The following is a 40,786-nucleotide window of genomic DNA, read 5'->3' on the forward strand; positions in this document are numbered from 1 at the left end:
ATATTGAACTCGGAAGGTCAATTGGACCTTAAAAATTTGTGGGTTTCCTATCTGATTGAAAGAGGGTTTTATAACAGGGCCGCTTACGTGATGGTTCACGAAGGTGTTAGACCGAATTTACATCGGGAGGCATTGGAATATCACATGGATAAAGGATTACGGATTAGCATACATAAGCTATCAAATACGAAAATCAATGCGCAACAAGCTGCTATTTTGCTCAAAACCGTGTATGCCTTTAGTTCGCTTTTGGGAGGAAAATATAGGGAGAAAGAGGCATTCAATGGGTTTAAAGATGAGTTTACGGATTATTCCAAGCGCAGGAATATTTTTATGTAGGTAGGCATAAAAGGTTTACTTAGAATATCTCTTTCAACAATGCAGCGATATCATTCTTTACCGTGGCGTACTCGACCATATTTTTTTCGGGTATTTGGTGCTGTAGGCTATTGGACCAAGCAGCTATAAGGGCTTTGTGACTATCATCATTGAGCATCTGATTGATTCCGGTAAAAGCAAGGTCCTTAAAGGCCATTTTTTCGTGAAAGGCTTTTGTTACCGCTGTCCATTCGATATTGGGCACATTCTTAGATAGATACCAAATATCATAAAAGTCCCTTGGAGCCGTATAAGACCTTTGAATCAACGCCCGTAGTTTTTCCGCTAAAACCTCGTTCAGCGAATAGCAGGGAACGGATAAGGGTTCCGACGATAACACATCCGAATAGGGGTGATGTACTTTTCTCATTTCAAATGGAAACACCAATTTTTCAAACAGGATAATCTCGATTTTAATACTGGTGGTCCACCGCTCCGGTACTGGAGGTGCCTGATTTCGTGAATGGTCGGCACCCCAAAATTTGATGGTTGCCTTATAGCCGGTCAACTTTTCATTGAATCGCAAAGGGGAAAGTTCTTGGATATGAAGCGGAATTTCTGAACGCTTCGTAATCAATCTCGCGATCTCTTTGAGCATTTTTTTATCCAATGCGAATTCGGGATTGATGGAAGTAAAATCCAAATCTTCCGAGAATCTGTAATCCGGAAAGTAGCATTTTCGAAGACAAGTACCGCCTTTAAATACAAGGGCCTCCCTGCATTTGGGAATGGAAAAAATACTGTCGATAAAATGGCCCAAGACCCAATCCTTGTCTATGGTCGATTTCAAGACACCGTTCGCCTCGGCATATTTTTCTATTTCCCGTTTGAACAGCATCAGTAGATTTTATTGGCTATGCTGATAAGTTCTTCCGAGCTAATGTTCATGCGCAACCGCCAGTCGCGTACGTATTCCCCCGAATCCCTTCCTTTGGGATCAAAAGGGTTATAGGCCTCTTTGACCTGCTGAAGGGCATAGCCAACAAATGTTTTCATTCCCGGTTTATCGAAAAGTTGGGCCAAGAACCCCATTCTTTTGGTGGCTGCAATATTATTGATGGCCCGGCAGTAACGAATCATCTTCTTGGAAGACAATTTTGCCTCTGCAAATGCCCGAATCAATTCCGCATACCCGCCGGAGTATTTGGGGAGATCGAAACAATCGACCAAGGTTTTTTCCACGTCTGTAATGGCGTACCTATGGTTGCCATAACCTTCCTTTTTGACACCATCCCTTTTCCGCTCGGCTATGGTCACGAACTTATAGGCTACACCGAAGATTTTTTTGTCCTTTTTTAATTTTGTGGTCTGGACGAAAACGGTGTTGGGAAACTGTTCTGTAAGCCCATGTAGGTTTAAGGCCGACCAATAGGCAATGGCACCATCGGGCACCAAAAAAGAACCGATTACTTTTTCGTCCCTAAAATTGGCACGGCAATATTTGCCCCTTTCGATGCGGGAGAACACTTTTTTATGGACCAGGTTCTCGATGATTTCGTTGATATCTCCCTCTTGGTCCGGAACAAGCCCTTTCACATCTTCCAAGGAGAAAATGTCCATTTCGTATTCATCCAACAATAGCATAAGATCCAATTGTGATTGGGTCAAATTTTCGGATGTGTAACTTCCTCTTGCCATTATATTTTGTTAAACGATAAACCTTAAAAAATGGGGTTTATCTATAAATGAAATATCAACAAATATAATGATTGAGTTTTAATTAAATCAAAAAATCTTTTACGAAATAACAGTACCATAAAAGGTCTATTAACGAAACTACTAAAAAGAACGAGAAATGGAACTGGGTACGGATTTTGCATACAAGTATCAGCTCCGTGCCGTAAATGGGCCGATTTAAAGAACTATAACCTAGAGAACTAAAAATTAATGATTAGCTAAGATCAGATGGTTGAACCATCAATTCAACATCCGATAATCGCTCGGGGAGTACCCCACCCTACTTTTGAACAGCCGGGTAAAATGCTGTGGATATTTGAACCCCAGTTCAAAGGCAATCTCACTAATGCTTTTATCCGGATCAAAAATCTTGTCCTTGGCAATTTCTATGAGCTTGTACCTAATAAATTCCATGGCACTCTTTCCCGTTTCCTTTTTGACCAGGTCACCAAAATAGTTGGGGGACAGATGTTGTTCCTCCGCAAATTGGCCGACCGACGGCATCCCTTCATTTTTGGCCTTCCCCGATAGGATATAGGCGTTCAGGGAAGATTCAAATTGCTCAACGACACCTATGTTGACCGAATCGCGGGTGATGAACTGTCGGTCGTAAAACCTATTGCAATAATTGAGGAAGAGCTCAATATTGGAGATGATGACAGTTTTACTGTGCTTGTCGATATTCTGTGAAAGCTCGTACTGGATTTTGTCAAAGCAATCCAAAACAAGCTTCCTTTCTTTCTGCGAAATATGCAAGGCCTCATGAAGCTCATAAGAGAAAAAGGAATACTTCCCCATCATCGTACCCAATGAAGTTCCCCGAATCAAGTCGGGGTGGAACAACAACGCATGTCCCGATGGTGGCTTATTGTAGTCTATACCGGATATGTCGATGACCTGACCTGGGCCAACAAATACGAGCGTGCCATCTTGGTAATCATAGTTCTGCCTCCCGTATTTCAGGGTGCAGTCCTGGCCCTGTTTTAGAAATACGGCGTAAAAATGGTAGCGTACCGAATTCACCTTGTTCACCATCGACCAGCTTCCCTTTGAAACGTCCAGAACGTTCACGAGCGGGTGCAGGGTCGATAGCTTAAAGAACTTGGCATAGTCGTTTATCGTAATCAAATCATCACTATTCTTCATACCCTTATTTTTTGATAAAGTTAACAGTTGTGTCTGGAAATAATGTCATAAAAAAATGTGAATCCGTAATACGGGTAGGTAATTCCGTAGTGCGGGTAAGTCACATGTTTTGAGCGCTTTGTAGCTTTGTTAAAATCTTTTGACGGTATGAAGACCAAAACATTTGAAATCGCCCAGAATCTGGCAGAAATCTCAAAACAGAAATGGCATTGGATGATAGAAGGGAATTTTGATTCGTTGGATGCCCTAATACACCCTTCCGCGATTTTCGTGCACATGGGAGCGATCCTAAACAAAGAAGAAGAAATCAACGCCATGAAAAGCGGCTGGATCGTGCCAAAAAGTGTGAACATTCAAGAAGTATCATTAAAGAGAGAGGGGTCTACTGCAATTGTCTTGAGCAAACTTCAACTCGCGGCAGAAGTTAGTGGTAATGCCGTGAGCAACCTTTTCGCGGTAACCGAAGTGTATATGGAAACCGAAGGGGACTGGAAATTGCTTTCGCTTTCTTTCACCAAGTTACTTTCAGAAGACGTGAAGATCGGCGAACGTTAACAGGAACTATGAAATCAAAATTCAAGAAGGTAGAAAGGCTAATTATGGAAACAGTAAAATTGAACAACGGAGTAGAAATGCCAATCCTTGGATATGGTGTTTTTCAAGTACCGGATTACGAGGAATGTAAAAACAGTGTCTTACATGCTTTGAAATCGGGTTATAGAAGTATCGACACGGCCCAGGCATATGCAAACGAAAAGGCGGTCGGTGATGCAATTAAAGAAAGCGGCATTCCGAGGGACGAAATCTTTGTCACAACCAAACTATGGGTTTCCGATTATGGTTATGAAGCTGCCAAAAAAGCGTTCCATATCTCTTTGGAAAACCTGAAATTGGACCATTTGGACCTATATCTCCTACATCAACCCTTCGGCGATGTGTACGGATCATGGAGGGCTTTGGAGGAGCTGTATAAAGAAGGTAAAATCAGGGCCATCGGGGTGAGCAATTTTTTTCCGGATCGATTGGTGGATTTGTTAAGCTTCAATGAAATTTCCCCGGCATTGAACCAAATCGAGACCAATGTGTTCTACCAAAGGGAAGAAGACCACAAAGTGATGGTTGAATTTGGGGTGCAGCACGAATCATGGGCACCGTTTGCAGAAGGAAAAAGCGAATTTTTTGAAAATGAGTTGCTCGTCAACATCGGCAGGAAATATCGAAAATCGGTGGCACAAGTAGCATTGCGCTGGATTATACAAAGGGATATCGTGGTGATTCCAAAATCGGTCACCCCTGAAAGGATCGAACAGAATATCGATGTGTTTGATTTTGAACTGTCCCAAGAAGACATGAAGGCCATTGCAGCACTGGATACCAATACCAGTAAGTTCTTTGACCACCGTGATCCAAAAATGGTGGTGCAGTTCCGAAAGTGGGCGGAAGGTTTATAATAAAATTTTGACTAGGGTCCGTTTGATGGAGATCCGGATGGTAACAATATGTAACAATTTTAAAAACGATCAATGAGAACAAAAAAAATAGTACTGGCCATATGGTTGGGTGCACTATCCATAGGATTTGCCCAGACAGAACCTATGGTCATCCAAGACCAAGGCAGTTTTGCTATTGGAGGAACAGTAAAGAGCAATCCCGGTACGTTCGATGCCATTAAAAGAACTCCTGAGGGACAGACCTTCCACGGTGACCATGCCTACATTTTTTATCAGATACCTGTGGATGCCCGTCAATATCCCTTGGTGATGTGGCACGGTATCGGACAATTTTCAAAGACCTGGGAGACTACACCTGACGGTCGCGAGGGCTACCAGAACATTTTTTTGAGAAGGGGCTTTAGTACTTATATTATGGATCAACCGAGACGGGGCAGGGCAAGTAAAAGTATGGTAGAAGCTTCCATTACCCCGACCCCCGATGAGCAGTTTTGGTTCAATATATTCCGGGTGGGCGAATGGCCCGATTATTTTCCAGGCGTACAGTTCGCAAAGGACGAGGAAACCCTGAACCAATATTTCCGTCAGATGGTGCCCAATATAGGCGGGTTTGACATCGAGGCGATAATCAATGCGGCCTCAGAACTGTTTGAAAAGATCGGGGATGGTATTCTGGTGACACATTCCCATTCCGGGGGATTTGGTTGGGCCACTGCTATGAAAAATGACAATGTTAAGGCCATAGTGTCCTATGAACCAGGATCGGGTTTCCCCTTTCCCGAGGGTGAGGTCCCTCCACCTCTGGAAAGTTCTGCCGGAGCTTTACAGGCCATTGGCGTACCTCAAGCCGAATTCTTGAAACTGACCAAAATCCCCATCGTAATCTATTATGGAGATTTTATTCCAGAAGAATATGACCCCAACCCAGGTACCGACGGCTGGCGGGTACGGCTTGAAATGGCACGGATATGGGCCGAAGCGGTCAATAAACAAGGAGGCGATGTTACCGTGGTCCATCTGCCCGAAATTGGCATCAAGGGCAATACCCATTTTCCGTTTTCGGATCTGAACAATGTGGAAGTGGCCGATGTAATGTCCGCATGGTTAAAAGAAAAAGGATTGGATAATTAAAGTGAAATTTCAAGATGATAAACGAAAACACATTGTTGCACTTAAGAAAAATTGGGTTTGGTCTTGTCACGGTTCTGTTGCTTGTCAACTGCAAACAGGAAGAATCGCTGAGTACCAACACTTGGACAACCTATAAGGCGGATGAAAAAAGTACGAGCTATTCGCCCTTGGACCAGATTAACATTTCCAATGTAAACCAATTAACGAACGTCTGGACCTTTAATGCCGATGACCTGGACGACGGGGAAGAACCAGCGGTATCGAGCCAGGCCAACCCCATCATTATTGATGGTGTTATGTATGCGAATTCAAGGAACCAGACTGTGTATGCCATCAACGCTGCCACCGGCGAAAAATTATGGGACTTTAAGGCATTGGGTGAAGGTGAACCCACAGCGGCCAGTAGAGGCGTGACATATTGGGAAGATGAAGATGGTGATGACAAACGAATACTGTATTCCGCGGGAAATTACTTATTGGCCATAAATGCCGAAACCGGCGAAGCGATTACTTCCTTCGGGGAAAATGGAAAAGTAAACTTAAACCTGGGTGTGCGTGACGATCCGGAAAAAATATCTGTCACCTTGACCACTCCGGGAAGCATTTACGATAACCTCATTATAATCGGGTCGAGGCTGCCGGATTATTATGGTGCGCCTCCGGGTTATGTCCGAGCGTATAATGCAAAGACCGGAGAACGGGTTTGGACGTTCCATACCATTCCGCATCCAGGGGAGCCTGGATATGAGACATGGCCTCCTGATGCTTACAAATATGCCGGGGGTGTCAACTGTTGGGCAGGTATGGCCATCGATGCTGAGCGGGGGATGGTCTATCTGGCATTGGGATCTCCTTCCTATGATTTTTATGGGGCCGATAGGGTCGGTGCCAATCTTTACGGAAATTGCGTTCTGGCATTGGACGCCGCCACGGGAGGTTACAAGTGGCATTTTCAGACCGTACACCATGATATTTGGGATTACGACCTGCCCTGTCCGCCCAATCTAGTGACATTTGAGCACGAGGGAAAGGTGGTCGATGCGGTGGCCCAGGCCACGAAACAGGGCTTTATCTTTGTGCTCGACCGGGATACGGGAGAACCAATTTTCCCGGTAGAGGAGCGTGAGGTGCCCGAATCCAATCTTCCCGGCGAGGTTGCCTATGAAACACAGCCCTTTCCGTTGAAACCTGCACCTTTTGTTCGGCAATCGATGACGGAAGACGACCTGAACCATTATTCCGAGGCTGACCATGATTCCATTTTAAAGAAATTTCGATCGGTGCGCTATGAAGGTCTTTTCACCCCTCCAGACCTTAAGGGTACCCTTTCCATGCCAGCTACCCGTGGTGGTGCCAATTGGGGCGGTCTGGCCTATGATCCAGACACTGACTATCTTTACATTCGAGGTAACAACCTGCCCGAAATACAGACCATTGTGGATGCCGACAAACACTTTGCGGCCCAGAACAATACCCGATATGAATTGGGTAGGGTTACATACGAAAAACATTGTGTCGCCTGTCATGGAGCCGATAAGAAAGGTGTTGGGCCGACCATTCCTACCTTGGTAGGTTTAAAGGACAAGGTGGCTGAAGAAGAAACCCTTGAGAAAATACGTAAGGGGGGCGGTATGATGCCGGGGTACATGGGCGTACTTACAGAGCGCGAAGAGAGGGGCGTTTTGGCCTATCTGTATGACCTACAGGATACTTCTATTGAGGAGAGCCAGGAGGAAATCGCCGATGGTGAGAAGCCGGTACGGTATATGAACATCACGCCATACAGAACATGGAGTGACCCTAGCGGCAACCCTGCCCTAAAAACCCCTTGGAACACCTTGAACGCACTGAACCTATCCACTGGGGAATACGAATGGCAAATCCCCGTGGGCAATGATGAAAATTTACAGGAAGAGGATGGTCCTGAAACTGGTTTGTTGGCACGATCGGGGCCTATGGTCACCGCGGGGGGACTGGTTTTTATAAGCGGTGCGGAGGATAAAAAAATATGGGCCTTTGACAAGAAAACTGGCGAAATGGTCTGGGAACAGGAATTACCTGCCGCAAACAATGCCAATGTTTGTTCCTATTCCATTGACGGAAAACAATATGTGGCCCTATCCATAGGGGGGACTGAAGAAAATCCTTCGGGCTCTATAATGGCATTTGCTTTGCCATAAGGGTTTGAGTAGATACTTGACCCGCTAGTGTTAAACATCAATGTAATAGTATTGATATAAACAAACGATTATTGGTAAAAAGACATAGAGATGAAAAAAATCAAAAAGTACATGAACTTATTAGTTCTCTGTTTACTGACCACTATTCTAAATGTAAACAATGTTCTCGGGCAATCGTATGAAGATCTTCATACACCTGAAGAGCCTCTTATCTTGAAATCACAGGGGAGCTTCTATATCGGTGGTGAGACCGTACAGCAAACCCGCGATGAAATGGGCTTTTTCCCGGGCAATTCGATTACGGTGAACCAAATGTATGTGCGATATATGGAACCTATAAGCACCGAAGAAAAATTACCCATCGTCATGGTTCATGGCGCAGCCTTGACAGGGAAGTCCTGGGAAACAACCCCGGATGGAAGAATGGGTTGGGATGAGTACTTTGTGCGAAAAGGGCATGCAACCTATGTGGTGGACCAAGTGGGCAGGGGACGTTCCGGATTCAACCAGGCCAAAATCAACAACGTTCGTTTAAAAAAGGCAGAACCTTCTGAGTTACCGGTTGCCTTTAGATTTCCCGATGAGTTTGTACGGCCAAATTTTAGGATTGGCCCAAAGCCCAATGAGAATTTTGAGGTCACCCTGTTTCCTGCAGAGTATCTAGATGAGCTCTCCAAACAAGGTGTCCCCGATATGCGGGGTGATGTTAGAAGTGTTACAAGCAACTATAAGGCACTTAGCGACTTAGCATCAAAATTGGACAAGGCCTTGCTTATGGGTCATTCGCAGTCGGGAACTTTTCCAATGGACGCTGCTTTGACAAACTCGGATGGCATTGTCGGTATTGTTTCGGTGGAGCCGGGAGGTGTACGCTTCGATCTGGATAATGAACAACTGAAGGTATTTACAAAAATCCCAATCCTATTCATTTTCGGGGATTATCTTGATACTCAGACGGGAGCAGGTTCACCGAATGACACTCCCTTCTGGCAGACGGCATATAATCAATCCATGGCCTTTGCCAAGACTGTCAATGAAAACGGTGGTAATGTGAAGATGCTCTATTTACCAGATACTGGTAAAGGAGGAAATAGTCACATGCTTATGCAGGACACCAATAATCTGGAGATAGCCGATATAATCGTGAAATGGATTAAAGAAAACATAAAGTAGGAAAGACAAGAAAACTCATGAATAAATCAACGATAAAAACTTGGATGGGCATCTTGATGTTGCTGATAGGGCTTTATCCCTTGCAAGGGCAACACAATACACCATCAGAAATAGCATTGACCGAGGAACAGAAGAACATCGTAAAGATAGCCTCCCTCACCGCCCAAGGAAATTTGGAGGAATTGGATACGGCTTTGAACGAGGGACTGAACAATGGACTTACAGTCAACGAAATCAAGGAAGTGGTAGTGCACCTCTATGCCTATTGTGGTTTTCCAAGGAGCATTATGGGCCTACGCACCTTGTTAAAAGTATTGGACGACCGAAAGAAAGAAGGGATTACGGATGAATGGGGAAAGGAAGCCTCACCCATCTCGGATACACGTTCGAAGTACGACCGTGGCATCGAGAGCTTACAGGAGCTTACTAAAACAAATATGGAAGGCCCCAAACCGGATTACCAACAGTTTTCACCTGAAATGGATGTCTTCCTCAAGGAGCATCTGTTCGCCGATATTTTTGAAAGGGATATATTGACCTATGCACAAAGGGAATTGACCACGATTTCTGTAATTGCATCCCTGGGTGGCCTTGAACCCATGCTAAGGGGGCATTTTAACCTTTCCCTAAACGTGGGCTTGACGCCTGAACAACTGAACACATTTATAAGGATTATCGAAACGACAGCAGGTAAGGAACGCGCCGAAGCGGCCAAATCCGTTTTGGATACCGTCCTAAAGGATAGACAGTAAAAGAACTAAATACAATAATATGAGAAGCACTAAAAATGTAGTGGGAATACTAATAACAATGATTATTGCGATGGAAAATATGTACGCACAGACCGACACCAACACCCAAGTGCAGAATCCATTTGGACTGGTGTATACCGGGGCGATCACAGAAAATATTAATGGTAAGGTCAATATTCATCCAGTCAACTATGAGTTGAACGGATTGAAAATTGCGGCAAACGTATATACACCACCCAATTATACGGCATCGCAGACCTATCCGGCAGTTGTCATCGCCCATCCCAATGGTGGAGTGAAGGAGCAGGTCGCCGGACTGTACGCGCAGCGGATGGCGGAAGTGGGCTACATCACCATTACCGCAGATGCCGCTTATCAGGGAGCCAGTGGCGGTGAGCCCCGAAATGTGGACACCCCTTCCAATCGTATTGAGGACATCCATGGAATGGCCGATTTTATTTCGAAGTACAAAGGTGTCGATCAAGGGAACATTGGGCTTTTGGGCATCTGCGGGGGAGGCGGTTATTCTTTAAAGGCCGCCCAATCGGATAAACGCTTTAAGGCGGTAGCCACGTTGAGCATGTTCAACTCGGGCGAAGTAAGGCGCAATGGATTTTTAAAATCCCAAGTAGGAAGTATCCAAGAGCGTTTGGACCAGGCTTCAAAAGCCAGGGCACAGGAAGTCAGCGGCGGGGAGGTATTGTATGTCGGTGGGGGTACACCTTCTTTGACGGATGAGCAGATAGCGGCACTTCCCTTTGAACTGTACAGGGAAGGTTATATCTATTACAATAAAACACATGCACATCCCAAATCGGGCGGAGGGTACACTATGAGCAGTTTATTGGACTTGATGACTTGGGACGCGACCGATGGAATAGAACTTATCGACCAACCACTACTGATGGTTACGGGCAGTAAGGCAGATACTTATTATATGTCGGACAAAGCCTTTGAAAAGGCGATTAATGCCAAAACAAAAGAATTGTTTCTGATTAATGGTGCCACCCATATCGAAACCTATTGGAAACCTGAATATGTGAATAAGGTGGTATCCAAATTGACAAGCTTTTTTCAAGACAATCTGGTAAAAAATGATAGTAATGAATTATAGAATGTTATTTGGTCTGACCTTTATGGTTTGTTTGGCCCTCTCCTGTAAACCAGAAGCCAAATCAGAAACTATACCCGAAGAGCAGCCACAAAAGGAGTTGCTATTTGACAAAGGCGCGAAAATCACGAACAGCAACTTTGTGGGGACCGCATGGTTGCAAATGTTGGTGGATGCCGACAGTATCAACCGAAACTCCGTGGGAAGTGTCACTTTTGAGCCAGGGGCACGTACCAACTGGCACTCCCACCCTAATGGCCAAATCATTATTGCCATAGGTGGAAAGGGTTACTATCAGGAAAAGGGAAGTTCCAAGCGAATTTTGCAAAAAGGGGATGCGGTAAAATGCCCACCGAACATTCCCCATTGGCACGGGGCCAGCACAGATGATGAATTCATTCAAATAGCAATCACCAGTCGAGTGGACGGGCCGACGGAATGGCTCGGAAAAGTTGAGGATTCTGTATATTTAAAATAAACTTGAGTTGTCGGCCATGTAACATATAAATTTCTTCAAATGAAAAATCTAATAATTATCTGCTTCATACTTTCACCAGTTTATTTTAACGCACAAACACCGGAATATTCGGTTACCTCCTATATGGATGAAGGCACAAAGGCACCCAACACCCATTATATTGGGGAAGCTTGGTTGAACGGCTTGATTCACGATGATGGCGAATTGGGCTACAACATAACAAAGGCAACGTTTAAAGCCAACTCCACTTTGGACTGGCACAAGCATTCATCGCCACAGGTCTTGATCTATGTTGAAGGTGCAGGATATTACCAGGAAAGAGGAAAAGCCCCTGTTATCGTAAAAGCGGGAGATGTGGTTCGATGTGAAAAAAATGTAGAGCATTGGCATTCATCGACCAAAGAAAGCGATGTCACTTACCTTGCCCTATATGGAGGGGAAACACCAACAACTTGGACCGAAGTTCTTACCCAAGAGTACTATGATAGTGTTGCTGAAAAACTAAAAGGTAACTGATAGCAGGAATATCTACATCGTTTAAGAAATGATTAAATAATCATCAATGGATAAGTTAGTCCCGTAAAACGAACGTTTTTCGATACTATTAATTTTCCATGATGATTCTTTCAAATCTTCTTTTTAAACTTCATCAATGCCTCAACGATATCGGACTCCAATTCGCGGTACTCCTCCTGTACATCGGTCTGGTAGACTACGTTCTCGCCAATATTGTGTTTGGGAATGAATTCATTGTCGGGCGTTAGAATCCATGCCATATTGTAGCCTAGGGTATAATAGTACAGTACCAACTTGATTGATGTATAGGAAAACGTACCTCTTTCCACATTGACAAGGGTATAATAATCGATGCCAAAGCGTTCCGCCAATTTTTTTCGTGAAAATTCGCTGTCCCGCTTGTTGCCAGAATCTTTTTCGATAAGTTCATCGCGTATCTGTCGCAATCGCTCCCCGATGTAGCTAAAATCCTCCGAAGAGGCACGCATTATTTCCTCAATATCTTTCATGATTTTTTTTCATTGTGTTTGTTGGTCCACCATTTCTACTGGATAGCTCGAATATAAATCCGTTAAGTCCTTGTCATCGAAATCTTGGAACACTTCGGTTCGATGGGAATTAGAAACTCTCTCAAATGTAGGGATTTCGTGTGCCTTTCTGAAGGCATCCGCCAATTCCCTGCTGGCCCGTTTGTTGTACTGCTTCATAAAGTGTTGGGCAATTTCCTCTTCTTTTTCCAAGGATTTTCCGATTTGGTCACCTGTCTTTGTTTTGTCGAAAACGGCCAATTCCGGTTTTTGTCCCGTGCAACTTTCATACTCTGCGGTCACGAGATCATCCACATCCTGAATTACCTTCAGAAAATTGGCATCGAGAATCCGTTCGATTTCATTGTTGACAAGCATCCGGTCCACCAATTTCACGAGGAAGGATTTCAGTCGGTCTTTAGCATCCTCTTTGGCAATGTAACCTTCCAACTCTTGTAAATGGTCATACATTCGGAGTTCGCTTACCAATTTGATGAACTGCATCCGTTTAATGGTGTTGGGATAGTATCTTTCGGCGAATCCGTCAATATAGTTCTTATAAAAGCCCAGATAGTCCAATTGGTGGCAATCGATTTTTTGGACGGTTTCAAAAAAGTCAAGTGTCTGCATCAGTTTCAATCGGTCGTTGACCAGTTGACTATGGTTCTTGCTCCTAAAGTCCGTGTGGCTCGGGATTTCGTGCTTCCCTTGTATTTTCTTTGACTCCATGTTGGGCCTTAGTAGTCCGAAGCATAGCTTTTGCTCTATGGGGTGTTCAAAAGTATCTGCCACGATACCCCCAAAATGCCCTGTGGACATACTCGTGATCTTGCTTTTGGGCAAAAGTTCGGAAAGTATCGTACTGAAATTGACTGTTGTATCGTTATTGGAAACGGCCTTGCTCTTTTTTTCCTGATGGATGCGCCCAAAAATATCGCTGATGCGACGTGCCGTTTCTCCTTTGGCTGCACCGCTGAACACGTTGGAGCAGTTGTCGAAAATGACCTCGGCCAGTTCCCTGCCATAATCCGCTATCAGTTGGGTAATGCTCTGAATGCCTAATACGGTGGCGACATAATGTGACCGACCAGTATCGATGATTTTACGCAGCCCCATAATGAATACGGTGGGAAGTTCATCCAGAATTAAGCCCAAGGGTCTTCCGCCTGGTTTGTTGACGACCTGTAATATCTTATTGATATATAGTCCAATCGGGGCGGCATAGACCTCCGAGCGATCGGGATTGTTTTGGATACATACGATCTTCGGCTTTTTAGGGTTGTTGAGGTCCAACCGAAAATCGTTGCCCGTCATGATGTAGTAGATTTCCTTGTTGGCCAGCATCGAAAGCGAGATTTGGGCACTTGCCGTCTGACCGGCCAATTGTTGGCCCGCCTGCCGTTCCATAGCATCCTTGAAGGGAATCATTAGACTACGGACCTCCACTTCACGCATCATGATGGTCAGGAGATATTCAATATTGACCGTCGAAAGGGTAATCACATGGGGCAGGGTACAGATATTCTTGCCCGTTTCTTCCGATTTTTTCTTTAGGTACCATATTAGTCCCGATACGAAGCTGATGGCACTCTTGGAAAAGAAATCGCTGCGCTTGATCCAGTCCTTGTTCAGATTTTTCATGATGATGGTCGCCGCATCGGCGGCATCGGTCTGGTTGCGCATCAGATAGGGGTCGATGGGGTTGCAGCGGTGCGATTTTTCAATGTCGTCAAAACTCAGGGTATAGAATTCCGGCATTTCGGTAAGTTCATTTGACTTTGCTGCCGTTAGCCTTTCCTTTTTTCGCATCCAATAGTTGTAGGCGATCTTGCTCAACGTATCGAACTTGAAATCATAGATGAGCAGGGTAAAACCCTTTTCAATAAACTGTTCGATGATTTCTTCGATGAGCGCAAAGGACTTTCCGCTTCCTGGCGTACCGATTATCAATAGGGCCCGAAAAAGGTTCACGAAGTTGATCCAGCCCTTGCGCAATTTTCCTTTGTAACGGTATTCATAGGGAATATTGACCGAATGTGGGGTATCTATCCGTTTTTCGGTCTGCCTAAAGGTCTCGTTCTTTTCGTTGAATGGGTCGTCTTCGGCTTCGTTGCCGTAATCCATGACCTGAAAAAGATGCACTGCACCTGAGACCGAGAAGAAGAATCCAAGTATATAAAGTGCCAAGGAACACCATAAAAGTCTTGACTGGGACGGGACCAGATAGGCTGTTAGCAGGAGCAATACAAGGCCAAGACCGAAATAGAGAATCCCTGTTGTAAGTGACTTGCCCTCCTTTTTTCTGGGGTTGTATAGCATGACCGCGCCCAAGATGCACATTAATAGCAGTCCGCGACTGGCAAGGGGTCTTTGCAACGCTTCAAAGCGCAATAAAAAATGGTAACCGACGTCGGACAGTTTGGAATCCCATTGCCCGTATTGCAGAATAGGGTAGTATGCCACAAAACCAATGATGGCAAAGACCGCAACCGAAAGCAACATGGCCGAAAATGCGAGATTCTTGTCGTTCATGACCTAACCTTGGAATTTTGGAAATTTATTCCGTGTTTATTGGAACATCCGCTCTTTCCATTGTTCGACTACCGCAGAGGAGGCGATAGGGAAAGCCACTTCTTTTTTTCGGATATAATCCACCGTCTCGTCCATTAAAAGGCCAGCCTGCTCATTGATGAACTTAGCATAAGTATCCGCTTTTTGCAATCGGTGTTTCAGTTCCAAATCGTTTTCCTCGATGAGCGTGTCCAACAGCGCAACGTAGTATTGATTGTCCCTTAATTCTTCGGATAATGGTTCCATGGTCTTCATGACAGAATGTTTTGTAAGTTATTGTTTTTTGAATTCATTTTTGATTTTTGGTTGCCCTGTTCGGAAACTTGTCCGGTACTTCTCTTAAAGTGCGCTTTTATGGCGGGGTAGGGAATGGCATAGGTATAGCTCAAGCCAAAATCACACTCCACCCCATTTTCCTTAATGGATTTCACGACACCTTGGTTGGTGCCGCCCTCCGGTCCTTTGACCGTATTCAGTTCGATTTTATCATCAACAGCGATATTTTGCCGTTGTACGGTTTCCATTCTTACGAACTTCTCTTTTTTGGTAGCCTTTAGGTCGTCGTTCCAATCTTTCCCCTGTGATTTATGGAGGTCGGCCCCGAACGGAAGGTAAAGGGCATTAATGGTCTCAAGTATGGTTTTGAACACTTTTTGCTTGCTATGGGTAATATTGGCCACTTCCTGTAACGAAAATTCCAAAAGGATTTTATCGGAGAATCCGATACAGCGGACGGGACCGAAAACCAAATCGTCTTTCCGGATATCGGAGGTTAATTTCTCGTTTAGGATTTGGGTATGGTGGGGAAGTCGGCTCCTTATCTTTTCCGTGTAATGGATGCGTACGCTTGCATTGTCGGAGCGAAATGCGGTCTCGATATAGACATTCGGATTGTACTCGTTAATCAGGGCCGCAAAGACTTTAAGATCGAACTCACAGCCCTTGAGGTCATTATCCAGAATGGATACAAGTCTTGTACTTTCGTTTGTCAGCATAGGTCGAACCAGTTGCAGAAAATGTTTTAGCTTTTCTTGGTAGATGTTTCCCCCGAAGGACACATAAAAATTATCAGGTTTCCCGTGAAGCTCGTAATAGGAGAGCAGGTCGATACCACTTTCCCCGAAGATGATTTTTTTCGGATTTTCAATGGGTTTGGAATGAAACAACAGATGGTCCTTTTGGTTCAAGACCAAGCGAAACTTTTTGGTTTCATTGTCCTTTTTACTATGATAAGGCTTGTTGTAGAGGATGTAATTTTTTGCATTACCGTCCAGATCGTATTTCGGAAAAGCAATGTTGGCAATCCTGCCACCATTGTCACGAATGTGGTAAGCGTTGAAAATTCGGCCTCTAAACAGTGGGCTGTTAAATGTTTTCGGGGAGATACTTCGATGTATCCGTAGATAGTGAGAATTCCGCAGGGGTGTTATATTGTAATTTTCTTCCAAGGACTTTGCTCGGACCTTCGTTTTTTTGGGTTGTAAAATATCGGTTTGCACGGTATTGGCTTGGTTGACGATTTTCAGTCCGGCCTGTACTGCCTTATAAAAGTTAGCGCTACGTCGCATCAAGTATTTGCAGAACAATCCCTTGTCAAAGGAATCGTTTCGATTAAAATAGGTAACGGGATTCCTTTTCGTTTGAAGGACGATTCGGTCCTCGTCATTTTGAAATTCCATGGAACCTGCGCTTTTATTGATGAGTTTATATCCGTTCCGTTGTAAGTACATAGCGAAATCGACCTCTTGGTTGATCTTGGCAATCAATTGCTTATAATGTTCGGGGTTATCTCCATAGTTCGGACTTTTCATGGAAAGGCTTTAAAATGGCCGACACAGTTCACATGTCGGCCATTAAGTTGACTTAGTAATAGAAAAAATTACAGGCTCATGGCCGCGTTAGGCTGTTTCTTTTTTTTTAAGTCGCCTACCGTCATTTGCTCCTTTTTGCCTACCTCCTCGTTCTTGGCCTTTTCCAATGACCGGTACCGAAATGTTTCCGTTTTCGGGTTCCAGCTTACCAAATAGGTCAATGGCCCTTTTTTGGTTTTTCGAATCGTGATCTTGGTCTCGATGCCTTTGTTGATGGAATCTGCCTGTTCTTGCGTTAGTTGCTGGCCCAAGATCCACGAATTGCTTGACGGTATCGATTTAATCCGGATATCGTTCAACCGTGGCTCGTAGTACGCCATTTTCTCGAACTTTTCCCCATTTAGGGATGTGCCGGTAAAAACTACGTTCTTCCCTTCCTTTACCATGGCGTTGTATTCCTCCTTCGTAAATTGGTATTGGTAGGCCTTGGCATCCTCCAGTTTTACAGGTTGTTTACGTTTAATCTGTACATCAAGCCTGGAACCGGAAACAGGGCTATAGACCAACTGTACCATTCTTACGCTTTCCTGAATGACCCCATCTTTGGGTTGTGCGGTGCTAATCAAATATTCCTGGCCTTTGATGATCCTATCCTGCACATTGGGCTGCAGCTTGTCAAAGCTGATGTAGGCACCTTCAAGTCGCTCCTTGGCCTCGCCCACCGCAAATTTTTGGTCGGGAAACTTTTGAAGTTCTAGATACTTACTGTCCTTCTCTATTTCGAAGGGCAAGTTATCTGCCGTCTTGACTTTGAACGTGGTATCGTCCACGGATATCGCCTCGCCCCTTTGCCATACCTGATTGAGCTTTACGAACACTTTTTCGATTTGTTTTTCTGCTTGTTTTTCCATTTTTGAGTGATTTTTAATTGTTAAGGAATTTGAATTTGTTTAATTTTGAATTTAACAAGTGATTCAGGAGTGATTTGCTTGTTAAGGAATTTGAGGAAAGAGGGCGGGAGCGCCCTTTTTCCATTTTTACATTGCCATTCTATAGTCCTTCCATTGCCCCTCCTTTCCTTTTTGTTGCTGACCTTCGGTCGATTCCCATTCCGAATACCAATTGTGGGATGTCGGTTTAAGTATTTCGATGGCCTTGTCCAAATAATTCTTATAGTACGACCAGACCAACAACCTGATGGCATTGGCTTCCAACGGTAAGCGGACCTTGATCTGTTCCCCGTCCTTGGATACCATGACGCTATATCGGTTCAACCGGTTCTGGTCGATAATCTTATTGTATTTCATAAAACTTTGGGCCAATTCGGTGTTGAACTGTCGGGTATGGTTGTAAAATCGGGAAAAGGATTTTTCGTTCCCTATCGGAAAATGGAGTGCCATATTCCTGTCGGTCAAGCTCAGCTTGAAATCAGAATCTTCCACGTAGGATATGAAATGGAGATCGCGCAGATACCCTTCCAGTTTTTTGTCGCCGGTAAAACTCAAAAAGAGCTTATCGACCTTGGTAAGTCGTTGAATCTGGAACAGTATTCGGGTCGTTTGGGTATTGATGGCACCCAGTGCGAGGTACACCACATTGTTCAAACTGAACTTTCTATGAAATGCCAACGCTTCTTTAGGATCTTTGAACAGGAACAGCCCATCGATTTTTTTTGGGATGTTGGAATACCACAACGAATGTTTAATGGCCGATTCCCTAAAAGGCAGCACTCCTTTATCGGTATCCGCAAAATAACCACATACCTCGTTCTGGATGTTGAACAGCGGAAATAGGATTTCGCCCTCTTTGTCTTGAAAGATACGCCCATCAAAAGGGCCCATGTCTTCCGAACCGGCGTAAAGCCCGTCCGCGTTTATATCCAAGGGGCGGCCGTAATCGCGAAAATGGTTGAAGTCCTCAGAGACTAGTTTAATGGGTTTTTGAGAATTATTCGCTAATAAAAGCGATTTGTTTTCCAACACCATTTTATAATAAGCGTCCACTTTGTCCCATAGCATTTCCTTGTTCTCCCCTTCGGTCTTCGAGACATAGGCGGTAATCAGGTCCGAGGCAGATAGCTTTTCCTCTGGCCGTTCTATGGTATAGTACAGATATCCTTTATCGGAATAGAGGACCACGTAGTGCGAACCTCCACCCTTGAAGATATAATGGGTCTCTTCCTGCCGGGAAAGTTTAAAGCCCAAATCCGCGAATAGTTTTGGGAGGTCTATGTGATGGTCCTCGGAAAGCCATTTCTTAATCATTTCTTGCTTATTAGTAAATAAATTATAAATTTGTACATAAAGCAAATATATGAATTTTTTTGAATCTGCAAATTTATGGGTTAAAAAATTACGGCTTGCTGGGCATAGTTACGTAAGGGGATTGGGCCCGAAGGAACTGGCACATCTTCTATTACTGATACTTCTTGGCCTTTTCTATGTTGTTGGAAACGGTTTCGGTTTTTCGGACACAAAGCTTGAAGAAACAACCGTTGTCATGGAAAACTATACGGAACTTCTCCAGACCAATTTGGAAATTATCCCTTCCGACAGTACCATGGTGTACACGGAACGGGAACAGTTATTAGCGGCCATCGAGGAACGGATTGCCAAGTACCTATATCAGATTACCGATTACTCCTATATAACGGCTTTGCAACCGTATCTGACGTACCGACCGGAACTGTTACACCAGCTTCCTTCGTGTGTTCCCTTGGAGAAAGGCGATTATTCGTTGTCGAGCGGTTTTGGCCTTCGTGTCCATCCTATTTCAAAAAAACCTACTGCCCATTTTGGCATCGATCTGGCCGCTCCATCGGGCAAGCCCGTGTATGCCTCAGCTGCGGGAACCGTGGCGGACGTCATCCGTTCGGAAAACGGTTACGGTACACATATCATCATTAGGCACCGGTTCGGATTCAAGACCCTCTATGGGCATTTGGACAAAGTGTTGGTTGTCAAAGGACAGACCATTGAGCAAAATGAACCCATTGCCACGGTAGGCAGTTCGGGAAGTTCCACAGGGTATCATCTGCACTACGAAATCTGGAAGAACGAGAAGAAAATAGACCCAAGACCTTCTTTCAACTTAAAGAAAACCATCTATGCCGAGGTCATGAATACAAAACCAAGCAATCATGGAAAATAAGAACAAGGAAAATGAAGGCCACGTTTTTGAAATAGCCATGGTAACAAAATCCTTCGTTTACTATATCGACGACAGCGAATGTGATGACAACGGTAGTGTGAGGATGTACGAAAAAGAATCGGGCCAGTTGGTATCGGATAACTACATGGCCAATAGGGACCTGCACGAGAACCTGTTATATTTCAATTACGAGTGGATCAGTGAAAGGCTCCAATATTCAAGAAAATGTATGGTGGAGGAGTGCAAAATCAGTCTTGCCACAGCATATTATCAAGAGAATGAAACCGAACATAGGGGAATTCTCGGTTGGTCGGAAATCGCCAAGCTCAAATTTAACGATGCCCTATCGGAGAATTTAGGATTTACACTCTCAAAACATGACTTCCGGGAAATTCTTAAACATATCAATCCCAATAAAAATAAAGGTCTGACTATGTAGTATACGTATCTCATCAAATTCCTTAACTCACTCACTCATGAAATACTCAAAAAAAAGGTATCTCGACCATTTGGTCAGGACCTTGGACGCACTCCATGCCCCGGAAACCGTCCAGCACCTGTTTATAAACAACCTCGGTTTCGGCAATATCTACGATATACTAAAAAAAGAAGAATATCGAACCGTTTTTATGGAACGGTTGGAACGTTATTTCGGTTCGGAATATGCGCCGACAGTTTTGGAAAGCTTAGAGAAAAGCTCCCTTAACTCCTATTTTACGCCTGTTCCAATTATAAAGTCCCTTGCTGCATTTTTAGATGGATTGGAAGGCTTTGACCCCAAGACCGTCTTGGAGCCGAGCGCGGGTAACGGGCTTATGATTCGGGAATTGTTGAAGCAGTTTCCGTCGGCACGATACACCGCCTTTGAAAAGGAAATATTGACTACCCGTATTTTGGAACATAATTTCAAACCGAAAGCCAATGTCAGGATTTTTGGTGTCCCTTTTGAAAATCTGGCCCAGACCGATGCGGACAAGGCCTATGACTTGGTAATCAGCAACATCCCCTTCGGTGCGAACAAGGTATTCGATACAGCGCTGAGTGGTCATCCATTACAGGCGCAGCTTTCCAAGAACATCCATTCCTACTTTGTCTACAAAAGTTTGTCGTGCTTGAAACCGGCGGGGGTTTCTGTTTTGATATGTACCAAGAACTTGATGGACAAGGTGCAGTATGCTCCCATCCGAAAACACTTGATGGAAACCAACAATTTCTTGGGCGGCGTTCGCTTGCCCGATTCGGCCTTCGCTCAGGAAAATACGGCGGTGGTAACCGATATTTTGATTTTTCAGAACAATCAAGGGGTCGCGACAACGACCGAACAGCAAAAAACAAATGCGCTGTTTTCCGATACCGTTGAAATCGATGTAGGCGAAAACAGCGTTCAGTTCAGTTCCTACTTCTCGATCTACGGGGAAAAAGTTTTGGGCGATATGGAAGAAGGTGGCCTTTACGACCGAACCGATTACACCGTAAAGAACGCAGTCGGTTTGGAAGCTCTGCAAGAAGCCATAACCCAAAGATTGAGCGGCATTCATTTGGCGGAAAAAAATGAAATAATAAAGAAAAAACCCATTGAATTTACGCCAAAAGAATCCGCCGTGCCTATTTCTCAATTGCAGTACCAGGGCATCCTAAAGACCGGTAATCTGGTCATCAGGGAACAGAGGGTGGCCAAAATACTCGAGAACGGGTCATTGGAAATCTTGACCATCAAGCCAAAGGAGTTCGACAAAATTTCCAAGATTCTGGCCTTGCGCGATACCTACCTTGAACTATTGGATACCGACCGTAGCAAGGGACAGGAAACCTTGGACAGCCTTAATTACCAATATGACCTGTTCGATTTTCAGTATGGAAAACTGCACGATAAGGCCAACTATCCCTTCGTGACATTGGACATTCAGGGCCAGATGCTCCTGGCCTTGGAAAGACCTGAAAACGGCACTTTCGTTAAAGCCGATGTTTTAATCAATCCTTGGAGTGGTCAGGCAGAAACACCCGAAAAACTATCGTTGGAGGATGCCATCTATTTTTCGTTGAACAAATACAATGGCATCGATAGGGACATTTTGGCCAAGATGACCGGAAAACCCAAGGAATCGGTCATCAAGGATGCCCTAGAGCGACAATTGTTGTTTCTAAATCCAGAGGGGAACGAGGTGGTGCTGGCTCCCAAGTTCCTTTTTTTGTCGGGAACCATCTACAAAAAAATCAATTTTTATCGCAAGAACGATTTCGGCCCCTATCAATCGTACGTGGATAAAAACTATATCGACAAAGCGGTCTTGGCCTTGGAAGAGGTGAAACCGCCCATTACACCTTTTGAGGACCTTGACATCAAATTGCATGAACCGTGGTTTCCATTGGAGATTACGCAGGCTTTCCTATACGATACCTATCAAACGTTGGTTAATATCGCCTATAACGAAAGTACGTCGAAGTATATGGCCAAGATCGAGAGCTACGAATTTCAGGAGGTTCGAAAGTTCTATGTACGGAGCGAAAACCGCAGTTATTATTTTACGGACATCCTGGAAGGTGCGCTCAACTCGACCATACCCTATATCTCAAAGGGGCCGAAAGGAAACAAAAAGACCGATAAGGCGAAGATGCAGGAAATCCGTATCAAGTTTGAACTGCTCTACAAGGATTTCCATAACTATATCTTGGGAAAACCTGACCTAAAACGGCGACTGGAGTTTATCTTCTATAAGATGTACGATGCCAAGGTACACCCCAAATACGATGGCAGCTATCTTAAATTTGAGGGGCTACAACAGTTTACCCCGTACCAAAGCCAACAGGACACCGTGGCAGGCATCATCATCAACCAGGGATTGCTCGTCAATAAGGAAGTTGGTTTTGGTAAGACCCTGGATATGGCCTTGGCATCTTTCAAACTGAAGGAACTCCATTTGTCCAATAAGACCTTGATCATCGGACTGCGATCCACCGTAGTGCAATTGGAAAGGGAACTGCTCAATGCCTTTCCGAACATGAAATTGTTGGTCGCCCATGACAAGGTGGTCAGCGGCCTTGCCAACCGGAACGCCTTTTTTGCCAAAATCGCCGCTACCGAATGCGATGTGGTACTGATGAGCCACGACACCTTTAAGTTCATTCCACAATCCCCAGAGGTCATCCATTACATCATCAGCGAGGAACTGGCCAACCTTGAACGCGACCTGAGCGTCATCCATGAGGACAAATACTCCATCAGCAAAAGAGTACTCAAAGGCCTGCAACAACGACGCGAGAATCTGAAGGCCACTTTGGACGAGGTGTATTTTCAGATGCAACAAAAACAGAGCGAGGTTATCAATTTTGATCAAATGGGCTTTGGGCACATCATGATCGACGAATCGCATAAGTTCAAGAACCTGATGTACACCACACGGCATAACCGGGTCGCGGGACTGAATACCAACAAAGGCTCCCAGCGCAGTAAAAACCTTTTGGTGGCCATCCGAAATCTACAAATGGCAAAAGAAAGGGATTTTCAGGCCACTTTTCTATCGGGTACTCCCATATCCAATTCCATTACCGAGGTCTATGTGCTGTTCAAATACCTGATTCCGAACCGAATGCGGGAAATGAACATTACCTCCTTTGACCAATGGGCCCAGGTATTCGCCAATAAATCCTATGAGTTCGAGCCTACGGTTTCGGGCGATTACAAGGTGCGCGAGCGTTTCCGCTCCTTTAAGAAAATGAAACTCTTGTCCTCGCTCTACAATGAGATTTCGATTATCGTCAACGGCACAACGCACCAAATCGACAGGCCCAAAATGCAGCTCGATGTCCATACCCTAAAGCCCACCCCCGCCCAATTGACCTATTTTGAACGGATAAAGGAATTTCTACAAAGTGGCGACAGCAACCTATTATATGGTGGAAAGGAATATACCGAGGAACAGAAAAGTGCCTTGTCGTTGATAGCCCTCCATCATATGAGGAACGCCTCCATTGACCCCAGGTTATTGAATCAGGAACTGGATGACCCCGGGCAGGCCAAGTTGCGCATTATAGCTTCCGAAATCCATAAAACCTATACTGAAACCAATGCTTTTAAGGGCACACAGGCGGTTTTTTCGGATTTGGGCGTGCCCAAAGAGCATTTCAATATCTATGATGAACTCAAGCGAATTCTTGTGGAAGAATATGCCATTCGCAAAGAAGAGGTCGTGTTCATCCATGATTTCAAGACCGATAAGAAACGCTTGGAATGCTTTAAAAGGGTCAATGAGGGGGTCTACCGCATCATTATCGGCTCCACCGAAAAATTGGGAACGGGCACCAACATCCAGCAGCGTTTGGTACGGATACATCATGTGGATATTCCCTATCGGCCAACGGACATTGACCAGCGCAACGGTAGGGGAATCCGAAAGGGCAACCTTGGTGCCAAGCAACATTTTGGGAACAAAGTAATCGTATCTTTTTACATTGTCGAGAACTGTACCGATGCCCTGATGCTCAATAACGTCAACATCAAAAAGAACTTCATCGAACAATTGACCAATGGTACGATACAGTTCAACAGACTGGATATGGGGCCGGTCAATGACGAAGGTTCCATTGACTACAAAACCCTCTTGGCCGTAGCAAAGAATGACCCGCTGTATCTGGAAAAAGAGGAATTGGGCAAGCAGCTTGAAGAGCTCAAACTCGAACGTTCCATTTTTAAGAAGAACCGCTTGGAGGCCGAGAACAATATCAATTTCTATGAAAACGAATTGCTGAAAACGGGCAAAAATATTGACAATCTTCAAAGGGATATGCCCTTGTGGGAATCCGTTTCCGATAAGAAAGTATATTTTTCAATGGTATCCGGGGCATTGAAATTGGACAACAGGTCAGAAACCCTCACCATTGGAAAGACGCTCCAACATCGTCTGGAATCCAAGAGAAAAAAGGTAGGCGAGCATACCATTGTCTCCCTTTTGGATGCAGAATTACGGCTCAGGGTCGCCGATGCAGAGGAACATCGTTTGTATGTCAAGACCCCTAACGCCAGCTACAGTTACGGTTCGCAGAAAATCGTGGCCAACCCCCTGAGCATTGCCGAGTATATGCACAATGCCTTGGCCAAGATACCCAGGACCCTCAGAACACAGACCGAATTGAAAGACGATTATTCCAAGGCAATAGGGGCCAATAAAAAAGTATTGGAACTTGAATTCGACAAATCGGAGCAGTTGGAACAAATGGAACGACGGTTGGAAGAAATCAATACTTCCCTAGAAGACAAATACGATGTGGAACCGGAAGAAAAAGAATCCAACGTGAAGGCATCCACCAAAGAAGCATCTTGTCCCCAAAACATTTCTTTATGAGTTTTTGGGCGTTGGCCGGGCTATCCGCTATATCGCCCTTGCGGACCCCAAGGTTTCGTAAGCCCAAAAAGAGCTCCGTTGTCGCTTTTTTGGTCAACGAAACCTAACGGCCCACTTCGGTCAATGCCGCTACTATCCCTAACGCTTTAATCAACTTATAACCATTCTCTCAGTAAAACGTCTTACAGGCGACTTTTGTTCATTTCGTTCTAACCAATCATTAAATAATTTCAATTCAGAAGCTCCGCAGTTAATCACATATTCAACACCCATGATTACAAGAACGAAATAATAAATTCCCGGTTCAATAAATAGGAAATCCAATTCGTGTAATACCTCATAAGGTTTAGGGTTGAATACAGGATCTACAAACCGTACTTCCTCAGAATAAATTCTACGCTGACTATAAATCCATTGTTCCCCCTTTCCTAAACGGGCGTATTCACGTAATGGGTCCAGTTCAGGCATGTCAATGACTTCATTTAGATTCGACTGGTTATAACCCGCTTTTAATGCAAATAATTCCAGAGCCGTCTTGGCAAGGAAACGAGACATATGGTAATTATTACTTTCGGGCATATCCACAACTTCAAACATCAATCTATTGACCTTTTTGTTGCGTATTAAGTTAATCACTTTGCTATCATCACCGCTAAAACCTAGACTGTTGCCATCCATATACATATCAAACCAGCCACCATCCTTGTGTGGAAATAATGTATTGTAGGGAATGCTTCGCCCTTTTTTGGACTTGATATTATTTCTAAATCTTACGTTTTGGAAATATTTCATCTCCAATAATGGCTTCTCAATTTTTATGGCAAAATATTGGTTGCATTCGTCACACACCACACCGGGTCGAAGAATTAATTCTTTGTTGCCCAAAGACTCTGGAATAATATGCTGAACACTTGAAGATTTGTCGGACGGTTTTTTGCAAAAAATACAACGCATATTTCATAAATTTAAAACAAGCTAGTTTGTATTTCAATATCCGGAGTGAAAGTGCCAATTATCAAAAACGGATTTTTAGAGCGATAGTGAAATGCCTTGGTTGTGCCTAAATACAAATGCAAGTCTTTTTTCAAAGCAAAATAATCGAAGTATTTCTGTTTCACTTTCTTAACGGCAATCGATTCATTTCCTTCTGCTGCGGCAAGTGTGTTCCTATATAAGGCTCCGATTTCCCAATCTTCGATCATCATCGTACTTGACACCCCGTTTTCATCTTCTATAACGTAAGAAAATTTATAAGGAAGTTTTGCTACCACCTCAAAGGGTTCTTCTTCCATTTCGAATAAATTTCCTTGTTCTTGCAGCGCTTTTTGTTCGTCCAATTTTTTCTTATCCCATTCGGCCGAAACTTTCTCGACTTTGAAATCGGTTACCTTAGTAGGCTTAAAGACGGCAAGGGAAGTGCAAATGTCCTTATTGTGCGCTTCGGCTATCAGTACTTTTATATCGGTGTAAACATTTCCAAGAACAATTTTTTTGCGTTTGTACCAATTGCCCTTGGTATCTATTGTATTCAAAAGTGTAATCGGTGTGTCAATAGTGGCCGGACGAAAACTTTCAGGCCTAAAGTCCTTATCATTATTTACAATATCTAATTCAATCCACTGATATTTTGTATACTTTTCATTCTTTTTTAGCTTCCTAAACGGTATGGGATATAATCTTATCCAAGAACCATCCTCCAGGAACCCAGCAGTACAAACAAGCTCTCCATATTTTGCAGAAAGTGAAGGGTAGGTTTTTACTGTAATAAGAACTTTTGTAAGCGGCATTATTTTAAATATGCTTTAAATCGTATTCAAAATTTGAGGATTTGTGTAATTTTTCGGCTAAGTGTGTTCTATGGCATTGACACGTATCGGCTTCAAAACAAGTAAGTGCAATTCGCCTATGTTTTTCCAATAAACCGAGTATAAAGTTTTGACTTTCGATAGTTTCCTTGAGTACGGTTTCCTTATAGTCATTAAAAAGTAAATCATAGTCTTCTTGCGTATTTAATTCACTTCTTTTACTGGAATCAATACCTACATCCGGAATATGGATATACTCAATGCCCAATCGACTACAAAAACTGCTTAAAGTCCTTTTGCTAAATCCGAACTTCTGGCTCAAGGGATTTCTTCTGACGTCAATAAGAAGGTGGACATTGTTCTTTAATAATCTATTTAAGTATTCCTCCAATGAAATACCTTCATACCCAATGGTAAATAAAGCTTTGGATTCATCATTAGGACGTGCATTTTCAACTCTTTCAAAAAATTTTTCTGGAAGAATTCTATCCGCTATGATACTATTGGTGGCATAATATGGGAAATTGATATAGGTGTGTTTTGTAATGACATCCGTTTTCATCTTTCCGTATAGCTCGAAAGTTTCGTTGACAAACTGCTTATCTGTTGAGGTAAGCTCATTGTAATATTTCTTCTTTAGATTGAGCCTGTACGTTTTTTCTGATTCAAGTAACCAATCATGTTTTACCATAGCTGCCAAATCCGCTTTTAGGGAATACGAATAGCAGCCATATCGATAAGGAACGAAATCATAGCTCGGTTCTTTCTGCATACGGGTCAACAAAAACATAAGTTTTTGAAGACGGGTGCTTTCCATTCCATCTTCAAACTTTTCTAGTAAGGCAAAAACCAACTTTCTTCGATAAAACATGGTGTAAAATTACTTATTAATAGCCAAAAAGATATATCAGGGTTATCCCAAATGAATAGACGTACTAGATGCAAACGTAGAATACTCATTTTGATTGTTGTCTCCGATGTATAATCAAGCGCCCTATTGGGCGCTTTTTTTGTGGATAGGGAGAAGGAAGTCAGGGGTGGATTTTTGCCCGTTTTTCCGAGGGTTTACAAAGGTATGGGCGTATCTTGAAGGTAGAAAAATCAGCTAAAGGGAATGCAGCTTCAGGCAAACGAAATCAAGGTCAGTTACCAGGGTAAAATCCAAGCCAAATATTGGCACAAAATCAATTCATCCGAAGATGCAGCACAGTTACTTTCTGCCCATTGGGATCAAGATACCATTTCCCTACATGAATCTTTTAAGGTGGTTCTTTTGAACAATGGCAACAAAGTAAAGGGCATTTACGAGGTTTCCAAAGGTGGGATTACAGGGACTTTGGTTGATCTCCGTATTTTGTTTGCTGTCATACTCAAGACCGTTTCAGTGGGGATAATTTTGGCTCACAATCATCCTAGCAGTACTTTAAAGCCTAGTGAAGCCGACCTCAAATTGACCAAAAAGATTAAAGATGCCGCCAAATTCTTCGATGTACAAGTGCTAGATCATATCATATTGACTCCCGACGGCGGGTACTATAGCTTTGCGGACAATGGGGTTTTGTGAACGGTAGGGATTGCCCGCAAATTTATTTATTTCACGGGGTAAATTTTAGTCGTTCCAAATACAGCTTAAAATTGCTTTGTCTCCCAGTTGAATGCATTGTTCATAAAAACCAACTTCAGCATGCTTTTTCACATTAAAGTCATGTAAGAACCAATCCAATGCTTCAATGGATTCGGGTTCATTCGGTAGTTGATGGCCATCGTAAAAATCCATTGCCACCGAATTTTCTGGCACATCCATGCCCTTAGGCACATATTGAAGCAAGAAATCGTTAGAAAAGCTACTCCATTCGACTTTTCCTTCATTGCTAAAAATTATGGCTATAGGAAAATCTCCTAGCGAGAGATATTTTATGAGCGTAGAGGTAATGGACGTTTGAAAAAAATCAGCCACCGATTTTATCAAATCCAAGTTGAAAATTTGTCCACCTACTTTTTCAATATATAGATGCGAAGGCATAAGCAATTCTGCCGCGAATTTGTTGGCTTGCTTTTCATGAGGGCCTTTAGCATACCACTCGCTTAGAGTTTTTTCATCATCATTGTGAACTTGATTGTTCAACAATTCCCTATGGAGCTCGAAATGGCCAATTTCATGGGCAATAACAAATCTTCTCTTTCCTTCATTGTAAATTTTATTGTCGTAGGAGATAATCGCTTCATTACCATCAATCATTATTCTTCCTTGTGAACCATCTATGTTCAATGCTTTTATGTCAGTGACACCTCTGGAATAGGCAATGTCTTCACATGATAATGCAGTGGGGTCATTGATTAAGCCGCATTCTTGCAAAACCACCCTTGCTCTTTTAGAACCTATATCACTAGGAATTTCCTTCATTTTTTAAATCTTCCTTAAGCTCTCTAACTAAGTCCATAAACCTTCTGTCCTTTAGCATTTCTTCTTTATCCTGTTCTGTTATCCTCTCAAATTTACTGAATAGCTGCGGCGCTAATTTTTGGTATTTTGGTTGGGCTAGCAAATCTTCCACAAATTGATTTTTCCCAATTTCATTGATTAGAGATTCTAAAATTTCTTTTGCTTTAGCTTTAAGACTTTGCTGCATTTCTGATTTTGCCGTAGTGTTTAACCTTCTGATGTACATGATATGCTTATCGAACTCACGATTAGGATTTTCCTCCACATAACTTAAAATATCATCGTCTGGCAGCATTATTATAGCTTCCTCAAAAAGTTCAGAAAGTCTCTTTATGATTTCCGTATTATTCATTTTGTAAGTTTAATGGATTGTGTTGAAACGTAGTCTCTAACCTTATTTTTCATACGGTCGGTAACCTTGTATAACTTCTTTCGTTCCCATCCTGTTTCTGCACAAATCTCATCGTTAGTTTTTCTATCCATGATCAGCAGCAGTAGGGTTTCCATATCAGGGTTTCCATCTATTGCCTGTAAAACTGTATTTAACTGGTCTTCATAAAATTTTTCCCGCTCCTTTATTTCCAGTTCCTCATCAAAAACCTCATCAAATAGATAAGCAACGTCCTCAAATTGGGTGGTGGATTTCGTAATGGCATCATTATTAGAAGTCCCTTTCATATACTTACGTACCTTTTCCGATATCAAACTTCCGATTATCCGTGAAAATTGTTCGGAAAAGGAATATTCTTCTTTCCATTCCCAGATACCATCATATAGTTTGTCAATGGCCGCCTTTACATAGTAGTCGAATGGAGAAACCCCCAGTTCTTTTTGACTATGACATCCATATTTAGTTTTACCTTTCACCCGATAATCAATCAACCGTCTTGCCTTTTCAAGGGCAATTCGCCATTCCTCCTCGTTTAACTCGGTCAGTCTTTGTTTTGTACTCTTTTTATTCATCAAAAGCCGCTTTATTCTAGATTAACTGAAATATGAGATTTTTTTCCTTTCTGGGGTAACATTGAAAAAGTTCAGTTAATAAATAAGTGAAGCCGCAAAATGCTTCAAATCATAAATTTAACTTTTTTGTTTAACTAAATTTTTTTGTTATGGAAAATCCAAAATTCCAAATTTTTAAGGACACAGCGGATGAATTTCGCTTTAGATTGAGAGCCAGAAATGGTGAGATTATTTTGCACAGTAGTGAGGGCTACTTCTCAAAACAGGGCTGTCAGAATGGTATTAGTTCGGTAAAAATAAATGCGCCGTACGACAGTCGTTATAGCCGAAATACAAGTGTGAATGAAAAATATTACTTTGTGTTGAAAGCCGCTAATGGAGAACCACTGGGAATGAGTGAAATGTACAACTCAAGTTCGGCCCGTGAAAACGGGATTTCAGCAGTTAAGCGGGATGCACCAAATGCGCCTATTGAAGATTTAACCGTATCTAAGAGTTCATTTAGTCGATGGTGAAATACTCTGTGGTCGATTAATGCAGGCTGGCTTTGTTCTAAAATAGACAAAAAACCAGCCTGTATTGCCGTTTTGTAGGCGCGAGACCTTAATATAATAGGAATCTGGCTATCGGTTCCTTTATTTTCCTAAAGTTTTCATCCGCTCAAAAACGGCTTTTTCTTCAGGTGTCAACATGATACCCGAAATTTGCTTGGCCGTAACCACAAAACCAATAACCGCTTCCCTGTTCTTAAATTTTGGGTTAAACTTGCCTCGAGTTGAAAACAAAATATTGACTCCTTCTACGCCAACTTCTTCCAATGCCTCATAAATCTCGTTGATCAGACTAGGAGCTATTTGTGGAGCATCATTTATCAGGCGTTCAATATCATCTTTAGAAAACTTACGCATTCCATAAAAGTAAATGTTTTATTAGATTTGACATATCTTGTCAAGAATTTTATCGGCAAATTATGGAGCTTGGTGAATTGATTAAATCAGCTAGGGAAGGAAAGGGATTATTGATGCGAGAGCTTGCAGCCAATATCGAGGTAGATATTGCCCAAATAAGTCGATTTGAAAAAGGGGATAGAAGGCCTACAAAAGAGCAAATCTTAAAATTAATCGATGTATTGGAACTTGACAAAGAAGAAGTGCTGACGCTTTGGCTCAGCAACAAAATTATCAACGATGTAGAAGGGGAGGAGGTTGCCTTGCAAGCACTTAAACTGGCACAGAACAGAATAAAAAAACGAAAGCACTAACCAACTATATGCCAACATTTAACAGATTACTGGATAATTACAGAAAAATTGCATTTTCGGAACGGGACAAAGGCGACCGCTTCGAAAGGTTGATGGCCGCCTACTTGCAGACCGATCCTAAATATGCCGATCAATTTAAAAAAGTTTGGTTGTGGAATGAATTTCCGGGCCGAAGGGATTTGGGCGGAGGCGATACGGGCATCGATCTGGTGGCCCTGACCCATGATAATGATTATTGGGCCATTCAGTGCAAATGCTATGCGGAAAATACCACCATTGACAAAAAGGCCGTGGATAGTTTCCTTTCTACCTCCAGCCGAAAATTTAAGAATGACGATTTAAAGACGGTTTCCTTCGCCCATCGTTTATGGATCGATACGACAGGCAAACGTTGGGGCCGCAATGCGGAGGAAGCCATTCGAAATCAAAACATCCCCGTTTCAAGATTGGGTCTTTACCAGTTGGAAGAGGCTCCCGTTCAATGGGAAAAGATTGACCAAGGCATTTCAGGGGTGGCGGCCCGGGAACCGAAATATGAGGTTCGTGACCACCAAAGAAATGCGTTGGAACTTACCCATACCCATTTTAAGGAGCATGATCGTGGCAAACTCATTATGGCCTGTGGTACGGGAAAGACATTTACGGCACTACGTATCGCCGAAAATGAGACCAATGGCAACGGCCTGATTTTATTTTTGGTGCCGTCCATCGCACTTTTAGGGCAAACCTTAAGGGAATGGTTTGCCCAATCAATCAATCCGATCAACCCAATCTGTATTTGCTCGGATCCCGATATTTCAAAAAAGAAAAAGAAAGGGGAAGATGCCGATTTCTATAGTACCATAGATTTGGCCTTGCCTGCATCAACGGATATTGCGAATATCAAAAGACAATTTGCACACTATAAGAAGCAGGGTAAAAAGGGCATGACGGTTGTTTTTTCAACGTATCAATCCATTGAAGTAATCGCAAATGCGCAGCAAGCTTTAAGAAGCAATTTGGGAAATGAAGCCATTTTTGATCTTATCATTAGCGATGAGGCACACCGAACCACTGGTGCTAAATTGAGCGATGAGGAAGAATCGGCCTTTACAAAGGTGCATAACAATGATTTTATAGAGGCCAAAAAACGGCTCTATATGACGGCTACACCTCGCATGTATGATCCGAAGGCGAAGGACAAGGCTGCCCAGGCAGATGCCGATTTATGGTCGATGGACAACATTGACCAATACGGCGAGGAGATTTACCGAATCGGATTTGGGGAAGCGGTACAAAAAAACCTTTTGACCGACTATAAAGTATTGATTTTGACGCTTAGCGATCAAGATGTGCCGCCTTCGGTTCAGCAAATGATCATGGATGAGGAAAGGGAAATCAATGCCGACGATGCCTCAAAATTAATCGGATGTATAAATGCCCTGTCCAAACAGATGTTGGGCGATGATGGTTCTCTTAGGGAGGTAGATCCGGCACCAATGAAAAAAGCCGTGGCCTTTTGTTCGCGCATCAATCCCACGGCATATTCAAATGCAACGGCTTCTACGGTTATTGCCGAATATTTCAATACGGTATCGGACGAATATTTGGAGGCCCTGCCAAAAAAAGAACAGGAACAGCGAATAAGTACTGCCGCTAAACATATCGATGGTACAATGACCGCTCCAGAGCGGGATGAACTTTTGTCCTGGCTTAAGGAAGATAGTAAGGAGTGCCGCATTTTGACCAACGTACGTTGCTTGAGCGAGGGGGTCGACGTACCCTCCTTAGATGCCGTAATGTTTCTATCGGCCCGAAATTCAGAAGTAGATGTCGTACAATCTGTTGGAAGGGTTATGCGCCGTTCCGAGGGTAAAAAGTACGGCTATATAATAATACCTGTGGTAATCCCTTCCGACGTTGAACCGGAACATGCCTTGGACGACAACAAACGCTATGCCGTCGTCTGGACGGTACTGAACGCTCTACGCGCACACGATGACCGCTTTAATGCCACCATTAATAAGATTGACTTGAACAAAAAGCGTCCAAATCAGATATTGATTGGACGACCAGATGGCACTTTCGATGAAAACGGGAATTATGTAAATGAACTCGGCGAAAATTATAAGGCCAATGAAAAGATAAACCACCAATTTGCCATGCAATTTGAGGCATTGCAAAATGTGCTTTATGCAAGGTTGGTTAAGAAAGTGGGCGATCGGCGCTATTGGGAACAATGGGCTACCAGCGTGGGGGACATTGCCAAACGTCAGCAAGAACGCATTTCGTTTCTCATACAGGAGAAGACCGAACACAAAGCGGCCTTTGAAAACTTTCTAAAAGGCCTGCAGAGCAACATCAATTCTGCGATTACGGATAAGGAAGCCATTGAAATGCTCTCCCAGCACATGATTACCAAACCGGTATTTGAGGCACTTTTTGAGGGTTATTCCTTTGTGGACAACAATAGTATCTCTCAATCCATGCAGCATATGGTTGCCCTGTTGGAAGAAGGGGCTTTGGAAAAGGATACCAAGGATTTGAACAAATTCTACGAGTCGGTTCGTATGCGGGCCGCAGGGATAGACAATGCCGAGGGCAAGCAAAAAATCATCATTGAATTGTATGATAAGTTCTTTAAGACGGCTTTCCCGAAAATGGTGGAACAATTGGGGATTGTATATACCCCCGTTGAAGTGGTGGATTTTATTCTGCACTCCGTAAACGATGTTCTTAAACAAGAATTTGATCAGACCATTTCAGATGAAAACGTACATGTATTGGATCCGTTCACCGGTACGGGCACCTTTATTACTCGATTGATTCAATCAGGACTTATCAAAAAGGGAGACCTACCACGCAAGTATGAAAGCGAGTTGCATGCCAACGAGATAGTACTTTTGGCTTATTACATTGCCGATGTAAACATCGAAAACGCTTACCACGATGTAATAGGCCATGAAGGAAACTATGTGCCTTTTGATGGAATATGCCTTACCGATACCTTTCAACTCGGGGAAACCAAGGAATCCGTCATTTTTTCCGAAATGTTCCCTCAAAATTCGGAGCGATTGGAGATTCAGAAAAAAGGCCCAATTCGTGTCATTGTGGGCAACCCGCCGTATTCTGTTGGGCAAAAATCGGCCAATGACAACGCCCAAAACATGAAATACGAAAAGTTGGATGCTCGTATCGCTGATACCTATGCCGAAGCTTCCACCGCCACCAACAAAAACTCCTTATATGATTCCTATATAAAGGCCTTTAGATGGTCTACCGACCGTCTTTCACCTTCGGATGGCGGCATCGTCGCCTTTGTCAGTAATGGAGCTTGGTTGGACGGAAATTCGCAGGATGGGTTTAGAAAGGTTTTGGAAAAGGAGTTTTCCAGTATTTGGGTGTTTAATTTAAGAGGGAACCAACGGACTTCTGGCGAACTTTCTAGAAAGGAAGGCGGCAAGATTTTTGGTTCCGGATCCCGAACGCCAATTGCCATAACGTTGCTCGTTAAAAATCCCAGAAGGAAAAATGAAAAAGCCAGTATTCACTACCATGATATTGGGGATTATCTGAGCCAAAAGGAAAAGTTGGACATCATTGACAAATTCAAATCGGTTTCCAATTCCGATATGAAATGGAAGATTTTAAAACCCAATGAACATGGAGACTGGATAAATAAAAGAAATGAGGCTTTTGATGAGTTTATTCCGATTGGGGATAAAAAAGGGGATGAGCAATTACATTCTTATTTTGTTCCATTTTACAGTAACGGATTGAAAACCCAAAGAGATGTTTGGTGCTATAACTCCTCATTAACAAAACTGGTGGAAAATATTACTACTCATCTGGATTTCTATAATGAAGAACGGGTCAAATATTGGAGTAATGGTAGGGATGGGAAAAGTGAAATCAGAAAGAATATTTCTCGCGATTCAACAAAAATTAGTTGGACCAGAGCTTTGGTCTGGGACGCAGAAAAAAACAAAGAGCACAATTTTAAAGACGGAAATTTTGTAATCTCAAGTTACCGACCTTTTTTCAAACAACACCTTTATTTTTCAAGGGCATTAAACGAAATGGTTTACCAAATTCCTAAACTGTTTCCTAGTTCTGAATCAGATAATTTGGTGATATGCATTTCTGCACATTATAGGGACGGAAGTGTCTTAATTACTAATAAAATTCCAGACCTTCATTTAAATGGAGATACACAAGCCTTCCCATTATACTATTACGAAGAAAAGGAAGAGGTACAGGGCAATTTATTTGATAGTCAGGAAGAAGATCAGTATTTAAAGCGAGATGGTGTAAGTGACTTTATATTGCAGAAAGCCCAAAAGCAATATGGCAACTCGGTAACCAAAGAGGACATCTTCTACTATGTATATGGTTTTTTGCATAGTCCGGTGTATCGCAAAGCCTTTGCCAATGACCTTAAAAAGATGCTGCCCCGGTTACCTTTGGTAGAAGAACCCCGTGATTTTTGGAAGTTCAGTAAGGCAGGTAGGCAATTGGCGGATTTGCATATCAATTACGAAACGCTGCCCAAACCCGATGAGGTGCTGGTCATGAAATCCGTTGGTGAACCCATTAACTACAGGGTTACCAAAATGCGATTTCCCGCCAATCATAAAACTGATAAAAGGGATATCATTTATAACAAACATATCCTAATTCAGAATATCCCGAGTAAGGCCTACAAGTATACGGTCAATGGGAAAAGTGCCATCGAATGGATCATGGAACGCTATCAGGTCAAGACAGACAAGAAAAGCGGTATCATCAACGACCCTAATGATTGGAGCAAAGAGCATAATAATCCAACCTATATTCTTGATTTGCTATTAAGCGTAATTAATGTCAGTCTCCAGACGGTGGATATTGTAGAGGGGTTGCCTAAAATGGATTTTGAGTAGATATGATTGGTACTATTTTAAAGTATGAAGACTTTTTCAGTGACCCTGCACCGAAAAACAAATTTGAACTAGTCAAACACATTCCACGGTGCGAGCTTATTGCCAATTATTCCTCGTTAAACCATATCCTTAAACGGCCGTTGGACTTGGATTTTGATTTTTCATTTAAAAATCAAACCAAACTAATTACAACTCTTTATCAATTACATCAAGAACCTAGAGGCATTGAGTACTGCCAAAAGCATTTGAATAAATTTCGAGAACTTTTTGAAAAAAGTAAAGGTGGTGTAGCTATTTGCACAAGGACGAGCTGTTTGTTCAGTTTAAACGAAATACTATTTTCGGAAGAAATAGAATTTGAAGAAAAGAAAGGGGTTAAATTCTATCCTGATGACTACCTAGCCCTATTTAAGTTTCTCCTATTGTGCAACGCGGAGATGCTCTCCTATAATGAAGCATATGATGATGAAATTACATCTGAAAAATTAGGGGATAGGTTTTTTGAAACCTTTATGTTTAAGGAAATTCCGAATAATCAATATTTCTACATTCAGAATCCAATAAACCTATTGGAACGTGGCAGACAACTTTTCAGTTTTTTAAAGCGGAAGTATGATAAAGAGCTTGAAGCATTTACAGAGGACTATAAAATAGATTCCCCTGAACATTTTATTAGTATCATAGCCAACCATTTTCTATTTAAGTCCGGGATGGAACAGATTCAGGCTTATCGCGTGAAACGAACTGATAAGGATTTCATCGAGAGAATGAATATGCTAAGTATAAGGGGTAATGGAAAGCCAAACACAGGGATAAAAAAGTTTGAATTTTTGGAGATTAAAAAATCCCCCATGTATTGTGTCGTTGGGGAAGAGGAGAACATTTATATCCTGATGGATAACACTTTTTTGATTGAAAAGTGTTATGAGTTATTCTTTTGGGACTTCTTTTTTGATGTTTTGAAAAAGAAAGGTAAACGTATAGAAGAATGGGGAGGTGATGTTGGTCTTTTCTTTGAGGATTATGCGAAAAGTGTTTTTGAATACTGTTTCAACAACCACAAGGATATTATATTAAAATCAACCAATGAATTGCTCATTGAGGGTACCGAATATGCTGATTTCTATATTAGGAGGAAAAGAAATATTGTTTTGATTCAAGCCAAGCGATCCTACGTTCCACAGATAGGTTACAAGGAGGTTTATTCCTTAGAGGACTTCGAGAATCTAAATAAAGACGAATTCTACGATAGGTTTGGCCTAACTCAAATCGTGGAAATGTCCATAAATAAATTCGATGAATATGCTCCTCGAATTGACGATCGACTACCGCAAAATAAGTTATTTCTATACCCAGTATTGCTGATTAATGAGCCAATAATTTCGTTTGCCGTTACTTCTTTCATTTTCAACAAGAAATTCGAAGAACTTCTTGAAAAATATGGTATAGAAAAGGAAAACAAGAAATGGCGTATCAGTAGACTTGTCGTTTTACATATAAATGAGCTCGAACGATTGCAAGAAGGTCTTAACAAGAGGGATATGAAATTTGACCAGTTTCTCCAAGCCTATGCCGACAATACCAACGTTGATTTAGCTAAGAACTATTATGCACCTTTTCTAACGGTTGACAATTATATCAGAAAAAAGGTGAAATCATCTGCCATACCTGAGTACATAACAGAAAAGAACGAAGGTATTTTTAAACAATTACTTGAATTCGGAAAATCAAACCAACCAAAAGAATGATTCAAAATACAGACAATAAACCCTTATCAGAACTTTTTAGCGCAGATAACAAAGTCAGCTATCACATTCCAAAATATCAGAGAGAATATGTATGGAGTAAGTGGGATTGGGAGGCGTTATTTGACGACATAGAAGAAAGCGGGGGAGGCCACTTCCTCGGTTCGATAATATGTATTAACACAGAGAAAGATTCACATAAACCTGCTGATTTAGAACTGGTGGATGGTCAGCAAAGAATGACTACCATAAGTTTGTTTTATCTGGCCATTTATCAATTTCTTACCGAAAATATTCCGGAGGACTCAGATTTAAAGCACCAACTTAAATTGTTGAATTTAAGAAACAGGATTACTCTTGAAAATCTAAAAATGCCAAGACTAAGTCCATCCCTCTCAAATCACAACTATGATGATTATCTCTGGATTTTTTCTGAGTTGGTGGATGAAGTAAAAAATTCTGGTCGAAGACCAAAGAATTTTGGGAATAGGAGAATCTCAAAAGCTTTCTATTATTTCTATGATAGATTGTATTGGATTGGTGAAGATAAGAAGGCCATATACAATTATGATAGCGTACTACTCTTATTGGATAAGCTTAATAGCGCAACCTTAGTAAAAATCGATGTTGCAACCCACGCAGATGCATTCACGTTGTTTGAAACCTTAAATAATAGAGGTGTTCCACTTTCTGCTATTGACTTGATTAAGAATAAACTATTGGGACATCTAGAAAAGGTGGATAAAACAACAGATCTAGATGCAAACTTTGAACGCTGGAATGCAATTATTACCAACCTATCGGACGAGTATAAGGTGCAAGAACGATTTTTACGTCAATTTTATAATGCATTCAAAAATGAAAAGGAGATAGTGGTCGAAAAGCAACCAAAAGCCTTAAGGTCCAATCTCATCTGGATTTACGAAGAGTTAATAGAACGGAATGTACATAGTTTTTTTGACCGTTTGGAGGAGGCATCAATTATCTATTCCAAGCACATCCAATATGAAACTGAAGAAAACTCCAACGAGTTGATAAAAGCCTTAAGGGGCTTAGAGAACGTAACTGCCGCGGACGCATATATGCTACTGCTTTTTATAGTAAAGAAATTTGATATTACAGAAAGTGAAAAAATTAAATTGGTTAATCTTCTCTGTAATTATGCTATAAGAAGGAATGTTACGGACACACCACCAACAAGGGATTTGACTAATCATTTCATGGATATTATTGTGGAGGCAAATAAAATGGATAATTATTCATACGATGAGCTTAGATCAATAATCCTGGATAAAGGAAAACCGGCATCCGATGAACTATTCGAGGAAAAACTATATGGTAATTTGTATGAGGAAAATGTTGGGGCCACCAGATATATTCTTTCTTCCATAGAATTGGCAAATACCGAAACTCGAGAGATTTATAAGAATTTTTATGCCAGGGAAAAAAGGAAATTCGTTTGGACAATTGAACACATATTTCCCCAAGGTGATAAGATACCTGACCATTGGGTTGAAATGGTTGCTGGTGGCAATAAAGAGAAAGCAAAGAAGATTAAGGAAAAATATGTTCACAAATTGGGCAATTTAACTCTCACTGGATATAACTCTCAGCTTAGTAATATGTCTTTGGATAGAAAGCAGAACAGAAAATCAAAAGATGGAAAATATATTGGCTTTAAGAATGGACTTTATTTAAATGAAGACTTAAAGTATATTCCTACTTGGGGAAAGTCTGAAATGGAAAATAGAACAAGCTTATTGGTAGCAAAAGCAATGGGCATATTTGAACTTTAACTATTGTGCAGCTCACCAAAACAGATTTTATTCAATTTCTTAACTGTCCTGAATCACTTTGGTTGTTAAAAAACAGACCCAGTGAATATCCCAATGGCGAATTTTCTCTGTTCTTGGATAAGCTAATAAAAGAAGGTTACGAAGTTGAAGAATACGCAAAAAAGTTATTTCCACAAGGCATTGAAATACCTTTAAATGCTGCCCCTGATTTAAGTTTGAGCGTACTACACAAGGAAAAAATACTTTTCCAACCATCTTTTATTGCCGACAATAGTGTATTTGCCAGGATAGACATACTTGAAAAATTGGATGATGGGGGGTACCATATTTATGAAGTAAAATCGTCTACCTCGGTTAAAAAGGACAATAAACACAATCACGTTAAAGATGCTGTAGCCTTCCCTAAAAATAGGACAGTTTAAAATTCAGATTTTCTAACTTTAAATTTTAACTGTCACATGAAAAAAAGCAAGTTTACCGAGAG

Annotated in this window: 36 protein-coding genes (1 of these 36 cut by a window edge); 20 read left to right on the forward strand and 16 right to left on the reverse strand. The window is 42.3% G+C overall.

From position 1 onward, the window contains the following. Positions 1–339 carry the final stretch of a relaxase/mobilization nuclease domain-containing protein gene (locus GGE08_RS10995; RefSeq protein ID WP_179384928.1) on the forward strand. 1,950 nt of this gene lie to the left of the window's left edge, so only the last 339 of its 2,289 coding nucleotides appear in the window; the start codon falls outside the window, past its left edge; its stop codon occupies positions 337–339. Between the two features lie 19 nt (positions 340–358). Here the strand turns inward: GGE08_RS10995 and GGE08_RS11000 are convergent, their stop codons facing one another. From GGE08_RS11000 to GGE08_RS11010, 3 genes are all read right to left on the reverse strand, one after another. Beyond that, a complete protein-coding gene (locus GGE08_RS11000; protein WP_179384929.1) occupies positions 359–1,216 on the reverse strand; it encodes a nucleotidyl transferase AbiEii/AbiGii toxin family protein in 858 nt (285 codons plus the stop codon). Continuing rightward, a complete protein-coding gene (locus tag GGE08_RS11005; protein ID WP_179384930.1) occupies positions 1,216–2,016 on the reverse strand; it encodes a hypothetical protein in 801 nt (266 codons plus the stop codon). Before GGE08_RS11005 ends, GGE08_RS11000 begins: the two co-directional genes overlap by 1 nt. Before the next feature lie 279 nt (positions 2,017–2,295). After that, complete coding sequence (locus tag GGE08_RS11010) at positions 2,296–3,201, reverse strand: helix-turn-helix domain-containing protein (RefSeq protein ID WP_179384931.1); 906 nt, start codon at positions 3,199–3,201, stop codon at positions 2,296–2,298. A gap of 147 nt (positions 3,202–3,348) precedes the next feature. On the opposite strand from GGE08_RS11010, the gene GGE08_RS11015 reads away from it, so the two are divergent. The 9 genes from GGE08_RS11015 to GGE08_RS11055 all read left to right on the forward strand — a co-directional run bounded on the left by GGE08_RS11015 (position 3,349) and on the right by GGE08_RS11055 (position 11,993). After that, a complete protein-coding gene (locus tag GGE08_RS11015; RefSeq protein ID WP_179384932.1) occupies positions 3,349–3,756 on the forward strand; it encodes a nuclear transport factor 2 family protein in 408 nt (135 codons plus the stop codon). Positions 3,757–3,800: 44 nt separating this feature from the next. Beyond that, positions 3,801–4,652, forward strand: coding sequence for an aldo/keto reductase (locus tag GGE08_RS11020; RefSeq protein WP_179384933.1), 852 nt, complete (start codon positions 3,801–3,803; stop codon positions 4,650–4,652). Positions 4,653–4,724: 72 nt separating this feature from the next. Then, positions 4,725–5,783, forward strand: coding sequence for an alpha/beta fold hydrolase (locus tag GGE08_RS11025; protein ID WP_179384934.1), 1,059 nt, complete (start codon positions 4,725–4,727; stop codon positions 5,781–5,783). A 14-nt stretch (positions 5,784–5,797) separates the two neighbouring features. Continuing rightward, on the forward strand, positions 5,798–7,963 hold the full coding sequence (locus tag GGE08_RS11030; RefSeq protein ID WP_179384935.1) for a PQQ-binding-like beta-propeller repeat protein: 2,166 nt from the start codon (positions 5,798–5,800) through the stop codon (positions 7,961–7,963). 111 nt (positions 7,964–8,074) lie between these two features. Further along, positions 8,075–9,136: a hypothetical protein gene (locus GGE08_RS11035; protein WP_179384936.1), complete on the forward strand. Its 1,062-nt coding sequence runs from the start codon at positions 8,075–8,077 to the stop codon at positions 9,134–9,136. A 17-nt stretch (positions 9,137–9,153) separates the two neighbouring features. Then, positions 9,154–9,888, forward strand: a complete 735-nt coding sequence (locus GGE08_RS11040; RefSeq protein WP_179384937.1) for a carboxymuconolactone decarboxylase family protein — start codon at positions 9,154–9,156, stop codon at positions 9,886–9,888. Between the two features lie 19 nt (positions 9,889–9,907). Beyond that, positions 9,908–11,002, forward strand: a complete 1,095-nt coding sequence (locus GGE08_RS11045) for an alpha/beta hydrolase (RefSeq protein ID WP_179384938.1) — start codon at positions 9,908–9,910, stop codon at positions 11,000–11,002. Beyond that, positions 10,992–11,477, forward strand: a complete 486-nt coding sequence (locus GGE08_RS11050; RefSeq protein WP_257024011.1) for a cupin domain-containing protein — start codon at positions 10,992–10,994, stop codon at positions 11,475–11,477. The genes GGE08_RS11045 and GGE08_RS11050 overlap by 11 nt, the downstream gene beginning before the upstream one ends. A gap of 39 nt (positions 11,478–11,516) precedes the next feature. After that, positions 11,517–11,993 (forward strand): cupin domain-containing protein, encoded by a 477-nt coding sequence (locus GGE08_RS11055; protein WP_179384939.1) that lies wholly within the window; start codon positions 11,517–11,519, stop codon positions 11,991–11,993. Positions 11,994–12,103: 110 nt separating this feature from the next. On the opposite strand, the gene GGE08_RS11060 is transcribed toward GGE08_RS11055, so the two are convergent. The 6 genes from GGE08_RS11060 to GGE08_RS11085 form a co-directional block, all read right to left on the reverse strand. Next, a complete protein-coding gene (locus GGE08_RS11060; RefSeq protein ID WP_179384940.1) occupies positions 12,104–12,502 on the reverse strand; it encodes a hypothetical protein in 399 nt (132 codons plus the stop codon). Between the two features lie 9 nt (positions 12,503–12,511). Beyond that, a complete protein-coding gene (locus GGE08_RS11065) occupies positions 12,512–15,052 on the reverse strand; it encodes a type IV secretory system conjugative DNA transfer family protein (protein ID WP_179384941.1) in 2,541 nt (846 codons plus the stop codon). 36 nt (positions 15,053–15,088) lie between these two features. Next, complete coding sequence (locus tag GGE08_RS11070; protein ID WP_179384942.1) at positions 15,089–15,346, reverse strand: hypothetical protein; 258 nt, start codon at positions 15,344–15,346, stop codon at positions 15,089–15,091. Further along, on the reverse strand, positions 15,343–16,902 hold the full coding sequence (locus GGE08_RS11075) for a toprim domain-containing protein (protein WP_179384943.1): 1,560 nt from the start codon (positions 16,900–16,902) through the stop codon (positions 15,343–15,345). The genes GGE08_RS11070 and GGE08_RS11075 overlap by 4 nt, the downstream gene beginning before the upstream one ends. Before the next feature lie 68 nt (positions 16,903–16,970). Further along, positions 16,971–17,813 (reverse strand): hypothetical protein, encoded by an 843-nt coding sequence (locus tag GGE08_RS11080; protein ID WP_179384944.1) that lies wholly within the window; start codon positions 17,811–17,813, stop codon positions 16,971–16,973. 126 nt (positions 17,814–17,939) lie between these two features. Further along, on the reverse strand, positions 17,940–19,166 hold the full coding sequence (locus tag GGE08_RS11085; RefSeq protein ID WP_179384945.1) for a hypothetical protein: 1,227 nt from the start codon (positions 19,164–19,166) through the stop codon (positions 17,940–17,942). A gap of 235 nt (positions 19,167–19,401) precedes the next feature. Here GGE08_RS11085 and GGE08_RS11090 point away from each other — a divergent pair, with 235 nt between their 5' ends. The 3 genes from GGE08_RS11090 to GGE08_RS11100 are packed head-to-tail and all read left to right on the forward strand — an operon-like array spanning position 19,402 to position 25,391. Further along, positions 19,402–20,052, forward strand: a complete 651-nt coding sequence (locus GGE08_RS11090) for a M23 family metallopeptidase (RefSeq protein WP_179384946.1) — start codon at positions 19,402–19,404, stop codon at positions 20,050–20,052. Further along, positions 20,042–20,491, forward strand: a complete 450-nt coding sequence (locus tag GGE08_RS11095) for a hypothetical protein (RefSeq protein WP_179384947.1) — start codon at positions 20,042–20,044, stop codon at positions 20,489–20,491. Before GGE08_RS11090 ends, GGE08_RS11095 begins: the two co-directional genes overlap by 11 nt. A gap of 37 nt (positions 20,492–20,528) precedes the next feature. Next, complete coding sequence (locus tag GGE08_RS11100; RefSeq protein ID WP_179384948.1) at positions 20,529–25,391, forward strand: SNF2-related protein; 4,863 nt, start codon at positions 20,529–20,531, stop codon at positions 25,389–25,391. A 150-nt stretch (positions 25,392–25,541) separates the two neighbouring features. Here GGE08_RS11100 and GGE08_RS11105 read toward each other — a convergent pair whose 3' ends face one another. From GGE08_RS11105 to GGE08_RS11115, 3 genes are read right to left on the reverse strand one after another with little or no spacing between them, the layout of a single operon-like run. Next, the gene (locus GGE08_RS11105; RefSeq protein WP_179384949.1) at positions 25,542–26,345 is read right to left on the reverse strand and encodes an HNH endonuclease; all 804 of its coding nucleotides are present in this window, start codon (positions 26,343–26,345) and stop codon (positions 25,542–25,544) included. An 11-nt stretch (positions 26,346–26,356) separates the two neighbouring features. Further along, complete coding sequence (locus GGE08_RS11110; RefSeq protein WP_179384950.1) at positions 26,357–27,178, reverse strand: hypothetical protein; 822 nt, start codon at positions 27,176–27,178, stop codon at positions 26,357–26,359. Positions 27,179–27,182: 4 nt separating this feature from the next. Then, a complete protein-coding gene (locus GGE08_RS11115) occupies positions 27,183–28,049 on the reverse strand; it encodes a DUF488 family protein (protein ID WP_257024012.1) in 867 nt (288 codons plus the stop codon). Between the two features lie 261 nt (positions 28,050–28,310). Here GGE08_RS11115 and GGE08_RS11120 point away from each other — a divergent pair, with 261 nt between their 5' ends. After that, complete coding sequence (locus GGE08_RS11120) at positions 28,311–28,760, forward strand: RadC family protein (RefSeq protein ID WP_179384952.1); 450 nt, start codon at positions 28,311–28,313, stop codon at positions 28,758–28,760. A 45-nt stretch (positions 28,761–28,805) separates the two neighbouring features. Here the strand turns inward: GGE08_RS11120 and GGE08_RS11125 are convergent, their stop codons facing one another. Genes GGE08_RS11125 through GGE08_RS11135 form a run of 3 tightly spaced genes read right to left on the reverse strand, consistent with a single transcriptional unit; the run spans position 28,806 to position 30,602 of the window. Then, complete coding sequence (locus GGE08_RS11125; RefSeq protein ID WP_179384953.1) at positions 28,806–29,600, reverse strand: ImmA/IrrE family metallo-endopeptidase; 795 nt, start codon at positions 29,598–29,600, stop codon at positions 28,806–28,808. Further along, entirely contained in the window at positions 29,584–29,991 is a 408-nt protein-coding gene (locus tag GGE08_RS11130) for a hypothetical protein (protein ID WP_179384954.1), read from the reverse strand. The genes GGE08_RS11125 and GGE08_RS11130 overlap by 17 nt, the downstream gene beginning before the upstream one ends. Continuing rightward, positions 29,988–30,602 (reverse strand): hypothetical protein, encoded by a 615-nt coding sequence (locus GGE08_RS11135; RefSeq protein ID WP_179384955.1) that lies wholly within the window; start codon positions 30,600–30,602, stop codon positions 29,988–29,990. The genes GGE08_RS11130 and GGE08_RS11135 overlap by 4 nt, the downstream gene beginning before the upstream one ends. Before the next feature lie 149 nt (positions 30,603–30,751). Between GGE08_RS11135 and GGE08_RS11140 the strand changes: the two genes are divergently transcribed. Then, on the forward strand, positions 30,752–31,117 hold the full coding sequence (locus tag GGE08_RS11140; RefSeq protein WP_179384956.1) for a YegP family protein: 366 nt from the start codon (positions 30,752–30,754) through the stop codon (positions 31,115–31,117). 120 nt (positions 31,118–31,237) lie between these two features. Here the strand turns inward: GGE08_RS11140 and GGE08_RS11145 are convergent, their stop codons facing one another. After that, positions 31,238–31,510 (reverse strand): hypothetical protein, encoded by a 273-nt coding sequence (locus tag GGE08_RS11145; protein ID WP_179384957.1) that lies wholly within the window; start codon positions 31,508–31,510, stop codon positions 31,238–31,240. Positions 31,511–31,572: 62 nt separating this feature from the next. Between GGE08_RS11145 and GGE08_RS11150 the strand changes: the two genes are divergently transcribed. From GGE08_RS11150 to GGE08_RS11170, 5 genes are read left to right on the forward strand one after another with little or no spacing between them, the layout of a single operon-like run. Continuing rightward, positions 31,573–31,863: a helix-turn-helix domain-containing protein gene (locus GGE08_RS11150; protein ID WP_179384958.1), complete on the forward strand. Its 291-nt coding sequence runs from the start codon at positions 31,573–31,575 to the stop codon at positions 31,861–31,863. Positions 31,864–31,871: 8 nt separating this feature from the next. Further along, the gene (locus GGE08_RS11155) at positions 31,872–36,761 is read left to right on the forward strand and encodes a DEAD/DEAH box helicase (protein WP_179384959.1); all 4,890 of its coding nucleotides are present in this window, start codon (positions 31,872–31,874) and stop codon (positions 36,759–36,761) included. Between the two features lie 2 nt (positions 36,762–36,763). Beyond that, the gene (locus GGE08_RS11160) at positions 36,764–38,509 is read left to right on the forward strand and encodes a hypothetical protein (RefSeq protein ID WP_179384960.1); all 1,746 of its coding nucleotides are present in this window, start codon (positions 36,764–36,766) and stop codon (positions 38,507–38,509) included. Continuing rightward, positions 38,506–40,302: a DUF262 domain-containing protein gene (locus GGE08_RS11165; protein ID WP_179384961.1), complete on the forward strand. Its 1,797-nt coding sequence runs from the start codon at positions 38,506–38,508 to the stop codon at positions 40,300–40,302. The genes GGE08_RS11160 and GGE08_RS11165 overlap by 4 nt, the downstream gene beginning before the upstream one ends. A gap of 5 nt (positions 40,303–40,307) precedes the next feature. Continuing rightward, on the forward strand, positions 40,308–40,724 hold the full coding sequence (locus tag GGE08_RS11170) for a hypothetical protein (protein ID WP_179384962.1): 417 nt from the start codon (positions 40,308–40,310) through the stop codon (positions 40,722–40,724). The last annotated feature ends 62 nt before the right edge of the window (positions 40,725–40,786 follow it).

Origin of the sequence: Allomuricauda sp. ARW1Y1 (genome assembly GCF_013407935.1) — a bacterium.
Lineage (GTDB): Bacteria > Bacteroidota > Bacteroidia > Flavobacteriales > Flavobacteriaceae > Flagellimonas.

Excerpts from the sequence above, each read along its gene's own strand:
- GGE08_RS11000 (WP_179384929.1), bottom strand. The coding sequence starts at position 1,216 with ATGCTGTTCAAACGGGAAATAGAAAAATATGCCGAGGCGAACGGTGTC.
- GGE08_RS11005 (WP_179384930.1), bottom strand. The coding sequence starts at position 2,016 with ATGGCAAGAGGAAGTTACACATCCGAAAATTTGACCCAATCACAATTG.
- GGE08_RS11010 (WP_179384931.1), bottom strand. The coding sequence starts at position 3,201 with ATGAAGAATAGTGATGATTTGATTACGATAAACGACTATGCCAAGTTC.
- GGE08_RS11015 (WP_179384932.1), top strand. The coding sequence starts at position 3,349 with ATGAAGACCAAAACATTTGAAATCGCCCAGAATCTGGCAGAAATCTCA.
- GGE08_RS11020 (WP_179384933.1), top strand. The coding sequence starts at position 3,801 with ATGGAAACAGTAAAATTGAACAACGGAGTAGAAATGCCAATCCTTGGA.
- GGE08_RS11025 (WP_179384934.1), top strand. The coding sequence starts at position 4,725 with ATGAGAACAAAAAAAATAGTACTGGCCATATGGTTGGGTGCACTATCC.
- GGE08_RS11030 (WP_179384935.1), top strand. The coding sequence starts at position 5,798 with ATGATAAACGAAAACACATTGTTGCACTTAAGAAAAATTGGGTTTGGT.
- GGE08_RS11035 (WP_179384936.1), top strand. The coding sequence starts at position 8,075 with ATGAACTTATTAGTTCTCTGTTTACTGACCACTATTCTAAATGTAAAC.
- GGE08_RS11040 (WP_179384937.1), top strand. The coding sequence starts at position 9,154 with ATGAATAAATCAACGATAAAAACTTGGATGGGCATCTTGATGTTGCTG.
- GGE08_RS11045 (WP_179384938.1), top strand. The coding sequence starts at position 9,908 with ATGAGAAGCACTAAAAATGTAGTGGGAATACTAATAACAATGATTATT.
- GGE08_RS11050 (WP_257024011.1), top strand. The coding sequence starts at position 10,992 with ATGAATTATAGAATGTTATTTGGTCTGACCTTTATGGTTTGTTTGGCC.
- GGE08_RS11055 (WP_179384939.1), top strand. The coding sequence starts at position 11,517 with ATGAAAAATCTAATAATTATCTGCTTCATACTTTCACCAGTTTATTTT.
- GGE08_RS11060 (WP_179384940.1), bottom strand. The coding sequence starts at position 12,502 with ATGAAAGATATTGAGGAAATAATGCGTGCCTCTTCGGAGGATTTTAGC.
- GGE08_RS11065 (WP_179384941.1), bottom strand. The coding sequence starts at position 15,052 with ATGAACGACAAGAATCTCGCATTTTCGGCCATGTTGCTTTCGGTTGCG.
- GGE08_RS11070 (WP_179384942.1), bottom strand. The coding sequence starts at position 15,346 with ATGAAGACCATGGAACCATTATCCGAAGAATTAAGGGACAATCAATAC.
- GGE08_RS11075 (WP_179384943.1), bottom strand. The coding sequence starts at position 16,902 with ATGAAAAGTCCGAACTATGGAGATAACCCCGAACATTATAAGCAATTG.
- GGE08_RS11080 (WP_179384944.1), bottom strand. The coding sequence starts at position 17,813 with ATGGAAAAACAAGCAGAAAAACAAATCGAAAAAGTGTTCGTAAAGCTC.
- GGE08_RS11085 (WP_179384945.1), bottom strand. The coding sequence starts at position 19,166 with ATGATTAAGAAATGGCTTTCCGAGGACCATCACATAGACCTCCCAAAA.
- GGE08_RS11090 (WP_179384946.1), top strand. The coding sequence starts at position 19,402 with ATGGAAAACTATACGGAACTTCTCCAGACCAATTTGGAAATTATCCCT.
- GGE08_RS11095 (WP_179384947.1), top strand. The coding sequence starts at position 20,042 with ATGGAAAATAAGAACAAGGAAAATGAAGGCCACGTTTTTGAAATAGCC.
- GGE08_RS11100 (WP_179384948.1), top strand. The coding sequence starts at position 20,529 with ATGAAATACTCAAAAAAAAGGTATCTCGACCATTTGGTCAGGACCTTG.
- GGE08_RS11105 (WP_179384949.1), bottom strand. The coding sequence starts at position 26,345 with ATGCGTTGTATTTTTTGCAAAAAACCGTCCGACAAATCTTCAAGTGTT.
- GGE08_RS11110 (WP_179384950.1), bottom strand. The coding sequence starts at position 27,178 with ATGCCGCTTACAAAAGTTCTTATTACAGTAAAAACCTACCCTTCACTT.
- GGE08_RS11120 (WP_179384952.1), top strand. The coding sequence starts at position 28,311 with ATGCAGCTTCAGGCAAACGAAATCAAGGTCAGTTACCAGGGTAAAATC.
- GGE08_RS11125 (WP_179384953.1), bottom strand. The coding sequence starts at position 29,600 with ATGAAGGAAATTCCTAGTGATATAGGTTCTAAAAGAGCAAGGGTGGTT.
- GGE08_RS11130 (WP_179384954.1), bottom strand. The coding sequence starts at position 29,991 with ATGAATAATACGGAAATCATAAAGAGACTTTCTGAACTTTTTGAGGAA.
- GGE08_RS11135 (WP_179384955.1), bottom strand. The coding sequence starts at position 30,602 with ATGAATAAAAAGAGTACAAAACAAAGACTGACCGAGTTAAACGAGGAG.
- GGE08_RS11140 (WP_179384956.1), top strand. The coding sequence starts at position 30,752 with ATGGAAAATCCAAAATTCCAAATTTTTAAGGACACAGCGGATGAATTT.
- GGE08_RS11145 (WP_179384957.1), bottom strand. The coding sequence starts at position 31,510 with ATGCGTAAGTTTTCTAAAGATGATATTGAACGCCTGATAAATGATGCT.
- GGE08_RS11150 (WP_179384958.1), top strand. The coding sequence starts at position 31,573 with ATGGAGCTTGGTGAATTGATTAAATCAGCTAGGGAAGGAAAGGGATTA.
- GGE08_RS11155 (WP_179384959.1), top strand. The coding sequence starts at position 31,872 with ATGCCAACATTTAACAGATTACTGGATAATTACAGAAAAATTGCATTT.
- GGE08_RS11160 (WP_179384960.1), top strand. The coding sequence starts at position 36,764 with ATGATTGGTACTATTTTAAAGTATGAAGACTTTTTCAGTGACCCTGCA.
- GGE08_RS11165 (WP_179384961.1), top strand. The coding sequence starts at position 38,506 with ATGATTCAAAATACAGACAATAAACCCTTATCAGAACTTTTTAGCGCA.